Here is a 56,038-nt window from a genome sequence, read left to right on the forward strand (position 1 = left end):
AGGGCGCCGGGGGTGGCGCCGTAGGAGAAGTTCGGCCGGGCGTCGGGCTTCTTCGCGGCCGATGGCTGGACGCCGAACGTCGTGCGCCCGGTACCGGCCTGTCCCCCGTCGGCCGACGCGTGGGTGGCCGGGAGGACGGCGAGGAGGCAGGCGGCCAGGACGGCGGCGATGCGGCGGGCCGATGTCGTGATCATGTCGGGGTCGTCCGTTCGGGCGCGGGACCGGTGCACGGGTGAGCGGGGGCCGGGTCGACCGGGGGTTGGCCGGGACGGGCAGGAGGGCTGCCCGTCCCGGCCCGGGGCGGCTCCGAGGGGGATGTGGAGGTCCGCCCCGTCAGCCATCCGCCCGGGTCAGATGGCCGTCAGGGTGAGAGTGGCGGTGTAGGTGCCGGCCACGGTCGAGGTCGGCACGTTCAGGGCCAGGTCGGCGCCGAGGTGGGCGGTGCCCAGACCGGTGCCGCCCGCCAGCGAGCGGGAGGACTTCAGGCCGGCCGAGCCGGCGTCGCCGGGGGCAGCGCCGTGGGCCGCGGCGACCGCCGCACCCGGGGTGACCGTCTGGGACGCGCCCTTGTCGGTCACCTTCGGGGTCCAGCCCAGGTTCTGGCCGTTGATCTGGTGCGAGCCGCCGTCGGCGAAGTCGGTGACCTGGCCGCTGACGGACCAGCCGGGGTTTCCGGCGCGGGTGTCGGTGAGCGTGACCGGGTTGATCGCGCCCGCGGTGGTGAGCAGGTCGCCGTCGGCGTTCAGCTGCGGCGAGGGCAGCGTGACGTGCGGGTCGTCCACGCTGATGACCAGGGCGCCGGACTCGACGGTGGTGGTGATGTCCTGCGAGGCCGTCACGCCCTCGAAGGCGCCGATCACGTACGGGACGTTGCCGGAGGTGGAGCCGGTGTGGGTGCCGGGGTCCGCCGGGACGAAGACGGCCGTGAAGGAGTGGTCGCCCTCGGCCAGGCTGCTGGTGCTGAAGGCCGCCTGACCGCCCGCGACCTGCACGGTGCCCAGCGTGGTCGTGGTGCCGCCCACGGTGTCCTGGAACTTCACGGAGCCGGCCGCCGAGGCGGGCGACACCGACGCGGTCATGGAGACGGGGCTGAACTTGTCCGCCGTACCGGCCGGGGAGACGGCCAGCGCGGTGGTGGTCGGGGTCGCCGGGGCGGCCTCGACGGAGTACGCGACCGCGCCGGACGTCGAGCCGTTGTAGGCGGCGCTCGACGGGGTGAACACGGCCGTCAGCGCGTGGTTGCCGGCGCCGAGGCTGCTCGTGGTGAGCTGGGCCTGGCCGCCGGTGACGGCGACGGGGGCACCGAGCGGGCTCCCGTTGTCACGGAACTGGACCTCACCGGCCGCGCCCGCGGGGGCGACGGTCGCGGTCAGCGTCACCGAGGTGCCCGCGGTCACCGGGGACGCCGGGGAGACCGCGAGGGACGTGGTGGTGTCGGTCTTCACGGCCGGGTCGGTGTTCTGGTACGCCGTGTTGGACGTGAACCAGACCGAGGCCGGGAAGTCACCGAGGCTGGTGGCGTTGAACGCGGTCCGGCAGGTGATCGTGAACGTGTACTTGCCGGTCAGGGTGGTGAAGCCGGCCGTCTGGGCGTAGCCCCGCATGGTGTCGGTCAGGGGGATGATCAGCCCGCCGTTGCCCGCCGTGCCGTAGGAGCTGATCGGCGAGTTGCCGACCACGATCTGGCCGCCGGCCGGGAACCCGGAGCCGGTCACCGAGGCGATGATGTTGGTGGCGTTGTCCGGGCAGGCGCCCGAGGTCGTCAGCGACATCGGTGAGGTGTCGGCGCCGGTCGCGGGTGCGACCGTGGCCGTGCCGATCTCGGCGGCCTGCGCGGCCGGCGCCGCGGCGATACCGCCCGCGAGGACGGCGACCAGGCCCGCGAGCCCGCCGGCCAGGGCCCGCAGATGAGTCTTCTTCAGCACTGTCGTGCTCTCCTTCTGGAGGATGTTTCCGAAGATCCGAAAGGTGCGTCAGGAGGTCTGCTTGCTGGTGTCGCCGCAGTTCGGGTTGGTGGCGAAGCCGTAGGTGTTGATCACCGAGCTCTGCTGGCAGACCAGGGAGTTGTTGCCGACGAAGACGGTGCTCCACGGCGCGGTGCCGATCTTGCTCGTCGGAATGACGTTGTAGACGTCGCGCTTCACACCGAAGTTGCTGTTCAGAACCGTCGGCGCGAGACCGTCGACGGTGCCGAGGATCGCCCGGCCGCGGAGGTCCGCGATCGTCTGCGAGGCCTGCGAGTTGTACTGCGCGATGGAGAACGGGACGATCGACTTGTCGTCGAGGACACGGCCGTCGTGCTCCTGGACCGGGCTGCCGTTCTTGGTGTCCTTGATGCACGGGTAGACACCGGCGACCACGTCGGCGTCGGTGATGCCCATCTGGGACTCCCAGAAGCTGCGGGTGCCCGAGCCGGCCTGCGGCAGGTACACCGTCAGGCTGTAGTTGGGGCCGGCGCCCACGTAGCCCGGGTCGCAGTGGTAAATGGCCTTGAGGTCGGCCAGCGTGAGCTTGCGCGGCACCGTGCTGGTGGGCGTGATCGAGTAGCTGACGGCGTCCACGGCGAACGGGACGTAGGTCAGACCCGGGCTCGCGGCGGCCAGGTTGAGGCTGGAGGAACGGGAGAAGTCCAGGCAGCCGTTGCCCGCCTGGAGCGAGTTCTGCAGGGCGGTGCGGCCGGCGCCGGAGCCGTTCGGGCGGCTGATGGTGCAACCGGGGGTGGTGGCCGGGTCCTTGGTGGTGATCTGGGCCGAGCCGGTGGCGTCGTAGGAGCCGATGACCTTGGTGCCGTTGATGGTGATGGCCTGCGCCATTCCGTTCATCACGTCCTGCGTGGTGTCGGACCCCACGCCGGACAGCTGACGGTAGGCGGGCGGGCCGGCCGGGTCGGCGGCGGCCTGCGTGGCGCTGAGGGTGCCGGTGACCAGGCCTGCGAGACCCACGGCGGCGACGGCGGCCATTCTCTTGTTCACGTTGCGTACCTCTCGATTAGGCTTCCGCCGGGCGGTGGTGCCCGGCGCGGTGTTTCGGACAGTTCGTTGGCGCGGACCTGTCGGTGTGTCGGGTGCGGGCATCACCTCCCTTCGCCGGCGGCCGACTTGCCCCTGGTCCGCCGGTCGGCGAGGGCGGCGGCCAGTCGCGGCAGGGCCCTCGGCAGGAGGGGGCCGCAGACGGCGGCGGCGAGACCGGTGACCAGGGCGATCAGCAGGGCGTAGCGCACGGCTCCGAGCGCCCACTCGGGGGTACGCAGCAGCGGACCGTCCGAGGCGGAGGCGGCGGCCGGTGCGGTGGACGGGGAGCCCGAGGGTGTGCCGCCGCTCGCCGCGGCGGACGGGGAAGCCCCGGTGCCCCCGGTACCACTCGCACCGGCCTGCCCACCGGACGCCCCGGCGCCCCCGCCCGGGCCGGCACCCCCCGAGCCCGCCGCCGCGACTCCCCCGGTGTCACCGGAGCCGCCGGACGCCGTGCCCGAACCGCCGTTCGTCACGCCATCGGCCGGCGGGCTCGACGCCGGAGCACCGGCCCGGGAGACGATGGCCTCGGCGGCGGCACGGGTACGACCGCGCACATCGGCCGGCAGCGGGGCGTAGCCCTCGGGCAGCGTGCCCGAGGCCACGCCGGGCCGCTGTCCGTCGCCCGCCGCGTACTTCAGCAGGGCCGCGTAATCCCGGCCCTCCTGCGCGGTGAGCTTCTCCGGCACGGTGGCGGCATAGGTGAGGAGGGTGAGCGGATAGGCGTCCCGGTTCCTGTTGGCCGGGTCGGCGACCTCCACCCCGCTCACACCGCTCGCCTTCATGGCCGCCCGTCCCGCGAGCAGCCCGCGGGTGTCGGGGGCGACGAACCGGCCGGCGGCGTTCTGGAGCCTGGCCGTCACCAGGCCGTAGCGCGCCGCCGTCGCCGTGTCGGTCAGGGCGAGGACGGCCCGCTTGCCCGCGGGCTGCGGCGGGTTCTTCTTGTAGCCGGGGGGAGTTGCGGTGTTGTCCCAGTTGGTGCGGGCCAGGGTGTCGCCGCGCGCGGCGGCGCGGGCGGCGGAGTGCAGGTCGGTGGCGTACGGATGCTTGTCCTGGATGCACAGCGGGTGGTCGGGGTGGTCCTGGAACTGCTGGCAGAAGGGGTCGCTCTTCGGGTACTCCTCCCGCGGCAGCTCCATGTCCTTGTAGTGCGGGTTGACCTTCATCCCGGAGAAGGCGGGATCGCCGTACCGCCCCGTGTTGTCGGCGGCACCGCTCAGGAACTCACGGGCGGCCGGGTCCTGGCGCACCCAGTTCCACAGCTCCCAGGTCGCGTCGGCCAGCGCCTCCGGTACGAGCGCGTCACCGAGGCTGCCGCCGAAGCTGAGGTCCTTGTAGCCGGGGTTGTACTTGAGGAACTCGGGGTCGGTGGCCAGGTTGAACGGGTTGGCCTGGGTGCTCGGCGCGAGCCGTGAATTGCCGTCCTGGTAGGACTCGGTGAGCAGCTTGGCGACCAGTCGCGGAGTGAGGTTCAGCGAGGTCAGACGTGCTCCGTCACGGGCCTTGACGGCCGCGGGCGCGTTGAACCCGGCCTGGCTCTCGACGAAGAAGCCCAGGGTCAGCCCCGACAGGGCGACCGGCGCGTAGACCGGCCGCTGTCCGGCCGGTACCTGGTCGCCGGTGGCCGGACGCCCGAGGAAGACGAGGCCGGGCGATCCGGAGACCAGCTTGGCGCGGGCGGTGTCATCGGTGACCTGGGCGTATCCGTAGATCGTCCGGCCGGCGGACTGGCACAGGGCGGGCTGCCATCGTGTGACGACCTCGGCGACGATCTCGTTGCCGAGCGTGCCCCGCTCGTCGGCTCCGATCGGACAGAACCGCCCCATCGGCTCGAAGCCCAGCGGCACCACGAGCCGGTGCTTCCAGTTGCTCGCACTGAGCGGCGAGGACTCCAGCAGCCCACTGGACCGCGCGGTGTACGCGGAGCCGTCGACCTCGTTCTCCCCGCGCGGCACGACGACCAGCCAGCACTTGCGCCCGGCCGTGGCACCGGAGGCCCCGGCGGGCACCTCGCCACACCCCAGGCCGGGCGCTTCCAGCCCGGTCTGTGCCTCGAAGTACACCTCACCGCTGCCGTCGGGCCCGGTCCGGGCGTACGGCACCTCGTTGGAGGTGTTCACGTCGTAGAACTCGTTCCAGTTCCCCTTGGTGATCACATCCCCGGTCACGGACCGGAACGGCACATACGAGATCCCGGTCCCGGACGCCGGCGGCAATTCCTGCGCCGGATCCTTCAGACCGCCGTAGCTGAGCTGCCGGGTGTTGGTGTACGCCCCCGCGGCCTGACTACCGGCGCCCGCGCCCAGCGCGGAGGACCCCCCGAACTGACACTGCTCGGGATCGGGACCACCCCTTACATCGCCCCAACACTGCATGATCTGCAGGTAGTTGGCGGCGTAGGTGGTGTCGGAGACGGTAGGGGCGCCGCCCTTCCAGGAGACCTTGACGACCTGATTGACGAGGTTGCGGGTCTGACTGACCGTCACCTCGAGGTCGGAGTAAGGCCCATCGCCGGAGACGGTGACATCGGACGACGAGTCGGCGGCCGAGGCGCTCTGGACGAGCACTCCGACACCGATAACGGAAAGCAGGGTGACTGCAACGGACAGCGAGGTGGCAAGGAACCGACGGGCAACGCCCCTCAGGGGCGCGGGGAACTGCGCGACCAGCCCCCACGGCGCCGCAGACGAAATACGACCCATCCCGGCCCTCACAGCGAAGCGCCCCGCTTGAGTCGCCGACTGATCAACGGAGGCCCCACAGTGATCGCCAGCAACAACCCACCCGCCAGCACCATCAACGCCGTACGCGTACCCCCACTGATCCCCCGCGACGTACTGACAGGCTGAGCAAACGCGTCAACCCCCGTCCCGCCGCCCGCAGGGCCCCCCGCGCCGATGACCTGCCCGGTATCCGGATCGACCGACGCACCCCCACCCGCGGTGGGCGTCCCGGAGGCACCCCCAGTGGCACCTGCTCCCCCGGTCGCCCCCGCGGTCGTACCGCCGGTCCCGGCACCACCGGTCCCGCCGCCGGAGGCCGCCGCCCCGCCGGCACCAGCGTTGGCACCCGAACCGGACCCCGAACCACCGGACGCACCCCCACCGGAGCCCCCGCCATCGGAACCCCCACCCACCTGGGTAGGCGTCTTCGCCCCACCCGTACCGGTGGAGCACTGGGCCGCCCCCTTCTTGTCACAGGCAGGCGGATAAGGCGCGGTCTTGACCAGCGTGTTCGTGCCGTCCGGCGAGAACGTCGGGTTGTTGCACTTCTTGATGTCGATGCTCTCGACATCGACGCCCGGGATCCTGCGGACCTGCTTCAGCCCGGCCTGCACCAGGTTGATCGGCAGCGGCGAGTACCCGAGGCTGTCGACCCGCTGCTGTCCCTGGCACAGGAAGTAGTACGAGAAGGCGCCGAGCGTCTTGCCCTTCTGGGCGTTGAAGTTCGACTCCAGCTTGGTCGGGATGATCATGTAGCTGTAGCTGGAGAGCGGGTAGCTGCGCCGGTCGGTGTCGTTGTAGACGCGGTCTAGCTTCTGGGTCAGATACGCCGGGGACGCGGCGTTCTCCTCGATGTCCGCCCTGGTCAGCGCCACCGCCACGTTCTTCGCGGTCGGCTCGACGTAGTACCCGGCCTTGTTGAGCACCTTGGCGACCGGGAATCCGGTCGTGTACACGGCGTACGAGTACTCGACATAGGTGATCGTGCCGACGTTGCCGGCCTGGGCGACATAGCCGGAGACACCGTTCGAGCCCGACTGCCCGACGAAGCCGCCGCCCGGCACCACCGGGTAGTTCGACGTCGCCCCGCACGGGGTCATCCGGCCGGCCCGGCGGCAGTATGCGTCCCACAGTCCCTGGTACTGCTTGCTCATCCACGTGGTGAACTGCGCGGTCGTACCGGAGCCGTCGGAGCGCACCACCGGCACGACCCGGCGGGCGGGCAGCGCGGAGGCGAGCGCCGGGTTGTCGGCCTTGATGGCGGGGTCGTTCCAGGTCTTGATCTGCCCGGTGAACATCTTGGCGATGACCTCGCCGGACAGCCGCAGGTTGGTCACCCGCCTGTTGCCGATCGTGAGGTTGTACATGAACGACGTACCACCGGCCACGATCGGCATGTACGCGTACTTCCGGGACGGCGGCGAGTCGACGACGCCCGAGTCCTTGATGCCGTACGGGATTTCGGAGACGGCGTAGTCCACGGTGCCGTTGCGGAACTGGTTGCGGCCGTCGGAGGAGCCGGTGCCGTTGTAGTTCACGGTCATGCCGTACTGCTTGACGTTGGCCCGCCACTGGTCGAGCGCGTTCTGGCTCCAGGTGGAGCCCGCGCCCGAGATCGGCACATAGGTCGCGGCGTCGGCGGGTACGGCGCCGACCAGCAGGGCGGCCAGGAGGACGAGGGCGGTCACGGCTCTCGTGCGCAGGCGTGCGGACGTGGCCGGAGGTGATCCGGGCATGACGGGGAGCTCCAGGTCGGGGTCGGTGATGGGGAAGGTGTGGCCGGGGTGGGTGGAGGCGTCAGTCGGGGGCCGGCCCCGAGGGGGTCTCGACGGACGATCGGCCCCTTTGCAGCGCCCGCCTGCTCATGCGCTCGGCGTCGCGCCGCGAGGCGAGCACCCGCCGGTGCCGCTGATTGCGGGTCAGCTCGCCGGGTCCGCGCCCGCCGATCACACGGGCCAGCACGAAGAGCAGCAGGACCAGCGCCATCAGCAGGGCGGCGGAGCCGAACCCGCGGGCGATGAAGGAGGGTTGGGGCGAGCGCACCAGATCGAAGGTGGCCAGCGGCAGCGAGATCTGCGGGCCGCTGAGCGGGTCGGCGTTCAGCCCGGCGTTGACCCCGGAGGTGAGCAGCACCGGGGAGGTCTCTCCGATGCCGCGGGCGGTGCCCAGGATCACGGCGGTGGTCAGCCCGGAGCGGGCGGTGGGCAGGACGACCGTCCAGACGGTGCGCCACTTGCTCGCGCCCAGGGCGTACGACGCCTCGCGCAGCGAGCCCGGCACCAACCGGATCACCACGTCGGCGGCGCGGATGATGATCGGCAGCATCATCACGCTGAGCGCCAGCGCGGCGGCGATGCCGGACTTGTCGACGCCGAGGATGAGGATCACGGTGGCGTAGATGAACAGGCCGGCCACGATCGACGGCAGGGCCGTCATCGCCTCGACGATGGTGCGGACGAAACGCGCGTAGCGTCCGGGCACTTCGTTGAGGAACACCGCGCAGGCCAGCCCCAGCGGCACGGTGACGGCCAGTGAGATGGCGATCTGCTCCAGCGTGCCCACGATCGCGTGCAGCACACCGCCCTTGCTGAGCGGTTCGAGCGGGCCGGTGCCCGACATGTCCTCGGTGAAGAAGCCGATGTGCACCAGGGCGGACCTGCCGCGCCACAGGGTGTATCCCACGACCAGGGCCAGCGCGCCGATCAGCAGCAGGGCGAGGCTCTGCCAGAGGACGGCGGTGACCTTGTCCCGTACGGCGACGGAGTTCTCGTCGAAGGAGACCAGCACGGCGTAGAGCCCGAGGAAGAGCAGATACGCGACGACGACGAAGCCGAGGATCGAGTCGAACGGGGCGATCCAGACGAAGAGCAGCGCGGTGAACGACACTCCTCCCGCGGCGGCGCCCGCGAGGGCGAGCAGGTCGGAGGAGTGCACGGAGGAGGTGTTCCGCCGGACCTCGGGGGCGCTGTCGTGGTCCTCGGCGGCCGGCCGCACGGTCACGGGTTCCTTGAGGAGCTCGGTGGTCATGCTCAGGCCTCCGTTCCGGCGCCGGAGCGGCTGCGGGCGGCGATCGAGGACGCGACGAAGTTCACGACGAGGGTCAGGAGGAAGAGCGCGAGCCCGGCGGCCATCAGGGCCGACATGCCGAACTCGCTGGCGGAGCCGTAGCGCAGCGCGATCAGCGCGGAGACGGAGTTGGCGCCGTTCTGCAGGATGTGCCACTGCACGGCGAACACCGGCGAGATGATCATGTAGACGGCGATCGTCTCGCCCAGGGCCCGGCCCAGGCCCAGCATGGTGCCGCCGATGATGCCGCCCCGCCCGTACGGCAGGACGACCGCGCGGATCATCCCCCACCGGGTCGCGCCCAGCGCCAGGGCGCCCTCGCGTTCCCCGGCCGGCGCCTGCGAGAAGGTCTCCCGCATCACCGAGCAGGCGATGGGCGTGACCATGAGCGCGACGACGATCCCGGCGATGAAGGTGGAGGACGTGTACACGGTGGTGGTCTGGAGCGGATCGCCCGGGACGACGCCGTCGACCTTGAAGACGGGGATCCACGAGAGGTAGGTGGCGATCCACCGGGACAGCCCGACGACTTGCCCCTGGAGCAGGAAGAAGCCCCACAGCCCGTAGACCACACTCGGCACGGCCGCCATGAGGTCCACCAGGCTGATCAGGGTCCGCCGCAGCTTCCGTGGCGCGTACTCCGAGATGTACAGCGCGGTGCCCAGTGCCAGGGGCAGGGCGATGCAGATCGCGGTCACCCCGATGAGCACCGTGCCGGTGAGCACGGCCGCGATGCCGAAGTGGCGCGAGTCCGGCTCCCAGGCGGAGGTGGTGAGGAACGACCACTTGGCGACGCCCAGCGCCTGGGACGCCCGGTAGGTGAGGAAGACGCCGACCAGCAGCATGATCGCCAGGACGACGGCCCCGCTGCCGCGCAGGACGCCCTGGAAGAGGCGGTCCACGGGCTCGATCCGGCCGCGCGGCGCCCGCCGTGCGTAGTCGTCGCCGTCCTGCTCCGGTCCGGGTTCGGAGGGCTGACCGAGTCTGGGCATGACAACACTCATCGCGCACGCGTCCCGGCACGCTCACGAGCGCCGCCACCGTCGCCGCCCCGCGGCCGCCCCCCGCCCGCCCCTCGGGGCCAGGGCGGAGTCGGCTCGGTCAGCTCGGCCACGGGTACGGCGTGCAGGAACTGACCGAAGTTGTACTGGCAGTCACGCTGGCGCTGATAGAGCCGCCCGGCGACCGCGGCCGCCCGGCCGTCGATCTCCAGCCGCCAGCTCCAGCCACCGGCCGCCTCCGTCGTGGTCAGCAGCACCTTGGCGTCGCCGATCCGCTCTCTCAGCCACAGCACCGAGGCCCGGCACTCCGCGAAGCCGGCGAACGACTCGGCGCTGCGCCCCAGTTCACGATGGTTGGACCCGACCAGCCGCCAGCCGACGGACTGCTCCTCCCCCACGGGTCTCTGCGGTGCACCCCGAACCACGTACAAAAACCGTGCCGGAACCATGGAAACCGCCCCCTCTCCCCTTCGTCCCATGGGCTGTTTCTCGCCAGCGGCGAAGAATCACCCAAAGCGCACTGAGAGTCGCGGAACTGTGTGCGTTCTGTGTCCACGGATGAGTGAAGGCCGAACGGAGGGCGGATGAACGGCAAACTCCACCGCCGTGGGCACGAGAGCGCTCACAGCGAGAGGAGCCACAGGACAGCAGGGGGTGGGGAGGTCCGGTCGGGCGGCCGGAGCCCAGCCCGTCCGTTCGGGTACGACGCCGACCACAGCCGGCCCGCGTCACTGATCGCGTGGCGATCGCGGGTTCATGGCCGGAAGAGGGAGCGACTCGGTGCCTCGTGCTTCCCACACCGTTGGCGAGGCGTGTGCCACAGCGCGGGCGCGTACCAGAGCCGAACACGATGGCGTCGTCAGCGCAATGAGCTGAACGCAGCCCGCGCCTCCGTGGAGAAGAGCTCCGGCTCCTCCCAGGCGGGGAAGTGGCCGCCGCTGTCGATCTCGTTGAAGTACGTGAGCTTGGGGTAGACCGTCTCGACCCAGCTGCGCGGGGCCGCCCAGATCTCGCCGTGGAACGTCGTGAAGCCGACCGGAACCGTGACCTCCGGAGGAGCCTGGCCGGCCGCATGGGCTGCGGCCAGGTCCCGTCCGAACTCCCAGTACCATCGAGCGGCCGAGGCGCCGGTGCCCGTCAGCCAGTACAGCGTGATGTTGTCGACGATGTTGTTCCGGGTGAGGTTGCCCACGGGCTCGCCGTCGACGAACGCCCGGGAGATCTTGTAGTAGCTGTCCGTGTCGTGGTCGAGCAACCAGGCCGCCAGCCCGACGGGTGAATCCAGCAGGGAGTAGCCGATCGTCTGCGGCCGGGTGGACTGCTCCAGGAAATAGCCGAAGCCGTCCGTCATGAACGTGTTGACCGCGTCGTGCGCCGCGCGTTCCTGCTCGGACTCCGCAGGCAGTTGGTCCTTGAGACCGAGCGCACCGGCGAGCAGGTTCATGTGGATGCCGAGCAGCCCCTCGGGTGCTTGGCGGCCCATCGCTTCGGTGACGGTGGCGCCCACGTCGCCCCCCTGGGCGACGTAGCGCGTGTAGTCGAGGCGATCCATCAGCTCCGCCCACGCGCGTGCGATGCGGCCGGACTCCCAGCCGGGCTCGGTAGGCTCGCCCGAGAAGCCGTAGCCAGGCAAGGACGGCAGCACCAGGTGGAATGCGTCCTCGGGGGTGCCGCCGTGAGCGGTCGGGTCGGTCAGCGGGCCGACGGTCTCCAGCAGCTCGATGACCGAGCCGGGCCAGCCATGCGTCATGATCAACGGCAACGCATTCTCATGCCGCGACCTGACGTGGATGAAGTGGATCTCGACCCCGTCGATCTCGGTCGTGAACTGCGGCAGCGCGTTCAGTGCCGCCTCGCACTTGCGCCAGCTGTACTCGGTCGTCCAGTAGCGGGCGAGCGCCTGCAGCGTCGCCAGCTGCACACCCTGCGACCGGTCTGCGACGAGCTCTTCAGAAGGCCAGCGCGTCGCCTCGATCCGGCTGCGCAACTCAGCGAGCTGTTTCTCCGGAACCTCGATCCGGAACGGACGGATGGCTGTTGCTTCGGCCCTGACGGTCATGACGGCGCTCCTCGGTTTGTGGACGGACGGAAAGCCTCGTAGCCGGAAATGGCGCACTGTTCGTACGACGCGGTGTTCATCGGCGGGTCGGTGACCGGGGAGTACATCGACTGCCGCAGGAAGGTGACATCGCCGCGTTTCTTGGCCATGAGCTCCAACGCGGCCGCCTTATCGCCACCCACCGATTCGCCGACCACCGCCATGCGGCTGGCGTCCAGGCCCTCGAATGCCCCGTTTCGGGTGATCCACTGGGCTGTGGCGTAGCCCTGCTCGCTCGTGGTCGGTGGCGGCTGCGGCGTTGCAACGTCCTGTGCCGCAGGCTGAGGGCCGACCGGGCCGACGGCAGTCATGACAGCAGTCCTCACGCGACCTCGGACATGGACTTGGCCGAAAGCGCGCGGCGCAACGTAGCCGCCGGCTCGTCACGCGCCGGGTCATCCCGTTGACCAGATAATCGCGGCCTGGTGGCTGCTCGCCAATACGGCACGTCTCTACGTTCGCGACGCTTCCTATCTAACACCCACGAAACGGGCAGTTCCATTCCGGGTCGATCGCCGTCAGCTGCGCGGCCCGCGTCTCCGCGTGCGCGGGACCTTCATGGGACGCTTTCGACGCCGAACCCTTCCGGCTCGCGGCGGTGGCGCGGCTCCTCTGCGCCTTCACCATGCTCTCCCCCGATAAGCGTCGATAGCTTCTGTCCCATGCCGGCGTGCCCGCCGTGCGCCCTCACAGCGGTGGCCGTGTCGTAGGCGGCGCGGCGGCCGTGCTGCCACCCGCCCGGTTACGCGCCACAGGCAGCGACTACTCCCCGTTTGACATGGTTCGGACCGGTGGCATGGTGGTAGGCGGGGTGACGATTTTGTGAGGTTCGGCGTGGCACTCGATTCGGCATGGCGTTCCGCGGCGCGGCAACTACCACTCAGGCTCACGGTCGGTGCGTACTTCCTCAACGCCGGACTCTCGAAACGCGACGCCGACCAGGCCACCGCTGAGCGACTCCAGCAGCTCGCCACCGCCACCTACCCCTTCCTGGGCAAGCTCGACGCCCAGAAGTTCACCCGGCTGCTCTCCACCGGGGAGATCTCCATTGCCGGCGCGCTACTCCTGCCGGTCATGCCCGCCGCTGTCGCCGGAGCTGCACTCACCGCATTCTCATCCGGCACTCTCGGCCTCTACCTGCGTACGCCGGGCATGCGCCAGGGAGGCCTGCGCCCTACTGAGCAGGGAACCTCGCTGGCCAAGGACATATGGATCCTGGGCGTCGGCATCTCCCTCATCGCCGAGGGCCTGACCGGCCACCGGGGACCCGCGACCACTGCCGTCGGCTCTTGGCGCCGCGTGCTGCGACGCTGATCAGGCCACCGCCCCAGGGGCAATGGCGTCAGGGGAGCCGACATGGCCACGACCAAATGGTTCTTCGAGCCCGGCCACACCGGCGCGGAGTTCCGCGCACGGCACATGATGGTCACCTACGTGCGCGGACAGTTCAAGAACGTGCACGGCTGGCTGGAGGTCGATCCCGACGAGCCGGAGAAGGCCCGCGTCAAGGCGACCATCGACGCGACCCAGGTGTACACCGGTCAGCCCGAGCGTGACGCCCACCTGCGCAGCGCCGACTTCTTTGATGTCGAACACCACCCGACGTGGACTTTCATCGGGTCACGCGTTCATCAGCTCAGCGCAACCGAATTCGAGGTCTCCGGGGATCTCACGGTCCGGGGCGTCACGCATCCCGTCCCCTTCGACATCGCCTACTTGGGACAGTGGGACACCCCCTGGTGGGAGGACGGCCGAGACCGGGGCCCCAGGAGGCGCGCCGGCTTCACGGCCACCACCCGCATCAATCGCCATGATTTCGGGGTGAGTTGGAACGACGTGGTCGACCGGGGCGGAGTCGTCGTCAGCGCCATGGTCGATGTCGTGGTGGACATCGAGGCCGTCCTTGAAGCCGGCGACCCGGGCGCCTGAGCACCGCGTACCGGCGGTCTTTGAGGCCGGTGGCCACGACCGCCGGCCCGTCCGTAACCCAACCACCCTGGCTGCACCGTTCGTTCGACCCAAACAGCGTGATTGCCGCGCTGCTCTCCGAAGAGGTCCGCTGCATCACCGCGCAGACCACCGAGGCATCCGGCGACCACAACCTTCTGGTCAGAGGTCACAGGCGTTGTCCTCGGGCGGCGCGACGCCACGATGTGTGCTTTCCGCTCGCGTCTCCCACAATGGAGATGTCGTCCCCGGGGTCGTCGGCGTGGTGTCCCCCTGACGGAATGGGGCAGACATGGGAATCGTTTCGCGGGGCTTTCACGGCCGGGCGCGCTCAGCGGATGTGAAGCTGCCTCCCGGACAATATCTGACCGAGGACTTTCCGGTGCTGTCGGCCGGACCCACGCCGAGCATCGCGCAGGAGGAGTGGGAGTTCAGCATCACGACCGAGAGCGCGACGCGCCATAGCTGGTCGTGGCAGGAACTGCTGGCGCTGCCGAGCGAGCGGCCGACAGTGGACCTGCACTGCGTGACCAAGTGGTCGAAACTGGGCACCGGCTGGCAAGGGGTGTCACTGGACACGCTGTTTGCCGATGTGGAGACGGCCGCCGAGTTCGTACTGGTCCACTCCTACGGTGACTACACGACGAACATCCCGCTGGAGGACCTGTTGGGCGACAAAGCATGGATCGCCCACCAGTACGAGGGAGAAGACCTCGCTCCGCTGCACGGTGGCCCGGCCCGGCTGCTGGTGCCGCATCTGTACCTGTGGAAGTCGGCCAAGTGGGTGCGCGGCATGCGGCTGCTGACCGAGGACGAGCCGGGGTTCTGGGAGAGCGCCGGCTACCACGACTACGGTGACCCATGGCGCGAGCAGCGGTATCAGGGCGACTGAAGGCGCCTTTGACCTGGCAGGCCGCCCGGTTGGCCGGTCTGCGCGACGAGACGCCTTCGGCCCGCACGCTGACCTTCGACGTGCCCGGCTGGTCCGGGCACCTGGCCGGCCAGCACGTGGACGTGCGACTGACCGCCGAGGACGGCTACAGCACCGAGCGCAGCTATTCGCTGACCTCGGCACCCGACGGCGACCGGATCGAGCTGACGGTGCAACGCGTGCCCGACGGGGAGGTCTCGCCGTATCTGGTCGATGTGATGGAGGCCGGTGACCTGGTGGAGCTCCGGGGCCCGGTAGGCGGCTGGTTCGTCTGGCGCCCGGCCGACACCCGGCCGGTGCTGCTGGTGGGCGGCGGATCGGGGATCGCCCCGCTGATGGCCATGATCCGCACGCGCCGGAGCCTCGGCAGCCGTGTCCCCTTCCGGCTGATCTACTCGGTCCGCACCCCGGAGGACCGGTACTACGCCTCCGAACTGCGTATCGCGCAGCCCGGTGACGGCGGCCTGGACGTGACCCACCTCTACACCCGGCACACGCCCGAGGGCTCGCCGAGACCGGCGGGGCGCCTGCTACCCGCGGACCTGCAGACCCACGGCTGGCCACCGGAGTTCGAGCCGATCTGCTTCGTCTGCGGGCCGACCGGCTTCGTCGAGACCGCCGCAGCCCAGTTGGTGGCCCTGGGCCACGACCCGCGCCGGATCAGAACCGAACGCTTCGGCCCCACGGGAGGCTGACATGGACCGACCCGACACCACGGACTACGAGGACGGGAACGCGCTCGCCGGCCCCCTGGGCGAACTGTTCACCGCGGACGTCACCTCGGCCGCCGGGCGCTGTGCCGGCTGCGGGCGCACCGCTCTCGTCGCCGACCTGCACGTGTACGCGCGCGCCCCCGGCCTGGTGGCCCGCTGCCCAAGCTGCGACACGGTGATCCTGCGATTCGTACGGGCCCCCGACGCCGCATGGCTGGACCTGCGCGGCACGGTCTACATGCGCGTCCCACTGCCACCCGGATGAAGCCACGGCAGCGGCAGCGCCGGTTGCTCCTACAGGCTGCCCCGGGGGCGGGGCGATTGCGGGACCTCCCCGACGGCTCTGTCGCTGCCTCGCAAGCCACTCGTCGAAGGTGGTCGGCGCGATGCGGGCGTCCTCGCCGGGCATGAGCAAGTCACCGGCCATCTCTTGGCCGAGCGACGACGACCACGTCGGCACGCGCTTGACCGCGTGGCCGTGCGCGTCGTCGGTAGTCATCACGGCGACGCGCAGCTGACCCTGTCCACCGACCTGCGGAGATCGTCATTAACAGGGACCACCTCACCGTCCACCTCGTGAGCCCGCGGTGCCCGCTTCTCGCGCTGTGACCCCCTGGACGCCCAGGCCATGGCTGATAGGGGGTTGGATGAGGCCGCGTCGTCACTTGCACGACGATCACCGTACGAGTCGGTCGGCGACTGGCTGTGGTGCAGAGGCCACGGCCCATCTGGCCGCCCTCGAAGCGGAAAGGCGGCTCACTCGGCAACGCCACCCTTCCATTGTGCTCACTGCTCATGCTGCGCTGTTCTCGGTGACACCGAAGGCGGCGACCTTACGGACGGCGATGACGGCGACGGTCAGCACAATGGTGCTCCACGACAGATCACCCGCGAGGCGGATCAGGCCGACCGCGGTGAGAAAGTCCAGGAGCAACGGCAGAGCGACGCGGATCGAGCGCGTGGCCGCGTAGGCCGTCAGGAACGACACGACGCCGAGTGCGGTGACCAGCAGCGCGGCTGCCTCGATCGCGTCTTTCACGCTACGGCGCCTTTCGCCCGCCGGACCGGGCTCCCGCCGCCTGCTCCGGTTCCCCTTCCGAGTCACGTTCGAGCTCGGCACGTTCCTGGGCGATCTCACGGCCCAGGAAGTAGTTGAGCGCCGTCCGGATGGCGGCGATCGCGGCGAGCTGTCCGATCTCGGTGAAACTGGGCGCCACCGCGGTACGCAGCACATCGCCCGCCAACTGAAACTCGAGTCCCAGCACGAGAAACCTGCCCAGCGTCAGCCGGATCCGGTTGAAGCCCCGCCCGTCCCCCCCGCCACGCACCACGGCCGCAACGAAACGGACGAACGCCCAGATCGCCCCCACAAAAATGATCAATGCGCCTGCGGTCTCCACCACCCGTACGAGGACACCGATCGCCTCACGCAGATCCGACTTCGGCAGTACCTCCCACGACAGGATCATGCCTGGCGGTTACCCGCCCGCAGGAGTCATCTCACCAAGCGCCTGCCAGGCCAGTCCGATGGCAGACACCAGGCACCGCCCCACAGCCCACATCCGGCGGCCGGTCAAGGCCCCTGGTCCCCTGCTCACCCATCGTCTGTGTCGACGACATGGCCAGCGCCCATCCAGTCTTGGGGACCGCATACCGCGGTTCATCGCCTGCGGACTGGAACATCCGTCCAGGTCAGAGCCATTCGAACTGCCTATACGGACAACGAGCTTTCACTCGCGAGCAGCGGATTCGGTCCGTTCACCCAAGGCCATACGCCCGCCTGCTGAGACGTTTCCGCAGATCACAGACGCGCATGGTGGGGCGGGTGGGACTCGAACCCACGGCCGACGGATTATGAGTCCGCTGCTCTAACCGGCTGAGCTACCGCCCCATAGCGGCGTGTCGCGTACAAGTGTGCGCGCCGTCTGCCGCAGCATAGCCGCTCATACGATCTCCTGCTTCGTATGGTCGACTTCGCATGCCCTGAAGGACTCCGCTGTGACCTGCGCGGTTCCATGCCAGGGATGAGGACATGAAAAAGGACCCCGGAGTGGGGCCCTCATTCAGCATGCTCCCCCGACTGGACTCGAACCAGTAACCTGCCGGTTAACAGCCGGCTGCTCTGCCAATTGAGCTACGGAGGACCGAGCTCCCCCGACTGGACTCGAACCAGTAACCTGCCGGTTAACAGCCGGCTGCTCTGCCAATTGAGCTACGGAGGAATGCCTCGTTGCATCGAACGCACCTACCTGGGTAATCGCCAGGGGGCGTGCGCTCGCTGCGACACATACATTAGCGCAAGCAGGGGGGTGCTCCGCCAATCGGTTCCCCCAGGCACCGACGCCGCACCAGGGACCTACCAAAGGGAAGGGTGGCAGCCATGCGCTACCGAGTCACGTTCGCCGTCGGACTCGCCGTCGGTTACGTCCTAGGGACACGCGCCGGACGCGAGCGCTACGAGCAGCTGAAGAAGTCCGCGCGGCAGATCTCGCAGAACCCCGCGGTCCGCAACACCGCCGAGTCGGCGGCCCAACAGGGCCGTGTCTTCGCGGGCAAGGCGTACCACACGGTCAGCGAGAAGGTCGGCGACCGAGTCCCGGAGACGGTGGCCCAACGAGTCCGCAACCTCCGCGAACGCAGCGCCCACAACGGAGGCGCGGAGGACGACTGGGGCACAAGCAACACGTGACAGCACGTCTGGGATGCCGATGACAGCCACGCCCTCAGGGGCGCGGGGAACTGCGCGACCAGCCACACACAACCCGCACCCGAAACCCAACACGCACCCCTACGACGCCCACGGCCCAAGCAAGCGCAGCGCTACGGCACAATTTGGGCCATGGGGATAGTCGCCGGGTTGGACAGTTCGCCCGATTTCACTCGCATCGTCGTCTGCGACGCGGACACAGGCGCCGTGCTCAGGCAGGGCTATGCCCCGCACCCGGTGGACTCACCGGACGGCACCGCGCGCCCCTCCGACGTCGACCCACAGGCCTGGCTGCTCTCACTCGGTGAGGCGGCCGGCGGCGGGCTGCTCGAAGGCGTGCAGGCCATCGGCGTGTCGACGCAGCAGAACGCGCTGGTCCCGCTCGATGCCCAGGGCAACACCGTGCGCCCCGCGATCGTGGGCGGCGACAGGCGGGCCCAGGTCGCGGCGGCCGATCTGATCGACGCGCTCGGCGGGCGCGAGGCGTGGGCGCAGGCTGTGGGGTGTGTGCCGCAGGCCGCGCAGCCGGTGACCAAGCTGCGCTGGCTCGCCAAGACCGAGCCGGAGAACGCGGCGCGCGCCGCCGTCCTGATGCAGGCGCACGACTGGCTGGTGTGGCAGCTGCTCGGCCGGCCGGTGAGAAGGACCACGGACCGGGGCGGCGCCTCCGGCACCGGCTACTGGTCGGCGGCCATCGGCGGCTACCGCACCGATCTCGTCGAGCTGGCGCTCGGTCACCAGGCGATGCTGCCCGAGGTGATCGGGCCGGCCGAGGCGGCCGGTACGACGCCGGAGGGGCTGCTGATCTCCGCGGGGACCGGCGAGACCATGGCCGCCGCCTTCGGGCTCGGCATCGGGCTGGGCGACGCCGTCGTCTCGCTCGGCGCCTCCGGGTCCGTGATGGCCGTTCACCCCGAGGCGCTCATCGACAGCTCCGGGATGATCACCTCCCTGGCCGACGCGACCGGCATGCACCTCCCGGTCGTCACGACCCTGAACGCCGTACGCACCCTGCGCGGCACCGCCGAACTCCTCGGCGTGGCCGACCTGGAGGGCCTGTCCGACCTGGCGATGAAGTCGACGCCGGGCGCGCACGGTCTCGTACTGCTCCCCTATCTGGAGGGTGAGCGGACGCCGAATCTGCCGCACACGGCCGGCACGCTGGCGGGGCTTCGGCGGGAGTCGATGAAGCCGGAGCATCTGGCGCGGGCCGCGTTCGAGGGCATGCTGTGCGGGCTCGCGGACGCGCTCGACGTGCTGCGCGGGCGGGGTGTCGAGGTGCGGCGGATCTTCCTGCTCGGGGCGGCCGCCGAGCTGCCGGCCGTGCAGGCGGCGGCGCCCGCGCTGTTCGGGGCGCAGGTCGTCGTACCGCAGCCCGCGGACTACGCGGCGATCGGCGCCGCCCGGCAGGCCGCCTGGGCGCTCGGTGTGTCGCAGGGCACACTCGACCCGCGCACCCCGCCCGTCTGGCAGGGCGCGGCGGCGCAGATCCTGGAGCCCGGGGACGAGCTGGCGGTGGGCCAGGCGGTGCGTCAGCAGTTCGTGTCGGTGCGGGAGCAGACGCATCCGAGCGCCTTCCGGCAGTAGCGGTCGGGGCGGGCCGGGCGCGCGGAAGGTAAGAGACCGGTAGGAACGGAACCCGGAAGGCCGTACGAGGCACCGCTGACGGCTTAATCGGTTGAGGTAACACGGCCGGAGTGTTCGACGATAGGGGCCAGGGGCAACCAATGGCCTCCCCATCGCCGACTCCGAGAGAAGCAGCGTGCTCATACGACTTCTGCGGACCCACCTCAGTCCGTACCGAAAACCCATCGCCTGGCTGGTGCTGCTGCAACTGCTGCAGACCTGCGCCACTCTCTACCTGCCCACGCTGAACGCGGACATCATCGACAAGGGCGTCGTCAACGGCGACACCGGCTACATCCTCAGCTACGGCGCGCTGATGATCGGCATCTCGCTGGCGCAGGTCGTGTGCAACCTCGGTGCCGTCTACTACGGTGCCCGGACCGCGGCGGCACTCGGCCGGGACGTGCGGGCCGCCGTCTTCGACCGGGTGCAGTCCTTCTCGGCACGTGAGGTGGGCCACTTCGGCGCGCCCTCGCTGATCACCCGTACGACCAATGACGTCCAGCAGGTGCAGATGCTGGTGCTGATGACGTTCACGCTGATGGTGTCGGCGCCCATCATGTGCGTCGGCGGCATCGTGCTGGCGCTCGGCCTGGACGTGCCGCTGTCCGGGGTGCTGGTGGCCGTGGTGCCCACCCTCGGCATCAGCGTGACCCTGATCGTGCGCCGGCTGCGGCCGCTGTTCCGGACCATGCAGGTGCGCCTCGACACGGTGAACCGGGTGCTGCGCGAGCAGATCACCGGCAACCGCGTCATCCGCGCCTTCGTGCGCGACGACTACGAGCAGCGGCGCTTCGGGAAGTCCAACGCCGAGCTGACCGAGATGGCGACGGGCACCGGCAATCTGCTGGCGCTGATGTTCCCGATCGTCATGACGGTGGTGAACCTGTCGTCCATCGCGGTGGTGTGGTTCGGCGCCCATCGCATCGACAGCGGCGGGATGCAGATCGGTGACCTGACCGCGTTCCTCGCCTATCTCATGCAGATCGTGATGTCCGTGATGATGGCCACCTTCATGTTCATGATGGTGCCGCGCGCGGAGGTGTGCGCCGAGCGCATCCAGGAGGTCCTGGACACCTCGTCGAGCGTGGTGCCGCCGGTCGCGCCCGTGCGGGAGCTGCGCCGGCACGGTCATCTGGAGATCCGGGGGGCGGGCTTCCGCTATCCGGGTGCGGAGGAGCCGGTGCTGAAGTCGATCGACCTTCTCGCCCGGCCGGGCGAGACGACGGCCGTGATCGGCTCGACCGGCAGCGGCAAGTCGACCCTGCTGGGGCTGGTCCCCAGGCTGTTCGACGCGACGGACGGCGCGGTGCTCGTGGACGGCGTGGACGTCTCGGAGATCGACCCGACGCTGCTCGCGAAGACCGTCGGGCTGGTGCCGCAGAAGCCCTACCTGTTCGCCGGGACGGTGGCGACCAACCTTCGCTACGGCAATCCCGACGCGACGGACGAGGAGCTGTGGCACGCGCTGGAGGTGGCGCAGGCCAAGGAGTTCGTGGAGCGGCTGGAGGGCGGGCTGAACGCGCCCATCGCGCAGGGCGGCACCAATGTCTCGGGCGGTCAGCGGCAGCGGCTGGCGATCGCGCGCACGCTGGTGCAGCGCCCGGAGATCTATCTCTTCGACGACTCCTTCTCCGCCCTCGACTACGCCACCGACGCCGCCCTGCGTGCGGCGCTGGGGCGTGAGACCTCCGAGGCGACCGTCGTCATCGTCGCCCAGCGGGTGGCGACCATCCGGGACGCGGACCGGATCGTCGTCCTCGACGAGGGGCGGGTCGTCGGCACCGGCCGGCACCGCGAGCTGATGGCGGACAACGAGACGTACCGGGAGATCGTGCTCTCCCAGCTGACGGAAGCGGAGGCCGCCTGATGGCCGGGCCCATGGGACGGATGATGGCCGGCGGCGGTCCCGATCAGCGCTCGCTGGACTTCAAGGTGTCGGGCAGACGGCTGATCGGCCAGTTCAAGCCCGAGCGGATCACGATCTACGTGCTGCTGTTCTGCGTGGTCGTGAGCGTGGGCCTGTCGGTCGCCGGGCCGAAGATCCTCGGCGAGGCCACCGACCTGGTCTTCGCGGGCATCGTCGGGCGGCAGTTCGAGCCCGGGATGACCAAGGAGCAGGTGCTCGCCACCATGCGCGAGCGCGGCGACGACCAGATCGCCGACATGCTGCGCAGCACGGACTTCACACCGGGCCAGGGCATCGACTTCACCGCCGTCGGGCACGTCCTGCTCTTCGCGCTCGCCGTGTTCGTCGTCGCCGGTCTGCTGATGGCGGTGGCGACGCGGCTGGTGAACCGGGCCGTGAACCGCACGATGTACCGGCTGCGCGAGGACGTGCAGATGAAGCTGTCGCGGCTGCCGCTGTCGTACTTCGACAAGCGCCAGCGCGGCGAGGTGCTGTCCCGGGCGACCAACGACATCGACAACATCGGTCAGACGCTGCAGCAGTCGATGGGGCAGCTCATCAACTCGGTGCTCACCATCATCGGTGTGCTGGCGATGATGTTCTGGGTGTCGTGGCTGCTGGCGCTGGTCGCGCTGGTGACCGTGCCGCTGTCGTTCGTCGTCGCCACGCGCGTCGGCAAGCGGTCGCAGCCGCACTTCGTGCAGCAGTGGCGGACCACCGGCAAGCTCAACGCGCACGTCGAGGAGATGTACACCGGGCACACCCTGGTGAAGGTGTTCGGGCGCCAGGAGGAGTCGGCGAAGCAGTTCGCCGAGCAGAACGAGGCGCTGTACGAGGCCGGCTTCAAGGCGCAGTTCAACAGCGGTGTGATGCAGCCGCTGATGCTGTTCGTGTCGAACATCAACTACGTCCTGGTCGCGGTGGTCGGCGGTCTGCGGGTGGCGTCGGGCTCGCTGTCGATCGGCGATGTGCAGGCCTTCATCCAGTACTCGCGCCAGTTCTCGATGCCGCTGACGCAGGTCGCGTCGATGGCGAACCTCGTGCAGTCCGGTGTCGCCTCGGCGGAGCGGGTCTTCGAGCTGCTCGACGCGGAGGAGCAGGAGGCGGATCCCGTGCCGGGGGTGCGGCCGGAGGAACTGCGGGGCCGGGTCGCGCTGGAGCATGTGTCCTTCCGGTACGACCCGGAGAAGCCGCTGATCGAGGATCTGTCGCTGAAGGTGGAGCCGGGGCACACGGTCGCCATCGTCGGTCCGACGGGCGCCGGCAAGACGACGCTCGTGAACCTCCTGATGCGGTTCTACGACGTCTCCTCCGGGCGCATCACCCTCGACGGCGTCGATGTCTCCCGGATGTCCCGGGACGAACTGCGGGCCGGGATCGGGATGGTGCTGCAGGACACCTGGCTGTTCGGCGGCACCATCGCGGAGAACATCGCCTACGGGGCGTCCAGGGAGGTCACCCGGGGCGAGATCGAGGAGGCGGCGCGGGCCGCCCACGCCGACCGGTTCATCCGTACGCTGCCCGACGGGTACGACACGGTGATCGACGACGAGGGGTCCGGGGTCAGCGCGGGCGAGAAGCAGCTGATCACCATCGCGCGGGCGTTCCTGTCCGACCCGGTGATCCTGGTCCTCGACGAGGCGACGTCGTCGGTCGACACCCGGACCGAGGTGCTGATCCAGAAGGCGATGGCGAAACTGGCGCACGGGCGTACGTCGTTCGTCATCGCACACCGGTTGTCGACGATCCGGGACGCGGACACGATCCTCGTCATGGAGAACGGCTCGATCGTCGAACAGGGCGCGCACAGCGAGCTGTTGGCGGCCGACGGGGCGTATGCGCGGTTGTACAAGGCGCAGTTCGCCCAGGCGGTGGCCGAGGTGGACTGACGTGGATGGCCGTCTGCGGGTCCGTTGTGGCTGGTCGCGCAGTTCCCCGCGCCCTTGAGTACGTGCAGCTGACGCCCCTCAGGGGCGCGGGGAACTGCGCGGCCGACCCCCACCGGACCCGCAGACGGCGTCAGTCCAGATAGCCCCTTAGTTGATCCGCAAACGCATGATCCCTGAGCTTGTTCAGGGTCTTCGACTCGATCTGCCGGATGCGTTCCCGCGTCACGCCGAAGATGCGGCCTATCTCCTCCAGCGTGCGCGGACGCCCGTCCGCGAGGCCGTAGCGAAGCTGTACGACCTTCCGCTCCCGCTCCCCGAGGGTCGACAGCACCGCCTCCAGGTGCTCCCTGAGCAGCAGGAACGCAGCCGACTCCACCGGTGAGGTCGCGTCGCCGTCCTCGATCAGGTCACCCAGCGCGACATCGTCCTCCTCGCCCACGGGCGCGTGCAGCGACACGGGTTCCTGGGCCAGGCGCAGCACCTCGCTGACCCGCTCGGGCGGAAGGTCGAGGTGGTCGGCGACCTCTTCCGGCGTCGGTTCGTAGCCGCGCTCCTGGAGCATGCGGCGCTGGACGCGGACGACCCGGTTGATCAGCTCGACGACATGGACCGGCACCCGGATGGTGCGGGCCTGGTCGGCGAGGGCGCGGGACATGGCCTGGCGGATCCACCAGGTGGCGTACGTCGAGAACTTGTAGCCACGGGCGTAGTCGAACTTCTCGACGGCCCGGATCAGGCCCAGGTTTCCCTCCTGGACGAGGTCGAGCATGGTCAGACCGCGGCCGACGTACCGCTTGGCGACGGAGACCACGAGGCGCAGGTTCGCCTCGATGAGGCGCCGCTTGGCCATCCGGCCCATGACGACCAGACGGTCCAGGTCCAGGGCGAGCTGGCTGTCCAGGTCGGGGGTGCTGCCCAGCTTCTCCTCGGCGAACAGACCGGCCTCGACGCGGCGGGCGAGTTCGACCTCCTCGGCCGCCGTGAGCAGGGGGATGCGGCCGATCTCCCGCAGGTACTGGCGGAAGAGGTCCGAGGAGGGACCGCTGTTGTCGGCGCGGACACGGGCCGGCAGGGGCGCCTCGACCGGCTCGGTGGCGGCGGAGCCGTCCAGCGCCTCGGACGTCGGCTCGGCCGGCTCGGGCGGGGCCTCCGGCTCCGCCTCGGGGTGGTGCACGACACGGCTCTGCGGCGGCACCGCGACGAGAACGTCGGTCTCCGCGTCCGGCGCCGTGCCGTCCGTACTCGTGTCGGACTGGATGAGGGTCTGGGTCTGCACGGGGGCGACCTCCAGGATGATCGCTGCCGAGGCGTACGGCAGCGCTGCTTCGAGGGCGGAGTCGGCGGCCTCGCCGCTGTCCGTCCCGTACGCGATGAGCGGAACCGCGGGGGTGTGGGACCCGTGGGGAACGGATCGGCCGCGCTCCGAGGACTCAGGCACCGGAACCCAGTGTGGAGTACGACACATCACCGCCACGAGGGGCGTGCGGTGACTTTTTGCGTCCGGTCCGTGACCGCGCGGTTACCCTGCCGTACGCGAATCGCCGGAAACCGCTCAGAGCGCCGCGGCGCCCCGCTCCCGCAACGCCTGGTCGTACTGCTGCAACACCCACAGCTCGTTCTGCACGGCGGCCAGTTGGGCCGGGTCGCCGCCCGCGCCCAGACGGGTCAGCTGGCTCTGGATGTCGCGGATGCGGCGCTCGACCGCGCGACGGCGGACGGTCACGAGCTGCTCTCCGGCGTAGTTCTCGTCGACGGTCCTGCGCATGATCGCCTCGACCGCGAGTTCCGTGACCATCGCGCGCACCTGATCGTCGGGGGCCGCCTCGCGGACGCGGACCAGATACTCCTGCCCGTCCTGGACGCCGTACTCGGCGCCGCCCGCGTCCAGGATCGCCTGGCGTACGGCGGCGTACGGCGCGGCGGTGAACTCGTCGACGCCGTACGCGTCGACCGCCGGGGAGACCAACTCGGGGCGCTGGAGGGCGAGTTTCAGCAACTCGCGTTCGGTTGCGTACACCGGGTTGCGGAGGGTCAGGGCCGGTCCCGATGCGCGGGGCGTGGGGGCGGCGTCGTACTGCTGCTGCGGGCCCCGGTTCCCCGGTGCCGGTCCCCTGCCGCCCCGGTCCCGCGCCCAACGCGCCAGCTGGGCCACCCGCTTGACCACGAACTGGGTGTCCAGGATGCCGAGCATGCCCGCGAGCTGGACGGCCACCTCGTGCTGGGCGCCGCTGTTCTTGATGCGGGCGACGATCGGCGCCGCCTCGTCCAGGGCGGCCGCGCGGCCCGCCGGGGTGTCGAGGTCGTAGCGGACCACGATCTGGCGCAGCGCGAACTCGAACAGCGGTGTGCGCGGTTCGACCAGGTCGGAGACCGCGTCGTCGCCCTTCGCGAGACGCAGTTCGCAGGGGTCCATGCCGTCCGGCGCGATGGCGATGTAGGTCTCCGCCGCGAACTTCTGGTCGTCCTCGAAGGCGCGCAGGGCCGCCTTCTGGCCGGCCGCGTCGCCGTCGAAGGTGAAGATGACGCGGGCCGAGCCGTTGTCCATCAGCAGCCGGCGCAGGATCTTGATGTGGTCGCCGCCGAAGGCCGTACCGCAGGTGGCGATCGCGGTCGTGACGCCGGCCAGATGGCAGGCCATGACGTCCGTGTAGCCCTCGACCACCACCGCGCGGCTGGCCTTCGCAATGTCCTTCTTCGCCAGGTCGATGCCGTACAGGACGTGGGACTTCTTGTAGATCGCCGTTTCGGGGGTGTTGAGGTACTTCGGGCCGTTGTCCGCCTCGTACAGCTTGCGCGCGCCGAAGCCGACGACGTCACCGCCGATGTCGCGGATCGGCCACATCAGACGGCCCCGGAAGCGGTCGATCGGGCCGCGGCGGCCCTCCTGCGACAGCCCGGACAGCAGCAGTTCCTTGTCGGTGAAGCCCTTGCCGCGCAGGTAGCGGGTGAGGTGGTCCCAGCCCTGGGGGCTGTAGCCGACGGAGAAGTGCTGGGCGGCGGCCTGGTCGAAGCCGCGCTCGGCGAGGAACTGGCGGCCGGTGTCGGCCTCCGGGCCGGTGGCCAGCTGTTCCATGTACCAGTCGGCGGCGATCTTGTGGGCCTCGACCAGGCGGATGCGTTCGCCGCGCTGGTGGGAGGGGTTGTACCCGCCCTCCTCGTAGCGCAGGGTGATGCCGGCCTGGGCGGCGAGCCGCTCGACCACCTCGGAGAAGGAGAGGTGGTCGACCTTCATCACGAACGTGATGGTGTCGCCGCCCTCCTGGCAGCCGAAGCAGTGGAAGAGCCCCTTGCTGGGGCTGACCTGGAAGGACGGCGACTTCTCGTCATGGAAGGGGCACAGCCCCTTGAGGTTCCCGCCGCCCGCGTTGCGCAGCTGGAGGTACTCGGACACCACGGCGTCGATCGGGACCGCGTCCCGTACCGCTTTCACGTCCTCGTCGTTGATCCGTCCTGCCACAGGGTGATTCTACGGGGCAGAACTGACACTCCTGGGGCGCGTCCAGACTCCGGCCGGGGGTCCGGCCCGCCGCGCAGCGGCTATGGGTTACAGCGTCCCCCGGGATTTGCAGCACGGGGACGGACTGACACCTACGGTGCGAGGGTTTCGAGCGGAATATGCGGATCCGCCAGACTCTCGCTGTTCACCCGTGCCTTCGAGCTGATCAGCTGCTGAATTGCCTCTGTGACGTCCCACACGTTCACGTTCATCCCGGCCAGCACCCGGCCGTCCTTCAACCAGAACGCGATGAACTCCCGCTTCCCGGCGTCCCCCCGGATCACCACTTCGTCGTACGACCCCGGGGGCGCCCAGCCGGAGTACTCCATCCCCAGGTCGTACTGGTCGGAGAAGAAGTAGGGCAGCCGGTCGTAGGTGACGTCCCGCCCGACCATCGCCCGCGCCGCCGCCGGTCCGCCGTTGAGCGCGTTGGCCCAGTGCTCCACCCGCAGCCGGGTGTCGAACAGGGCGTGCGGGAAGGACGCCACGTCGCCGGCCGCGTAGACATCGGGGTCGGAGGTGCGCAGCCGTTCGTCGACCACGACGCCCCGGCCGTGGGCGCGGTCGGCGATCTCCAGCCCCGCCGCCTCCGCGAGGCCGATGCGCGGGGCCGCGCCGATCGCCGCCAGGACCGCGTGCGCGGGGTGCTCCTCGCCGTCGTCGGTGCGCGCGGCGAGCACCATGCCGTCCTGGCCGACGATCTCCGTCAGCCGCCGCCCGAAGTGGAACCGCACCCCGTGCTCGCGGTGCAGCTCGGCGAAGACCGCCCCCAGCTCGGGGCCCAGCACACCGTGCAGCGGCGTCGGCGACGGCTCGACGACGGTGACCTCGGCGCCGTACTCACGGGCCGCCGCCGCGATCTCCAGCCCGATCCAGCCGGCACCGGCGATCACGATGTGTCCGTTGTCCCGGCCGAGCGAGGTCAGGACGCCCTTGAGGCGCTCGGCGTGCGCGAGGCGGCGCAGATGGTGGACGCCGGCCAGGTCGGTGCCCGGGATGTCGAGGCGGCGCGGCTCGGCGCCGGTGGCCAGCAGGAGCTTGTCGTAGTGGACGAGGGTGCCGTCCTCGCCGAACCGCACCGTCTTCGCCGTACGGTCGATCGCGTCGACGGTCTGGCCGAGGTGCAGCTCGATGTCGTTGCGCGCGTACCAGGCGGGCTCGTGCACGAAGACGCTGTCGCGCTCCTCCTTGCCGAGGAGGTAGCCCTTGGACAGGGGCGGCCGCTCGTACGGGTGGTCGCGCTCGTCGCAGATCAGTATCACCCGCCCGGTGAAGCCCTCCGCTCGGAGTGTCTCGGCCGCCTTGGCGCCGGCGAGCCCTCCTCCGACGATGACGAATGTCTGATCCGCGTCGACCACTTGATGCCTCCTCGTAAGGGTGCCGCCACATGAGCGTCCCGCACGCAGCGTGATGCGGGAAGAGGGGGTGACCCGATCAGGCCACGCAGGGTCACTTTCGAGTGCCCGTTCGCCCCTGGCGTCTCATCCGTCGCGCGCGGGTGACGGAACGGCGCCTCACGCCCGTCCGGTGAGCCGGGCGTGCAGCGCCCGCGCCGCCGCGTCCGTCAGGGCCGCGATCTGGTCGACGATCACGCGTTTGCGGGCACGGTCGTCGGCCGCCTCGTCGAACAGGGCGCGGAACTGCGGGTCCAGCCCCTCGGGTGCGCGGGCGGTGAGCGCCTCGGCCAGTTCGGCGACCACGATGCGCTGGTCGGCGCGCAGCCGCTCCTGCTCGGCACGCTGCATGACGTACCGGTCGGCGACGGCCTTGAGGACCGCGCACTCCAGCCGGGTCTCGTGCGGTACGACGAGTTCGGCGTCGTAGCGGGTGAGCCGCCCGTCGCCGTACGCCGCGCGGGTGGCGCTCTCGGCGGCCAGGCAGAACCGGCCGATGAGCTGGCTGGTGGCGTCCTTGAGCCGGGCCTGGGCGACGGCCGAGCCGTCGTAGCCGTGCGGCCACCACGCTTCATCCTGGAGCCGGTCGAGGGCCGCCGCCAGTTCGGCGGGGTCGGTGTCCTCGGGGACGTAGCGTCCGACGGCCACGGCGAAGACGGCCTGCCGTTCGGGCTCGGCGTGCAGGCAGTTGGGGTCGATGTGACCGGCGTGCAGGCCGTCCTCGACGTCGTGCACCGAGTACGCCACATCGTCGGACCAGTCCATGACCTGGGCCTCGAAGGTGGTGCGGGAGCCGGGCGCGTCCTTGCGGACCCAGTCGAAGACGGGCCTGTCGTCCTCGTAGACGCCGAACTTCGGGGACTTCGGGTCGGTGGGGTGGGCGCCGCGGGGCCAGGGGTACTTGGTGGCGGCGTCGAGGGTGGCCCGGGTGAGGTTGAGGCCCACGGAGCCCTCCGGGGTGAACCGCTTGGGCTCGATGCGGGTGAGCAGGCGCAGGGACTGGGCGTTGCCCTCGAAACCGCCGCAGTCCTCGGCGAATTCGTTCAGCGCGACTTCGCCGTTGTGACCGAAGGGCGGGTGGCCGAGGTCGTGGGCGAGGCAGGCGGCTTCGACGAGGTCGGGGTCGCAGCCGAGGGCCGCGCCGAGTTCGCGGCCCACCTGGGCGCACTCCAGGGAGTGGGTGAGGCGGGTGCGGGGGCTGGGGTCCCAGGCCTGGCTCTGGGTGCCCGGCGTGACCACCTGGGTCTTGCCTGCGAGCCTTCTGAGGGCCGCCGAATGGAGTACGCGGGCTCTGTCGCGCTGGAAGGCGGTGCGGCCGGGGCGCTTGTCGGGTTCGGCTGCCCAGCGTTCGACCGCCGACTCGTCGTAGTACATGCACCCGACAGTAAAGGCAGACAGTGACAAACGGGGGGTTGTGTTTCGCCTACTCGTCTGCCGGGATGTGTCGGTTTGCGGGCGCGGGCCCCTGAAAAGCACACCCGCTCCCCGGCGTGCTAAGCCGAGGCCAGTTCCACCGCTGCCGTGACCGGCGTTGTCACCATCCTGTCGTAGCGGTGCAGGAGCAGGCGGGCCATCGCCGGGTGGGTGCCCAGGGGGGCCGACGCGATCCACGGGGCCGTCTGCGCGCACTCCGTCGCGAAGCGGCCGGGGGCCGTGAAGTAGGAGGCCACCGCCACCCTTGTGCGGCCCCGGGCCGCCAGTGCGGCCAAGGCGTCCGGGACCGTCGGGGCGGCCGTCGTCGCGTAGGCCGGGATCACCGGGACGCCCAGGCGGTTGGCCAGGAGGTGGGCCGTGCGGGAGGTGTCGACCTTCGACTCGGGGTCGCGGGAACCGGCCGCGGCCAGGACCACCGCGCTCTCGCGGCGCGTGGACTCGTCCATGCGGGTGCGCCAGCCCGCCTCGACCAGGCGGGCGTACAGGGCCTCCACCAGCAGCGGGTGCGGGCCCAGCGCGCCGGAGACGCGTGCGCGTACCCCCGACTCGGCGGCCATCTCGGGGATGTCACGCTTGATGTGGTAGCCGCGGCTCAGCAGGAGCGGGACGAGCACCGCCTCCCGGTCGCCGAGGGCGGCGAGCGTGTCGGGGAGCAGTGGCTCGTTCAGCTCGATGTGGCCGAGGTGGACCGGCAGGCCGGGGCGCAGGGCGCGGACCTTGTCGAGGAGCGCGCGCACGGTGCTCAGGGCTCGCGGGTCGCGGCTGCCGTGGGCGACGACGACGAGCGCGGGCGCTTCGGGGCGGCGCCTGCCGTCGAGCGAGACGAGGCTGAGCTGGCTGGCGAGCTGGGTGCTGATCCGGTTCATGAGGTGCGCCGTACTGTCGAGGTGGGCCGTCGTGGACTCGTCGTGAAGAGGGTTCGACGCCGTCATGAACCGATAGTGGCGGTGGGACGTTGCCGCCCCGTTTCACGGGAATGACGGGTTCTTACACCGGATTCACCGGCGGGTCCCCGACGGTGTGAGGCGGCATGACCTGCGGTTTCAGCGGCCGAAGTGAAGCTGCTCACGTCGTGTGGGGTGAACCGCGATGGCTGACAGGACGTCCCTGAAGGTCGAGGACAGGCCGTGTGCCGACCGGGGAGGGACCGTCCGATGCGCCGACCGAAGCTGGGCCGACCGAGACTTCCGCGCACCCGCGCCGGGCAGCGTCGGCTGGTGCGGGCCGTGGTGGCCGGATGCGTGCTGGGGCTGCTTCCGGCCACCTGGATGCGGCTCGTCACCGGCGACCGGCTGCACACCACGGCCGACGTGCCGCGCACCGACGTCGCCGTCGTCTTCGGGGCCGGACTGTGGGACGGTGAGCCCTCGCCCTACCTCGCCCACCGGCTCGATGCGGCGGCCGAGCTGTACCGCGAGGGGCGGATCAAGGTCGTCCTCGTCACGGGTGACAACAGCCGCAAGGACTACGACGAGCCGGACGCCATGCGCACGTATCTGACCGGGCACGGCGTCCCCGACTCGCACATCGTCAGCGACTACGCCGGCTTCGACACCTGGGACTCCTGCGTCCGCGCCAAGAAGATCTTCGGCGTCGACGAGGCGGTGCTGATCAGCCAGGGCTTCCACATCCGGCGGGCGGTCGCGCTGTGCCAGGAGGCGGGGGTGACGTCGTACGGCGTGGGAGTCGAGGACCGGCACGACGCGACCTGGTACTACGGCGGCAGCCGGGAGATCCTCGCGGCCGGCAAGGCGGCCCTGGACGCCGTCTTCGAGCCGGACCCCCACTTCCTCGGGCCGAGGGAGGCGGGGGTGGCGAACGCGCTGGCGGCGAAGCGATAGAGGCGCCCGAAACGAGGGCTCATGCTCTCGCACGCAGGTTTTGACGCGCGCACGCCAGCCAACGGTGTGAATACCCGAGGGGAAGCTTTCCGTAGTCGGTCGACTACACATAGCTTCCACCGCAGTGCGGCGGCGGATCGGACCGCCCGCCGCGACTGGGGGAAAGGACATCTGATGACTCGTCTTCGCTCTCTGTTCGCCACGGCCGCCGCGGTGGTGCTGATCACCGGAGCGGCAGCCGCGGGTACCGCCACGGCGGCCGAGGCCGGACAGCCGAGGGAGCCGGGCTGCGCCAAACTCCAGGGCTCCGGCCCCGGTTGGGCGGACATCTACAACGCGTGCGGGTACACCATCTTCGCCAGCGTCGAGGTCGACGGTTTCGACCCGTCGTGCATCCAGATCGCTCCGTACGCGATCGGGACGATCGGTCTGGAGCCCGGCGACGTCCCGTACTACGCGTACGAGTGCTGACCCAGGGCGTCCTCTGACCAAGGACTGTCCCTGAGAGGGCGGGAGCGGGGCCTTTGCCCTGCTCCCGCCCTTCGCGTGCGCCCCCTCACGACGGCCCGGCGGCTGCGGGGAGGTCACCGTCCCGGCCGCGTAACAGGGAGCCGCCGCGGACGTAACACGCCCGAAGCACGCTGAACGGTATGCCGAACTCCGCGACGCCCACGCACTGCCCGTACTGCGCCCTGCAGTGCGGAATGAACCTCACGCCCCTGCAGGACGGGGGTGTCGCGGTGGTCGAGCGGCCGGACTTCCCGGTGAACAAGGGAGCGCTGTGCGGCAAGGGCCGTACGGCTCCCGCGGTGCTGGCCTCTAGCGTCCGCCTGACCTCGCCGCTGGTGCGGTCGGGCGGCACGCTCGTGCCCGCCACCTGGGAAGAGGCGCTCGATCGCATCGCCGAGGGCCTCGGCCGCACGCGTACGGAACATGGCCCGGACGCGTGCGGGGTCTTCGGCGGGGGCGGCCTGACGAACGAGAAGGCCTACAGCCTCGGCAAGTTCGCGAGGATCGTGCTCGGCACCTCGCAGATCGACTACAACGGCCGGTTCTGCATGTCGTCGGCGGCGGCGGCCGGGATCAAGGCGTTCGGTCTGGACCGGGGGCTGCCTTTCCCGCTGGAGGACATCCCGAAGACGGGCTGTGTGATCCTCGTCGGCTCCAACCCCGCCGAGACCATGCCGCCGTCGCTGCGCTACTTCACCGAACTGCGCGAGAACGGCGGCACCCTGATCGTCGTCGACCCGCGCCGCACCAGGACCGCCGAGCAGGCGGACCTGCATCTGATGCCGCGTCCGGGCACCGACCTCGCGCTGGCCCTGGGACTGCTGCACCTGGTCGTCGCCGAGGGGCGGGTCGACGAGGAGTACGTCCAGGAACGCACGGCCGGCTGGGAGGACGCGCGGGCCGCCGCGATGGCGCACTGGCCGGAGTACGTGGAGCGGATCACGGGGGTGTCCGTTCCGCAACTCCGGGAAGCCGTACGGCTGTTCTGCGAGCCGGAGCATGCGATGGTGCTGACCGCGCGCGGCCCCGAGCAGCAGTCCAAGGGCACGGACACCGTGGGCGCGTGGATCAACCTGTGCCTGGCGACGGGGCGGGCGGGCCGGCCGCTGTCCGGATACGGCTGCCTCACCGGGCAGGGCAACGGACAGGGCGGGCGCGAACACGGCCAGAAGGCCGACCAGTTGCCCGGCTACCGCAAGCTGGACGACCCGGCGGCGCGGCGGCATGTCGCCGAGGTGTGGGGCGTGGACCCGGACAGCCTGCCCGGCCCGGGACGCAGTGCCTACGAGCTGCTGGACGCGCTGGGTACGGACATCCGGGCGCTGCTGCTGATGGCCTCGAACCCGGTGGTGTCGGCGCCGCATGCCGCGCACATCGAGGAGCGGATCAAGTCCCTCGACTTCCTCGCCGTGTGCGATGTCGTGCTGTCGGAGACGGCGGCGCTCGCGGACGTCGTCCTGCCGGTCACCCAGTGGGCGGAGGAGACGGGCACGACGACCAACCTGGAGGGCCGGGTGCTGCTGCGGCGGCGCGCGATCAGTCCGCCCGAGGGCGTCCGCAGCGACCTGGAGGTCATGCACGAGCTCGCGGCGCGGCTGGGCGGGGAGAAGGGTCTGGAAGCGGGTCTGGAGAAGGGTTTCCCGACCGATCCGGAGGAGGTCTTCGAGGAGCTGCGCCGGGCGAGCGAGGGCGGGCCGGCGGACTACTCGGGGATCACCTATCGCAGGCTCGCGGAGGAGAACGGGGTGTTCTGGCCGTGCCCGGCGGCGGCCGAAGCACACCCCGGCACGCCCAGGCTCTTCCTCGACCGGTTCGCCACGCCCGACGGACGGGCGAGGTTCGCCGCCGTCTCGCACCGGGCGATCGCCGAGGAACCGGACGAGGAGTACCCGGTGCTGCTGACGACCGGGCGGGTCGTGGCGCAGTACCAGTCCGGCGCCCAGACCCGCCGCGTCGAGGAGCTCAACGCGGCCGCGCCGGGCCCGTTCGTGGAGCTGCACCCGCGACTGGCGGCCCGGCTCGGGGCGGCCGAGGGCGACCCGGTGGCCGTGGTCTCGCGCCGGGGCCGGGCGGTGGCCCCCGCCCGCATCACCACCGGCATCCGCCCCGACACCGTCTTCATGCCCTTCCACTGGCCGGGCGAGGGCCGCGCCAACACCCTGACCAACCCGGCGCTCGACCCGACATCGCGGATGCCGGAGTTCAAGGCGTGCGCGGTGCGGGTGGAGGCGGTGAAGTCCTAGGTTCTGTCGTTGGGATCAGCTCGGCCGTGAGGTGCGGTTCTTCTCAGCCGACCCGAGCGGGGCATGGCGCGTGCAGCTGCAAGGCGGAGGAGGGGGTCAACGCGATGGGGGTCCCCCCGCTCGAGCGAAGTCGAGAGTGGGGGAGTTGGCGACCGACGACAACGCCGCAGATGCGCGCACCATGCCCCGCGACGCCGAGATGATCCAAACGACAGGGCCCAGGCCCTGCCCGGTCCTGGCGGGCGCGGGACTCAGCCGCGCCGTATCGCCCAGTCGCCGCTCTCGATGAGCTTGCCGCGGGTGCGCAGGCGGGCGGCGACGGAGGGGGCGGCGACGTACACCCACGCCTGTACGGCCGTTCCGTCGGCGGCGCGGACCACCTTTCGGGCCAGGCGTTCGTAGAGGTTGCGCGGGTCGTCGGGGGCGTACTCCTCGAGCCGGTCCAGGGCGGCCAGCAGCGCCGGGTACTCCTCGGGGCGGGCGGTGACCAGATCGCCGTAGACCGTGCCCTCACGGCCGGACTCCTCGACGACGTACGGGTAGCCCGGCCCGTCGTACAGCAGCGCCCCTTCCCACCGCGCCGGTTCCTCCGCGAGCGTGCGGCCGCGCAGGAAGGCGTCGTGATTGGGCTCGCCGGGGCGCAGGGTGCCGTAGACGAAGAACGGCAGTCGAGGAGAGAGGGTCACGGAAACGATTCTCTCCCCTCACACACCTGCACGTATTCACCCTGGCCACGGCATGTGCACGGCGCCTTGAATCTTGGTCACCTTCTGCGCCCGCCCAGTTCAAGGAGACCGATGCGCCGAATACGTTCGCACGTCCGAGGGGCCCGTCTTGCCACGGCGGGCATCGCCGTCAGCGCGGCCGCTCTGCTGGCCACGTCCCTCTCCCCGACCGCAGGCGCTGAGGAGACGCCGAGCAGGGCCGACGCCGTCGAGAACGCCGCGTCGGCTCTCACCGACCTCGGGGGGAGTCTGGGGCTGACGGCCGCGCAGGACACCCGTGTTCGGGATGTGATCGTGGACGCGGACGGCACCCAGCACGTCCGCTACGACCGGACCTATCGCCAACTGCCCGTTCTGGGCGGCGATTTCGTCCTGCATCTGGCGAAGGACGGCACGTACCGCGGCGCCTCCCGGGCCACCAGGGGCGCGGTCGCCCTGAAGAGCGTGACACCCAAGGTCTCGGCTCCCAAGGCGGCCGATCTCGCCGCGAGCGTGCTGCGCGCGCTGAACCTCGGCGAGACGCTGAAGCGGCTGACGGCCAGGCCCGAGCTGGTCGTCGACGCCCTGCACGGCGCCCCGAAGCTGGCCTGGCGGACCGATGCGGTCGCGCAGGACGCAGACGGCAATCCGGTCTCCCGCACGGTGCTGACGGACGCCGGCAGCGGCGCGCAGATCGACGCGTGGGACAGCATCGAGACGGCGTCCGGCGACGGAAAGTCGCTGTACGCGGGCACGGTGCCGTTGCAGACCACGGCGTCGGGATCGACGTACCAGCTCAAGGACGCGACGCGCGGCGGCACTTACACGGGTGACGCGGCGAACAAGACGGACCTGTGCATCCTGACCGTCTGCCTCAACCGCGCCCCGTCGACCGTGTTCACGGACGCCGACAACCACTGGGGCACCGGCACGGCGGCCGACCGCTCGTCGGCCGCCGTGGACGCGCAGTACGGCACGGACGCGACCTGGGACTACTACCGGGACGTCCACGGCCGCAACGGCATCGCGGGCGACGGCAAGGGCTCCTACAACCGCGTGCACTACGGCAACGGCTACAACAACGCCTTCTGGGACGACACCTGCTTCTGCATGACGTACGGCGACGGTGACGGCACCCAGCTCGGACCGCTGGTGTCGCTGGACGTCGCCGGGCACGAGATGTCGCACGGCGTGACGTCGAAGACGGCGGCGCTGACGTACTCGGGCGAGTCCGGCGGGCTGAACGAGGCGACGTCGGACATCTTCGGGTCGCTGGTGGAGTTCCATGCGGGCAACTCCTCGGACCCCGGGGACTATCTGATCGGCGAGAAGATCGTCCGCGACGGGCTCGGACGCGAAGCCCTGCGCCGCATGGACAAGCCGTCGAAGGACGGTGTCTCGGTGGACTGCTGGAGCACGACCACCGCGGACCTCGACGTCCACTACTCGTCGGGCATCGGCAACCACTTCGCGTACCTGCTCGCCGAAGGCAGCGGCACGAAATCGATCAACGGCGTCAGCTACAACTCCCCCACCTGCAACGGCTCCTCGGTCACCGGCATCGGCCGGGCCAAGCTCGGGAAGATCTGGTACCGGGCACTGACCGTCTACATGACGTCCTCGACGAACTACGCCGCGGCCCGGACGGCGACGCTGAACGCGGCGAAGGACCTGTACGGCGCGGGCAGCACGGAGCAGGACGCGGTGGCGGCGGCGTGGAGCGCGGTCAACGTCGGCTGAGAACCCCGTGACGGAGAGTGACGGGAATGGGCGGAGCGGTTCGAGGAGACGGTCGGGCCCGGGAGACCGGGCACCCGGCCAGGACGGGTCACCCGTTCACACCCTCGGCCCTCCGCTCGTCGGATTCTTCCGCGGCACGCCTCCATCACGCCGGTGACCTGCTGAAACACCGCCGCATCGACGCTCCGGTGCCTCCCTGGCGACACCCATTCACCCCATTTCCGGCCTTCTCTCGGGAAGCGCGTCCGGCCCGCTGCCCCTTACCTCGGAAGAGCAGGGGCTCGGCCGAGGCGGCGGCACTTGGGGGTGTCGCGGGTCATGGGCCCGTTGCGCTCGGAGGAGCTTCGATGCGACGTACCGCCCGTCTGCTGACCGGGACCGCGCTGGCCGTCGGTGCCGTGGGGCTGGTCGTCGCACCCGCGTACGGCGATGGCGGCGGGCTGAAACTGGTTCCGTCCTCGGTCGTGCCGGGCGGACAGATCACGGTGCACACGGCCGCGTGCCGGGACGGCGGCGCGGCGGGCGATGCCAGCGCGGTGGGCGCCGGCCCCTTCACGCTGGCGCCGCACGAGCGGGAGGCGACCGGGCGGTTCCGGGTGCCGCCGAGCGCGCAGCCGGGGACGTACGAGATCGTCGCGACCTGCGCCGACGGTGGCAAGCGGGTGACGGGCGACCTGGTGGTCACGCTGACGTCGACGCGCGGGCAGGTGCATCCGAGAGGAAGTGTGAAGACGGGGGTCGGCGGCGCTCTTGGCACCGACCCCGTGCAGACCGCGGCCGGCGTGACGGCTCTCGCCGTCGCCGCCGCGGGCGGTACCTGGCTCCTGCATCGCCGGGCGAGAGGCGACGGGATCTGACGGACACCCTCCGCTGTCCGTCCGCCGGTACCGCATGTCCCCTCCCCCTCCGGGTCCGATGCCCCTCGCGGCCCGGAGGGGGATCGGGTGGTCCGAGGAGAGTCCCAGGAGGCTCGTGTGCGCAGTCACAGGAGCGTCGGTGACGCCGCGATAGCCGCCGTCACCGTGCTCGCCCTCTGCTCCGGCGCCTGGCTGCTGCACAACGGCACCGGACGGCACACCCCGCCGCAGCCGTCGCAGGCGCAGAGCGGCGACGTGGGAAGGCCCGCGGCGGTCCCGCTGACCGGCCGCCCGCCCGCCGACCCGCGCGACCCCCTGCACGACGCGGCCCTCGCGCTCCCGCCCTCCCCTCCCGACCGCATACGCATCCCCTCGATCCGCGTGGACGCCCCCTTCATGGGCCTGGGTCTGACGAAGACGGGCAGCCTCGATGTGCCGCCCGCCGAGCGGAAGAACCTCGCCGGCTGGTACGAGGCCGGCACCACGCCCGGCGAGCGGGGCACCGCGATCGTCGCCGGCCATGTCGACAACGCCGACGGGCCCGCCGTCTTCTACCGCCTCGGCGCCCTGCGGAAGGGCAGCACGATCGAGGTGGACCGGCGCGACGGCGGCACCGCGCTGTTCTCGGTCGACGCCGTCGAGGTGTACGACGCGAAGGCCTTCCCCGACGAGAAGGTGTACGGCCCGTCCGCGCGCCCCGAGCTGCGGGTCATCACCTGCGGCGGCGGCTACTCACGGACGACCGGCTATCGGGGCAACGTCGTCGTCTTCGCGCATCTCGTCGGCAGCCGCTGACCGCTCGGCACGAGGACCCAGGATGTTCTCCCGCCCCCACGCCCCCAGCGGTCCCAGGGCCGCGTTGAGCGAGATGCCGAGCGGCGTCAGCGAGTACTGAACGCGCGGCGGCACCTCGTCGTACGCCTCGCGGTGAACGATCCCGTCGGCCTCCAGCTCGCGCAGCTGCGCGGCGAGCACCTTCTCGGTGACGCCCGGGAGCTCCCGGCGCAGCTCCCCGAAGCGGCACGGCCGCTCGTTCAGCGCCCAGAGGACGAGCACCTTCCACTTGCCGCCGACCACGTCCATCGCCGCGTCGATCCCGCAGATGTACGCTCCCGGCCGCCGTCCGGTCGCCATGGCGTCCCTCCCTTGCCTGGATCCTTTCCCTGCGGTAACCACCCACTCGGAAGTACGTACTTGAGCAGGCCGTTCCCCTGCGACGAGCCTAGGCGTCATGACTGACAACCCGATTGCGCCTCGCACCCCTCTCACCCTTCTCGGCACCGGCGCCATGGGCACCGCCCTGGCCCGCGCCTGGCTCGCGGCCGGACACCCGGTCACCGTCTGGAACCGCACCCCGGCCCGGGCCGAGCCGCTGGCCGCCGAGGGCGCCACCGTCGCCGCGAGCGCCGCCGAGGCGGTGGCCGCGAGCCGGCTGGTCGCCGTCTGTCTGCTGGACGACGCCTCGGTCGGCGAGGCCCTCGACGGCGCCGACCTGACCGGCCGCGACCTGGTGAACCTGACCACCGGCACGCCCGCCCAGGGCCGCGCCCGCGCCGCCTGGGCCCAAGCGCGCGGCGCCCGTTTCCTGGACGCCGGGATCATGGCCGTACCGCCGATGATCGGGGACGCGCCGTCGGGGGCGTACATCCTCTACAGCGGCTCGCCGGGCCTCTTCGAGGAGCACGGCGACACCCTCGCCGTCCCGGCCGACACCCGCTATGTCGGTGCGGACCCGGGGTTCGCCGCGCTGCACGACGTGGCGTTGCTGAGCGCGATGAGCGGCATGTTCGCGGGCGTCCTGCACGCCTTCGCGCTGATCCGCCGGGAGGACATCGCCCCGAAGGACTTCGCGCCGCTGCTCGTGTCGTGGCTCGGCGCGATGGCCCCCGCCGCGCACCAGGCCGCCGACCGGTTGCAGAGCGGCGACTACGGCAAGGACGTCGTCTCCAACCTCGCGATGCAGGTCGCGGGCAACGCCACGCTGCTGGCCACGGCCGAGGAGCAGGGCGTGAGCGCACAGCTGCTGACGCCGTACATGGCCCTCATGGAACGGTGGCTGGCCGAGGGGCACGGCGAGGAGGACACCACCGGCGCCGTCGAACTGCTCGAGCTGCCGCGGCCGGCCGCCTAGGCGGTGCGGACACCGCCTACGCCAGCCACTGCTCGTACGCCAGGTTCGCCACCAGCGCGAACACCACCGTCAGCAGCACGACCCGGACGAAACCGCTGCCCTTCTTCAGCGCGGTGTGCGCGCCCAGTGTGCCGCCCGCCAGGTTGAACACGGCCATCACCGCGGCCAGTTGCCACAGGACCGTGCCCTGCCAGGCGAAGGTGGCGAGCGCGCCGGCGTTGGTGCAGCAGTTGACGATCTTGGCGGTGGCGGAGGCGGTGACGAGGTCGAGGTGGAGGACGGCGGTGAGGGCGAGGACCAGGAACGTGCCGGTGCCGGGGCCGATCAGGCCGTCGTAGAAGCCGATGGCCAGGCCCGCGAGGCCGATCGCGGCGAGGGTGCGGCGGCGGGAGACCGGACCGGTCGCCGGGGCCGTGCCGAAGGCGGGGCGCAGGATCACGAAGGCGGCCACGCCGAGCAGCACCACCATGATCACGGGCTTGAGCACCTCGGTGCTCATGCCGGCCGCGAAGAAGGCGCCGCCGGAGGAACCCGCGAGCGCCGCCAGACCGATACGCACGGCGAGGCGTACGTCAACGGGCGTTTTGCGGGTGTACGTCACCGCGGCGCCCGTGGTGCCGACGATCGAGACCGCCTTGTTGGTGCCGAGCGCGTAGGCGGCCGGGGTGCTCGACGGGAGGCCGAGCAGCAGGGCGGGGAGCAGCAGCAGGCCTCCGCCGCCGACCACGGCGTCGATCCAGCCGGCCGCGAGGGCCGCGAGGCACAGGACGGCCACCGTGGTCAGGGATATGTCGGGCATGATCGCGACCCTAGGCAGCGGATACGTGTGCCGTCCATGCAGATGAGGAGCATCTGAGGTTCGGCGGAATCGCCGGGTCCCGGGATCTCCGCTCCCGCGCCGGTCACGCGCGCGTGCCCTCCAGGTATCTGAGGACCGCCAGCACCCGCCGGTGACCCGTCTGCGACGGGGGCAGGTCGAGCTTGGTGAAGATGTTGGCGACGTGTTTCTCCACGGCCCGCTCGGAGACCGTGAGGGCGGTCGCGATGGTGTGGTTCGTACGGCCCTCGGCCATCAGGCCGAGCACCTCGCGCTCGCGGGGCGTGAGCGCGTCCAGGGCCGTGGCGCGGCGGCTCGCGCCGAAGAGCTGCGAGACGACCTCGGGGTCCAGCGCGGTGCCGCCCGCCGCGACCCGCTCCAGCGCGGCCACGAACTCCCCGATGTCGACGACCCGTTCCTTCAGCAGGTACCCGAACCCGGCGGGGTCGGTGAGCAGCCGGGCCGCGTGGACGGTCTCCACGTACTGCGAGAAGAGCAGCACCCCGAGACCGGGGTGCTCCCGCCGCAGCCGCAGGGCCGCCCGTACGCCCTCGTCGCTCTGGGTGGGCGGCAGCCTGATGTCGACCACGGCGACGTCGGGGGCGTGTTCGGCGACGGCGGCCAGCAGCGCCTCGGCGTCGCCGACGGCCGCGGCGACCTCGACGTCCCGCAGCCGGAGCAGTTGCACGATCCCGTCGCGCAGGATGGCGGAGTCCTCGGCGATGACGACGCGCATGCGGCTCCGATCGGCGGTCGGGGGGCGGGGTCAGGCACAGGGCAGCTCGACCGTGACCACGGTAGGCCCTCCCGCCGGGCTGTCGCAGGTGAGGGTGCCGTCCACCGTGCGCACCCGGCCCAGCAGCCCGGTGAGTCCGGAGCCCGCGCCGATCACCGCTCCGCCCCGGCCGTCGTCGGCGACGCGCAGCCGCAGCAGACCGCCGCGGGCGGTGACGGTCACCGTGGCCGCGTCGGCGCCGCTGTGTTTGGTGGCGTTGGCGAGGAGTTCGGCGGCGCAGAAGTACGCGATGGACTCGACGGCGGGAGCGGGGCGTACGGCGATGTCGGTGGTGACGTCGACGTTCAAGGGGCTGTCGGCGGCGAGGGTGGCGAGGGCCGCGGGCAGGCCCTCGTCGAGTACGGGCGGATGGATGCCCTTGACCAGGTGGCGCAGGTCGGTGATGGCCTGGCCGGCGTTGCCCTGGGCGGTGTCGAGGGCGGCGAGGAGGCGGTCGCGCTCGGCCCCGGCGGTGACGAGCTCGCGGATCACGCTCAGATGCATGGCGAGACCGACGAGCCGGGCCTGGGTGCCGTCGTGCAGGTCGCGTTCGATACGGCGCAGGGTGGCGGCGGCGTCCTCGACGGCGTGCGCGCGGGTCTCCTCCAGGGCGCGGATCCGGCGGTCGGCGGCGCTCGGACCGAGCAGCGCGGTCAGCAGGAGGCGATGCGGTGTGAGCGCGTGGCGCACGAGGACGGGGGCGACGGCGAGCAGCAGCAGTCCGGCCGTGACCGGGATCAGCCAGCGCGGCCAGCTGTCGACCTGATGTCCGAAGAACTCCAGGGACACCCGCGACACCGATCCGTCGGAATGGCGCACGGTCCGGTAGTTCACCCGCTCCAGCAGTGGATGCAGCGTGAACAGGACGCCGTAGACATAGCCGGCGAAGACGGCGAGGAGCCCGGGCACGGCCGTGAACGGGGTGGCCAGCGCGCACGCGACGGCCCGCCAGCCGACCCGCTCCCCCAGCACCGCCCGCCGCCACCCGAGCACCCCGGCACCCGCAGGCGGTGTCGGCTCCTCGATCTCCGCCCCGAGCAGCCCCCGGGCCAGCCCCCGCTGCAGCGCGCCCAGCGCCAGCGCGCCCCGCACCGTCCCGGCGACCAGCCACAGCCCCAGCGTGGTCACGGACAGCGCCCCGCCCACCGCCAGCCCGACCAGGACCAGCACGGAGCCGGCGAGCGCCAGTGGGAAGGCGATCACCGCGTACAGCAGGGCGGCCAGGGCGCGGCGGCCGAAGGTGGTGGCGGCGAGGGAGCGCAGGCGGTTCACGGGGGTCAACCTAGGCGAGCACGAGCCGGGCCAGCCGAAGCTGGAGGGCGGTCAGCCCGCGTACGACCCACGGCATGAGCAGCAGGAAGCCGAGGCCGCCCACGATCGCGTGGAAGGTCCAGGCACCGGCGTAGGTGGGTCCGCCCCAGGCGTCGGAGGGGTCGCCACCCGCCCGCAGGGGCCAGCCGAGGTTCATCGGGACGATCGACCAGCCGTACACGGTGACGACGGCGCTGACGAGGTTGAGCGGCAGCGCGACCAGCGCGTGCGAGAGCCCCGCGCCCGGGCCGCCGGCCAGCTCGGCGCCGAGCAGCCTGCGCACGAGCTCCCGCTGCCAGCGCCCCGCCGGCAGCCCCGCCAGGCCGAGTGGGACACACACCACACCCACCGGAAGGGCGAGCACCGCATACACCGTGCGCCGCCACGTCACCGCGATGAACGGCTCCCGCACGAGCCTCCAGACCCATACGGCGGCGACGTCCGGCTCCGCCGGTCCCGGCCGCGGAGCCGGGGCCCTGCGAATCTGGTCCATGACGCGTCCCCCCGAGCGTGAGCTGCTGAAAGCCGATGCCTCCAGCGTCCCGTCCCGGGCGGTCGTATTCGATGGGGCCTGCACGGAAACCGAAGGTACGGTTCACCCCACCGTGCCTCCGGCGCACCCGGCCTCACAGCCCGCCCCCACCGCGCGCGCCGAACCCTCACACCCGCTCCCCCGCCCCGCTGAGGGCAGCGTTCCTCGCGGGAAACAGAGGTGATGCGGTCGGGAAACACCGGCACCGCACGCTCCTGGACATGACCTCGAATACGCGTGTGGTGGTGATCGGCGCCGGACTCGCGGGCGTACGACTCGCCCGGCGGCTCGGCGAGCTCGGCACGTCCGTGACGCTCGTCGGCGACGAGGAGCACCGCCCGTACAACCGGGTGCTGCTCGCCGAGGTGCTGGCCGGACGGTACAGCCCCGAGGTGATCGCCCTGCCGGCGCCCGCGACGCTGACGCGCGGCCAGGTCACCGGCATCGACCGCGAGATGCGAGCCGTACGTCTCGCGGACGGGTCGGAGATCGCATACGACACGCTGGTTCTGGCCACCGGCTCGAACCCGGTACTGCCGCCGCTGCGCGGCCTGTTCACGCCGGACCACGTGCTGCCCGAGGGGGTGCACGCGTTCCGCACGATGGACGACTGCCTGGGCCTGTCCAAGGCGGTGCGTCCGGGGGTGCGGGCGGTGGTGATCGGCGGCGGGCTCCTCGGGGTCTCCGCGGCCCGCGCGCTCGCCCAGCGCGGCGCCCAGGTCGTCCTCGCCCAGCAGGCCGAGCGCCTGATGGAGCGACAGCTCGACCCGAACGCGTCGAAGCTGATGCGGCGGCACCTGAAGGACCTCGGCGTCGAGGTCCACACCGAGTGCCGGGTGCGCGACGTGCGCTCGGTGGGCGGTGCGGTCCGCTCGGTCGAGATGGCCGACGGATACGCCCTCGACGCGGACCTCGTGGTCATCGCCTGCGGGGTGCACCCGCGGGTCGGCCTCGCCCAGGACGCGGGCCTCGCCGTCCACAAGGGCATCCTCGTCGACGACGAACTGCGCACCTCCGACCCGCACATACGGGCGATCGGCGACTGTGTCCAGCACAACGGCCAGGTGTACGGCCTCGCGTCCCCGGCGCTCGAACAGGCCGATGTCCTGGCCGAGTCGCTGGCAGGCGACGGCACGGCCCGCTACACCGGCACCCGTGCGCTGACCCGGCTCACGCTCGCCGGGCAGAGCGCCTTCGACCTCGCCGCGTTCGGCGAGACGGAGCCGCGCCCCGGCGACGACGTCGTGCAGCTCGCCGACGCCACCCGCGGCACCTACCGCAAGGTCGTCGTCCGCGACGACCGCCTGGTCGGCGGGGTTCTCGTCGGCGAACTCGGCACCGTCGGCGCGCTCGCCCGCGCCTGGGAGGGAGCGGAGCCGCTCCCCGACGACGGCCCCCTGCTCCACCTGCTCACCAACGATGGAGGCTCCTGAATGACCGCCACCCCGGGGGCCACCCCCACGATCGTGCTCGTCGGCCACGGCATGGTCGGCCAGCGCTTCCTCGAAGCGCTCGCCGAGCGCGGCCTGACCGCCACGCACCGCGTGGTCGTGCTGTGCGAGGAGCCGCGTCCGGCGTACGACCGCGTGGCGCTCACCTCGTACTTCTCGGGCAAGACGGCCGAGGACCTGTCCATGACGGACATGGAGTTCATCGAGACGCACGGCATCGAGCTGTACGTCGGCGACCCGGCCGTCTCCGTCGATCGCGAGGCGCAGAAGGTCACCGCCCGGTCCGGCGAGGTCTTCGAGTACGACACCCTCGTCCTCGCCACCGGCTCGTACCCCTTCGTGCCGCCGGTCCCGAACAAGGACGCCACCGGCTGCTTCGTCTACCGCACGATCGACGACCTGCTCGCCATCGAGGAGTACGCCAAGTCGGCGACGACCGGTGCGGTGGTCGGCGGCGGTCTGCTCGGCCTGGAGGCCGCGGGCGCGCTGAAGGGTCTCGGACTCACCAGCCACATCGTGGAGTTCGCGCCCCGGCTGATGCCGGTCCAGGTCGACGACGGCGGTGGCGCGGCGCTGCTGCGCACCATCGAGGACATGGGCCTGAGCGTGCACACCGGCGTCGGCACGCAGGAGATCCTGGTCGGCTCCGACGGCGCCGTCACGGGCATGAAGCTGTCCGACGGCTCCGAACTCGCCACGGACATGGTGGTCTTCAGCGCCGGTGTGCGCCCCCGCGACCAGCTGGCCCGCGACTGCGGTCTGACGGTCGGCGAGCGCGGCGGCATCACGGTCGACGAGCAGTGCCGTACGGTCGCCGACCCGCACGTCTTCGCGATCGGCGAGTGCGCGCTGGCCTCGGACGGCCGGGTGTACGGCCTGGTGGCGCCCGGTTACGAGCAGGCGGAGACGGCGGCGGCGACCATCGCCCTGGACGAGGCGGCGTTCCTCGGCGCCGACCTGTCCACCAAGCTGAAGCTGCTCGGCGTGGACGTGGCGTCCTTCGGCGACGCGCACGGCACCGCCGAGGACTGTCTGGACGTCGTGTACTCCGACTCCCGCGCGGGCCTGTACAAGAAGCTGGTCATCGGCCGCGACGGCACGCTGCTCGGCGGCATCCTGGTCGGCGACGCGGAGGCGTACGGCACGCTGAAGGCCTTCACCGGCTCGGTCCCGCCGGTCTCCCCCGAGTCGCTGGTGCTGCCGGCCGGCGCGGGCGCCCCCGTCCAGCTCGGCCCGTCCGCGCTGCCGGACGAGGCGATCATCTGCTCCTGCAACAACGTCACCAAGGGCACCATCCGCGGCGCGGTCACCGACCACCAGTGCACGACCGTGCCCGAGGTGAAGAAGTGCACCAAGGCCGGTACGACCTGCGGCAGTTGCGTCAAGGTCCTCGGCCAGCTGATCAACGCCGAGCTGGAGGCCTCAGGCGTCGAGGTCGACAAGGGCCTGTGCGGCTGCTTCTCGCAGACCCGCGAGGAGCTGTACGAGATCGTCCTCGCCCTGCGCATCAACACCTACCAGGACCTGCTCGACCGCTACGGCCGTGACGGCGCCCGGGGCGGCGACGGCTGCGAGATCTGCAAGCCGGCGGTGGGCTCGATCATCGCCTCGCTCGCCCCGACGATCGGCGCGAGCGGCTATGTCCTGGACGGCGAGCAGGCGGCCCTGCAGGACAGCAACGACCACTTCCTCGCCAACATCCAGAAGAACGGCTCTTATTCGGTCGTCCCCCGGATCGCGGGCGGTGAGATCACCCCGGAGGGGCTGATCGTGATCGGCGAGATCGCCCGGGACTTCGGCCTCTACACGAAGATCACGGGTGGCCAGCGGATCGACATGTTCGGCGCGCGGGTCGAGCAACTCCCCCTCATCTGGGCGCGGTTGGTGGACGCGGGCTTCGAGTCCGGGCACGCCTACGGCAAGTCGCTGCGCACGGTGAAGTCCTGCGTCGGCCAGACCTGGTGCCGCTACGGCGTCCAGGACTCGGTCCGGATGGCGATCGACCTGGAGCTGCGCTACCGGGGACTGCGCTCGCCGCACAAACTGAAGTCGGCGGTCTCCGGCTGCCAGCGCGAGTGCGCGGAGGCCCAGTCGAAGGACTTCGGCGTGATCGCCACCGCGGGCGGCTGGAACCTCTACGTCGGCGGCAACGGCGGCGCGACCCCGCGCCACGCGGACCTGCTGGCGCAGGATTTGTCCGACGCCGAGCTGATCCGCCTGATCGACCGGTTCCTGATGTTCTACATCCGCACGGCGGACCGTCTGGAGCGCACGAGCGTGTGGCTGGACCGGATCCCCGGCGGCCTGGACCATGTCCGGGACGTGGTCGTCGAGGACTCGCTCGGCATCTGCGAGGAGCTGGAGTCCCTGATGACGGCCCATGTCGCGAACTACCGCGACGAGTGGGCCGAGACCATCAACGACCCGGAGAAGCTGGCCCGCTTCGTCTCCTTCATCAACGCGCCCGACACCCCCGACCCGGTCGTCGGCTTCGTCCCCGAGCGCGACCAGATCAAGCCCGACCTGCCGCTGCTGACCATCGGCCACCGCCCCCTGGAAGGAAGCGCCCAGCGATGACTCTGGCACCCGAGACCACCGACCTGAAGGTCCAAGTGCTCCTGGAGGCAGACTGGTTGACGGTCTGCGACCTGACCCGGCTGCTCCCCGGCCGCGGTGTGGCGGCCCTGCTGCCGAACGGCAACCAGGTGGCTCTGTTCCGGGACCGCTCCGGGCAGCTCTACGCCATCGACAACCGCGATCCGTTCGGCGGCGCGGCGGTCCTCTCCCGCGGCCTGACCGGCACCCACCAGGGCCGCCCGTTCGTCGCCTCGCCCCTGCTGAAGCAGCGGTTCGACCTGGAGTCGGGGCAGTGCCTGGACGACGAGGCGGTGCGGATCACGACGTACGAGGTTCGGGCGTCGTAGGACCAGGATTTCTTGACTGATCGTTCTGATTGAATCTAGGCTGGCCCACATGGCCAGGACCAAGGAATTCGATCCCGAAGCCGCGCTCCAGGCAGCGCTCGAGCTGTTCTGGCGGCGCGGCTACGAGGCGACGTCGATGTCCGACCTGGTCGAGCACCTCGGCATCGGACGGGCGAGTCTGTACGCGACCTTCGGCAGCAAGCACGAGCTGTACCTGAAGGCACTGGAGCGCTACGACCGGGCGGGACTCCCGCCGATCGTGCGCGAGCTGTCCCAGCCGGGACCCGCACTGCCGGCCGTGCGCGGTGTCGTACGGCGGTACGCGGCCGAGGCCATGGACGCCCGACTGCGTCTGAACGGCTGCATGATCACCAACACCGCGGCGGAGCTCGCCCCGCACGACCCGGCCGCGGCCCGGCACGTCGAGCGCAACTGGGACCAGCTGGAGACGGTCCTGCACTCGACCCTGGTCCGCGCACAGGCCCAGGGCGAACTGCCCGCCGACCGCGACCCGCTCACCCTCGCGCGCATGCTGCTGGTACTGCTCCAGGGCCTGCGCGTGGTCGGCAAGGCGTCGTCGGACCCGGCGCGGGTACGGGACGCGGCGGAGCAGGCGCTGGCACTGCTGCACTGAGAGCACCCCGGACCGGGGTGCTCTTCCCTTTGCGCCGATTTCCTTTGTGTCGATTTCCTTGCACTGATATTGAACCGATCGTTCAAAAAATGGGGAGACCATGACCACCACCGCATCGCGCCGCCGCACCCGCTTCACGGATCGCACCGCCCTGGTCACCGGCGCTGGCTCGGGCATCGGGCGGGCCATCGCGCTCGCACTCGCGGCGGAGGGCGCGAACGTCGTGGCGGTGGGCCGCAGGCGGGAGCTGCTGGAGGAGACGGTGGCGCTGATCGAGGAGGCGGGCGGAAAGGCGCTGGCGGTCACGGCCGACGTCGCCCGCGCGGCGGACGTGCGGGCGGCGGTGGCCGCCACCGTCGAGCACTTCGGCTCCCTGGACGTGGCGGTGAACAACGCCGGCGTCTTCCGGGGCGGCGCGCCGCTGGCCGAGCTCTCCGAGGAGGACTGGCACACCCAGCTCGATGTCAACGTCACCGGCGTGTTCCTGGCCCTCCAGGCCGAGATCCGCCAGATGCGCACCCAGCCGGCCGGCGGCGCGATCGTCAACATCGCCTCCACCTTCGGCGCCCACACCCGCGCCCCCGGTGCCGCCGCGTACGCCGCCACCAAGGCCGCCGTCTCGGTCCTCACCAGGGGCGCCGCCCTCGACCACATCCGCGACGGCATCCGCATCAACGCGGTCAGTCCCGGTGCCGTCCAGACCCCGATGTCCCTGCGCCCCGGCGAGACGGACGCGGACCGCACCGCCCGCGCCCGGGACACCCTCCCCCTCGGCCGTATCTCGACCACGGCGGAGGTGGCCGCGGCCGTCCTCTACCTCGCCTCGGACGACGCCACGTCGGTGGTGGGTACGGACCTGGTGGTGGACAGCGGGGCGACGGCCTGAGCGCACACCCGCACCGAGCTCACACCTTCAGCGCGCCGTACGTCACCCCCGTCAACCGCTCCGAGGCCTCCCAAAGCCGTTCGGCCGCCAGGTCGTTGACGGTCCAGGGTGCCCGCCAGGAGGGTGCGGGCGATCCGCGCCACATGGCCACGGACGGGCCGGTGAAGCAGTCGGGGCGGACGCCGGGCGCGGTGGCGGCGTACAGGGTGGGCAGCGCGCCGGCCTCGGCGGACTGGGCGAGGACGCGGTTGCCGATCCGCACCAACCACTCGCTCGCCCGGCGCCCCGCCATGCGCGGCCCCGCGGACTGCAGGTTGGTGTCCGCGTACCCGGGATGCGCGGCGGCCGCCACCAGATCCGCCCCCTGCGCCCCGGCCCTGCGCGCCAGTTCGTGCGTGAAGAGCAGGTTGGCCGTCTTGGAACGCGCATAGGCGAGCCAACGCCGGTAGCAACGCTCGCTGTTGAGGTCGGTGAGGTCGATGTTGGACAGCGCGTGCAGCGGGCTGGAGACGGTCACCACCCGCGCGCCCGGTGTGCCGAGCAGCGCGGGCAGCAGCAGACCGGTGAGCGCGAAGTGCCCGAGGTGGTTGACGCCGAACTGTGTCTCGAAGCCGTCCACCGTCGTGCCGTACGGCAACGCCATCACCCCGGCGTTGTTCACGAGCAGGTCGAGACGGTCGTACGGGAAGGCCGCGGCGAACTCCCGTACGGAGCCCAGGTCCCCGAGGTCGAGCCGCCGCAACTCGGCCAGGGCGCCCGGCACTTCGGCGACCAGCCGGTCCCGCGCCGCCGCGCCACGCGGCTCGCTCCGGCAGGCGAGCACCACCCGGGCGCCCTTGCGGGCCAGTTCCCGAGCCGTGACGTAGCCGAGCCCGCTGTTGGCTCCGGTGACGACGGCGACGCGGCCGCTCCGGTCGGGGATGTCGTGTGCGTTCCAGCCCGGCATGGCCGAGCTCCTTCCGGACGGGGAGGGCTTGGGCTCAGCCTACGAGCGGGCGCCCGTCCCGCCCAGCCGGCGGGATCCGACTCAGCTCCTCGCGCGCCGCCTGTGCACGGCCAGCAGCACCCCGCCCCCGGCCAGCAGCGCGGCCGCGCCGCCCGCCGCCAGGTACGGGGTGCTGTCGTCGCCGCCGGTCTCGGCGAGGTCGGTGCCGTTCTCGGCCTCGGCCCCGGTCTCGGAGCCGGTCTCCGCCTCGCCGGAGGTGTCCTCGGCGGGGACGAAGTCGGCGGGCGGGTTGTCGCAGCCGATGCCGTCGTCGTCCCGGTCGAGGTGGGCGCCGTAGTGCTCGTCGTTCGCGGGGATGTCGGAGTACCCGTTGGCGTACGCCTCGGTGCAGTTCTTGAACGGGTGGTCACCGTCATGGGCGGCGGCGGTGGACGGCAGTGCGGCCAGCGCCAGCGCGACGACGACGATGGCGCCGGGCTTGCGGAGCAGGTTCACGGGGAGTCCTTCCCTGGTCGTTCACGAGGTGACGAACGTAGCCAGGGGCCACAGTTGCGGTGGAGTTATGAAGGACCCGTGATGCTAACGTGACGTGACCGGGCGGTAGCTCTCCGCATGGTCCTCGTATCCGTCCGACGGTGCCCTCGTGTCCAGGTAGAACCACTCGGCGTGCGGGCCGGGACCCGACGGCGGCATGGGCGTCGGGGCCGCCTCCGGGGCGGGGTGGGTGATGCCGGGCGCCTCCGTCCTCGCCGGTCCCGGCATCAGCAGTTCCACGCGCAGCCCCAGCCCCCGCTGCTGCGCCGTGAACTCCTCCACCTGGTTGCGGCAGGCGTGGTCCAGATGTGTCACGCCGGTCAGGTCCAGCCTGATGCGCGGCCTGCCCGAGGCCGCCGCGTTCTCCAGCGCATCGATGACCTGCGGGAGCCGCAGGAACGTCGCGTTGCCGGCCATGACGACCTTCGCGGTGTCGTCCTCGATGTGCTGCCGGATCACCGTCTGCGACATGCGCAGAGCGGCCAGCACGATCCCGGCCGCGAGACCGAGCAGGACGCCTTCCAGCAGCGCGGTCGCCACGATGACCAGCGTTGTCGTCGTCATCACCGCGAACTCGCCCCGGTCCTGCCGCCACATCTTCGGGAACTCCTCCGGCGCGAACAGCTTCCAGCCGCTGTGCACGAGGACGCCCGCGAGCACCGAGATCGGGATCAGCGCCAGGACCTGCGGCAGCAGCAGCGCGAACGCCAGCAGCCACAGGCCGTGCAGGGTGCGGGAGATCCGGGTCTTGGCGCCGGCCTGGACGTTCGCCGAGCTGCGGGCCACGACCGCCGTGATCGGCAGGGCGCCGAGGATGCCCGCGATCGTGTTCCCGGCGCCCTGGGCGATGAGTTCGGTGTTGTAGCGGGTGCGCGGCCCGCTGTGCATACGGTCCACGGCGGCCGCGGTGAACAGGCTCTCCGCGGAGGCGATGACCGTGAAGGTGAGGATGGAGCCGATGACCGCCGCGTCCGCGAGTCCCGCGAACTCCTCGGCCCCCGGCACCCGCACCGACGCCAGCAGGTTCCCGACCTGGAGCGTCTTCACGTCCACGCCGGGCAGCGCGGCGACCGCGACGCCGACACCGACCGCGACCAGCGCGGCCGGGATCCGTTTCGCCGGGCCCGGCATCTTCTTCCAGACGAAGCTCAGCACGATCGTGGCGACACCGAGCAGCGTGGCGATCATCGCCTGCCGGTCGGTGAGGACGTCGGCGAACAGGCCCGGAATCCCGGCCATGTTCTCGATCGGGGTGCCGGGCGCCCTGGCGTCGGCCATCGGGTAGGCCTGGCTGAACATCAGCGGCAGCCCGATACCGGCGAGCATTCCCTGGACCACGGCGAGGGAGATCGCCTGGAACATCCGGCCGAGGCGCACCACCCCGAGGACTATCTGGAGGATGCCCGAGAACAGCACGATCACCCCGAGCATCGCCAGGCCGTGCTCCAGCACCGTCTCAGCGACCAGTGCGGCGAGCCCGGCGGCGGGCCCGCTGACCTGGAGCGTGCTGCCCCGGACCGCGCCGACGACCAGGCCGCCGATCACCCCGGAGATGATGCCGAGTTCGGCGGGGACACCGGAGGCGACGGCCACGCCGATGCACAGCGGCAGGGCGACGAGGAAGACGACGAGGGAGGCGGTGATCTCGTTGGCGAGGTCCGGCTTCGCGCCGCCGGCCTTCGCCGGTCCCGCTCCGGCGGTCTTCGCGACACCCGTGATCTTGGAAGCACCCGTGATCTTCGGGGCACCCGCGACCTTGGAGGCGTCCTCCTTGCCGCGGGTGCGCCCCCGCGCATGCGCCCCGCTCATCCGGTATGCACCCGGAACCGGCCGTCGCCCTCCAGCTCGTGCACCTGCCCGGTGTCGACCTCGTAGTACCAGCCGTGCAGCCGCAGCCGCCCTCCGTCCAGCCGTTGCCGCACGACCGGGTAGGTCCGCAGTACGGCCAGCTGGTTGACGACGTTGCCCTGCGCCACATCGGGCAGCGACGGGTCGTCGGAGGCGGTGGTGAGGATCTGCGCCAGTTCGGGGCGGGCCAGTTGGAGCCAGGCGTCGACGCCCGGCAGCGCGGACAGGTCGTCGCCGGACTTCAGCGCGCCCATCGCGCCGCAGTGTGAGTGACCGCACACGACGATGTCCTGAACCCCGAGCACCTCCAGTGCGTACTCGATGGTGGCCGCCTCCCCGGATGCGCCGGGGCTGCCGTACGGCGGCACGATATTGCCCGCGTTGCGCAGCTCGAATATCTCTCCGGGCCGCGCACCGGTGATCAGTGCGGGTATGACCCGTGAGTCCGAGCAGGTAATGAAGAGCGCCTCGGGATATTGCCCGTCGGCGAGTTTCCGGTATTCACCGCTTTCGAAATCGACCCTGCGCCTGAATGAGCGGGCTCGGTCCAGCAATGCCTTCAACTCTGCCTCCTCGGCTGGGAGTTCGACCAGTTCAACAGCACCGTAGAAGGGCACACACCAGAGGAAGGTTAAGTAAGGGCCAGCGCGCGTCCAGTAATTGGACATTCTTTGCCGCAATGCTCCACAAGCGCTTTCTCCTTGTAGCGTGTGGACGTCAGGGCAGAAAATGTGAATTCACGGAGAGACAGGACGCATGGGCATACGAGTGCTGCTCATCGAGGACGACGAGACGATCGCCGAACCGCTCACCGAGGGGCTCGCGCACTTCGGACTGACGGTGGATCACGTGACCACCGGGGCGGAGGGGTTGAGAAGCGCGTACGGCGATGTCGTGCTGCTCGACCTCGGATTGCCGGACATGGACGGCATCGACGTGTGCCGGGGCATCCGGCGGGTCTCGGACGTGCCGGTCATCATCCTGAGTGCGCGGGGTGAGGAGGCCGACCGGGTGCTGGGGCTGGAACTCGGCGCGGACGACTATCTGGCGAAACCGTTCAGCATGCGGGAGCTGGTGGCACGGGTGCGCGCCGTGACCCGGCGGACGCAGCGCACCGAGGCGACCGCGGAGCCGGTGCGACCGGAGACGCCGGTCGAGCGGGGGCGTACCGAGGCACTGGTGGAACGTCTGCGCGCCGAGGCACGGGCGGAACCGGCGCTCCCGCCGCCACCGGCACCACTGTCGTACGAGGCCTCGCCGCCCGCGTCGGACGACGAACCCGCACCCCGGCCCCCGTACGCCCCGGGCCCCTTGGTCGTCGACCGCCGCACCCGTCAGGTCTGGGTCGGCGAGATCCCGGTCACCCTCACCCCCAAGGAGTTCGAGCTGCTGGCGCTGCTGACCGAGGATCCGGGCGCGGTCTACTCCCGGCAGCAGATCCTGGACCGGGTGTGGGACCCGCACTACGAGGGCCCGACCAAGACGCTGGACGTCCATGTCGCCTCGCTGCGGCGCAAGTTGGGCGACTCGGCGTGGATCCAGACGCTGCGCGGGGTCGGCTTCCGGCTGGCGGTGCAGACCGATCCGGGCGGGCAGCGGGTGCCCTCGCCATGACCCGCCGTCTGCTGCTCAGCTATCTCAGCCTCGCCGCGCTCGTGCTGGCCTGTCTGGAGATCCCGCTGGGCTTCGTGTACTCGCGCAGCGAGCGGGAGCGGGTGGTCAACGCGGCGAAGGACGAGGCCGAATCGGTCTCGGCGTACGCCTCGCTGTCGCTCAGCGCGGGCCGGGCCGAACGGGATCTGCCACGCCGGGTGATGCACTGCGCCGAGCGGATCGGCGGCAAGGTGGTGGTCGTGGACGCCTCGGGCGCCCTGCTCGCCGCCTCGCATCCGCTGGCCGCCGTGATGTCGGCCGACCTCGCCTCCCGCCCCGGCATCGCGGCCGCCCTGCGCGGCACGTCCACGGTGGATGTCCGCACGTCGACCATCGGCGGGGTCGAGTATCTGTCGGTCGCCGCGCCGGTCCAGCGCGATGCGCGGCTCCAGGGTGCCGTATGGCTGACGCTGCCGACCCGGACGGTGCACGAACGCGTCCATCACGTGTGGCTGTTGCTGTGCCTGGGCGGGCTCGGGGTGCTCGCGGCGGTCTCCTTGGTCGGGTTCGCCATCGCCCGCTGGACCGGGCGGCCGATCCGTGAACTGGAGCATGCCGCCCATGAGTTGGCGGAGGGCGGCCGGGCCACGCCGGTCACGATGACGAAGGGCCCGCCGGAGGTGCGCCGGCTGGCCGCCGCGTTCAACCGTACGGCGGCCCGGCTCGCCCATCTCCTCGCCGCCCAGCGGGCGTTCGCGGGCGAGGCCTCCCATCAGCTGAAGACGCCGCTCGCGGCGCTGCGGCTGCGGCTGGAGAACCTGGAACCGAACGTCACCGACCTCGGCCTCGGCAGCCTCACCGCCGCCGTGACCGAGACGGACCGGCTCTCGCGGATGGTCGAGGGGCTGCTGGCGATGGCCCGTCTGGAGGAGGACTCCGCGACGCCGGCCCCGGTCGACGTGGGCGCCGTCTGCGCGGAACGGCACCGCACCTGGCTGCCCCTCTTCGAGCGGCAGCGGGTCTCGCTGGTGCTGTTCGCGGGCAGCGTGGGTCCGGTCCTCTCGGTGCCGGGCGGGGTCGAGCAGATCGTGGACAACCTGCTCTCCAACGCCCTGCGGGCCTCGCCGCCGGACAGCACGGTGACCATCGAGCTACGGCTCCATGTGCCGGCCCGCCGGGCCCTGCGCGACGCCCGCCCCGCGTGGGTCGACCTGCACATCACCGACGAGGGGCCCGGCATGACCGCGGAGCAGCGGGCCCGCGCCTTCGACCGGTTCTGGCGCGCGCCGGGCGCCCCCAAGGGTGGTACGGGGCTGGGCCTGTCGCTGGTCCAGCGGCTCGCCCACGCGAGCGGCGGCGAGGTGAGCCTGCACGCCTCGGCCGCGGGCGGGCTGGACGCGGTGGTCCGGCTGCCGTCTTCGGAGCCGCCGCGCGAGGGGCACGGTCCGGGCGCCGACCGGGCCGGGCAGCGAAAGCGGGTGGTGCCGGCATTGCCCGCGTGAGCGCCCACAGGCAGCTCCCAGGTGCGCCGTCCGGCGGTCATCAACTGGCTACGGTCCGTCCACCATGCTCCCCTAGGTTCCATGCCGCTCCCCTCGCACGACCCCGTCGTCGACCGGCGGCGGGGCCGGTACGGCACCTCTTGGAGTGAGAGTGGAACGTCGTAACCTCCTGCGTGCGGCCGTCCTCGGCGGTTCCGCCGCCGTGTTCGGCGGAACCTTGTGGCGCGGGGGGGGGGCGGCGGCCCACAGCCCCCCCCCCCCCCCCCCCCCCCAGACGCCCTGACCGCCCCCCACCCCCCCTAACCACCCCCCCC

At 71.1% G+C, this 56,038-nt stretch carries 50 protein-coding genes and 3 tRNA genes (1 of these 53 only partly in view); 23 read left to right on the forward strand and 30 right to left on the reverse strand.

Annotated features, from left to right (window positions below; all coding sequences use genetic code 11):
- The 10 genes from ACFQ6S_RS18175 to ACFQ6S_RS18220 all read right to left on the reverse strand — a co-directional run.
- Positions 1-194 carry the beginning of a WxL protein peptidoglycan domain-containing protein gene (locus tag ACFQ6S_RS18175; RefSeq protein ID WP_383410172.1) on the reverse strand. It extends 1,582 nt beyond the left edge of the window, so the window shows 194 of its 1,776 coding nt (coding positions 1-194); the start codon lies at positions 192-194; the stop codon falls past the left edge of the window.
- A 156-nt stretch (positions 195-350) separates the two neighbouring features.
- The gene (locus ACFQ6S_RS18180; RefSeq protein ID WP_383410174.1) at positions 351-1,925 is read right to left on the reverse strand and encodes an Ig-like domain-containing protein; all 1,575 of its coding nucleotides are present in this window, start codon (positions 1,923-1,925) and stop codon (positions 351-353) included.
- A 48-nt stretch (positions 1,926-1,973) separates the two neighbouring features.
- Entirely contained in the window at positions 1,974-2,972 is a 999-nt protein-coding gene (locus tag ACFQ6S_RS18185) for a hypothetical protein (protein WP_383410177.1), read from the reverse strand.
- 101 nt (positions 2,973-3,073) lie between these two features.
- Complete coding sequence (locus tag ACFQ6S_RS18190; protein ID WP_383410180.1) at positions 3,074-5,578, reverse strand: hypothetical protein; 2,505 nt, start codon at positions 5,576-5,578, stop codon at positions 3,074-3,076.
- Between the two features lie 143 nt (positions 5,579-5,721).
- Positions 5,722-7,470, reverse strand: a complete 1,749-nt coding sequence (gene pstS, locus ACFQ6S_RS18195; protein WP_383410183.1) for a phosphate ABC transporter substrate-binding protein PstS — start codon at positions 7,468-7,470, stop codon at positions 5,722-5,724.
- A gap of 61 nt (positions 7,471-7,531) precedes the next feature.
- Positions 7,532-8,761, reverse strand: coding sequence for a phosphate ABC transporter permease PstA (pstA, locus tag ACFQ6S_RS18200; RefSeq protein ID WP_383410186.1), 1,230 nt, complete (start codon positions 8,759-8,761; stop codon positions 7,532-7,534).
- Between the two features lie 2 nt (positions 8,762-8,763).
- The gene (gene pstC / locus ACFQ6S_RS18205; RefSeq protein WP_383410189.1) at positions 8,764-9,792 is read right to left on the reverse strand and encodes a phosphate ABC transporter permease subunit PstC; all 1,029 of its coding nucleotides are present in this window, start codon (positions 9,790-9,792) and stop codon (positions 8,764-8,766) included.
- 8 nt (positions 9,793-9,800) lie between these two features.
- Positions 9,801-10,199, reverse strand: a complete 399-nt coding sequence (locus ACFQ6S_RS18210) for a hypothetical protein (RefSeq protein WP_383410192.1) — start codon at positions 10,197-10,199, stop codon at positions 9,801-9,803.
- 461 nt (positions 10,200-10,660) lie between these two features.
- Positions 10,661-11,860, reverse strand: coding sequence for an epoxide hydrolase family protein (locus ACFQ6S_RS18215; RefSeq protein ID WP_383410195.1), 1,200 nt, complete (start codon positions 11,858-11,860; stop codon positions 10,661-10,663).
- Positions 11,857-12,210, reverse strand: a complete 354-nt coding sequence (locus ACFQ6S_RS18220) for an alpha/beta hydrolase fold domain-containing protein (protein ID WP_383410198.1) — start codon at positions 12,208-12,210, stop codon at positions 11,857-11,859. Before ACFQ6S_RS18220 ends, ACFQ6S_RS18215 begins: the two co-directional genes overlap by 4 nt.
- Positions 12,211-12,733: 523 nt before the next feature.
- Between ACFQ6S_RS18220 and ACFQ6S_RS18225 the strand changes: the two genes are divergently transcribed.
- The 5 genes from ACFQ6S_RS18225 (at position 12,734) to ACFQ6S_RS18245 (ending at position 15,755) form a co-directional block, all read left to right on the forward strand.
- Entirely contained in the window at positions 12,734-13,213 is a 480-nt protein-coding gene (locus ACFQ6S_RS18225; protein ID WP_383410201.1) for a hypothetical protein, read from the forward strand.
- 42 nt (positions 13,214-13,255) lie between these two features.
- The gene (locus tag ACFQ6S_RS18230) at positions 13,256-13,828 is read left to right on the forward strand and encodes a YceI family protein (RefSeq protein ID WP_383410203.1); all 573 of its coding nucleotides are present in this window, start codon (positions 13,256-13,258) and stop codon (positions 13,826-13,828) included.
- Between the two features lie 310 nt (positions 13,829-14,138).
- Complete coding sequence (locus tag ACFQ6S_RS18235; RefSeq protein ID WP_383410206.1) at positions 14,139-14,738, forward strand: sulfite oxidase-like oxidoreductase; 600 nt, start codon at positions 14,139-14,141, stop codon at positions 14,736-14,738.
- The gene (locus tag ACFQ6S_RS18240) at positions 14,708-15,472 is read left to right on the forward strand and encodes a ferredoxin reductase (protein ID WP_383410208.1); all 765 of its coding nucleotides are present in this window, start codon (positions 14,708-14,710) and stop codon (positions 15,470-15,472) included. Before ACFQ6S_RS18235 ends, ACFQ6S_RS18240 begins: the two co-directional genes overlap by 31 nt.
- 1 nt (position 15,473) lies before the next feature.
- Positions 15,474-15,755: a DUF6510 family protein gene (locus ACFQ6S_RS18245; protein WP_383410211.1), complete on the forward strand. Its 282-nt coding sequence runs from the start codon at positions 15,474-15,476 to the stop codon at positions 15,753-15,755.
- Between the two features lie 528 nt (positions 15,756-16,283).
- On the opposite strand, the gene ACFQ6S_RS18250 is transcribed toward ACFQ6S_RS18245, so the two are convergent.
- The 5 genes from ACFQ6S_RS18250 to ACFQ6S_RS18270 all read right to left on the reverse strand — a co-directional run bounded on the left by ACFQ6S_RS18250 (position 16,284) and on the right by ACFQ6S_RS18270 (position 17,712).
- Entirely contained in the window at positions 16,284-16,529 is a 246-nt protein-coding gene (locus ACFQ6S_RS18250; RefSeq protein ID WP_383410214.1) for a hypothetical protein, read from the reverse strand.
- Between the two features lies 1 nt (position 16,530).
- Positions 16,531-16,959 (reverse strand): DUF1622 domain-containing protein, encoded by a 429-nt coding sequence (locus ACFQ6S_RS18255; protein WP_383410217.1) that lies wholly within the window; start codon positions 16,957-16,959, stop codon positions 16,531-16,533.
- A gap of 345 nt (positions 16,960-17,304) precedes the next feature.
- A tRNA-Ile gene (locus ACFQ6S_RS18260) sits at positions 17,305-17,381 on the reverse strand.
- Between the two features lie 180 nt (positions 17,382-17,561).
- A tRNA-Asn gene (locus ACFQ6S_RS18265) sits at positions 17,562-17,634 on the reverse strand.
- Between the two features lie 5 nt (positions 17,635-17,639).
- Positions 17,640-17,712: transfer RNA gene (locus ACFQ6S_RS18270), tRNA-Asn, on the reverse strand.
- Between the two features lie 158 nt (positions 17,713-17,870).
- On the opposite strand from ACFQ6S_RS18270, the gene ACFQ6S_RS18275 reads away from it, so the two are divergent.
- The 4 genes from ACFQ6S_RS18275 to ACFQ6S_RS18290 all read left to right on the forward strand — a co-directional run bounded on the left by ACFQ6S_RS18275 (position 17,871) and on the right by ACFQ6S_RS18290 (position 23,621).
- Positions 17,871-18,179 (forward strand): YtxH domain-containing protein, encoded by a 309-nt coding sequence (locus ACFQ6S_RS18275; protein ID WP_383410220.1) that lies wholly within the window; start codon positions 17,871-17,873, stop codon positions 18,177-18,179.
- A gap of 150 nt (positions 18,180-18,329) precedes the next feature.
- The gene (locus tag ACFQ6S_RS18280; protein ID WP_383410223.1) at positions 18,330-19,784 is read left to right on the forward strand and encodes an FGGY family carbohydrate kinase; all 1,455 of its coding nucleotides are present in this window, start codon (positions 18,330-18,332) and stop codon (positions 19,782-19,784) included.
- 175 nt (positions 19,785-19,959) lie between these two features.
- Positions 19,960-21,693, forward strand: coding sequence for an ABC transporter ATP-binding protein (locus tag ACFQ6S_RS18285; protein WP_383410226.1), 1,734 nt, complete (start codon positions 19,960-19,962; stop codon positions 21,691-21,693).
- Complete coding sequence (locus ACFQ6S_RS18290) at positions 21,693-23,621, forward strand: ABC transporter ATP-binding protein (protein ID WP_383410229.1); 1,929 nt, start codon at positions 21,693-21,695, stop codon at positions 23,619-23,621. The genes ACFQ6S_RS18285 and ACFQ6S_RS18290 overlap by 1 nt, the downstream gene beginning before the upstream one ends.
- 130 nt (positions 23,622-23,751) lie before the next feature.
- Here the strand turns inward: ACFQ6S_RS18290 and ACFQ6S_RS18295 are convergent, their stop codons facing one another.
- The 5 genes from ACFQ6S_RS18295 to ACFQ6S_RS18315 form a co-directional block, all read right to left on the reverse strand.
- Positions 23,752-25,059, reverse strand: coding sequence for an RNA polymerase sigma factor (locus ACFQ6S_RS18295; RefSeq protein ID WP_383410232.1), 1,308 nt, complete (start codon positions 25,057-25,059; stop codon positions 23,752-23,754).
- 114 nt (positions 25,060-25,173) lie between these two features.
- On the reverse strand, positions 25,174-27,078 hold the full coding sequence (gene dnaG / locus ACFQ6S_RS18300) for a DNA primase (RefSeq protein ID WP_383410235.1): 1,905 nt from the start codon (positions 27,076-27,078) through the stop codon (positions 25,174-25,176).
- A gap of 131 nt (positions 27,079-27,209) precedes the next feature.
- Positions 27,210-28,475: an NAD(P)/FAD-dependent oxidoreductase gene (locus ACFQ6S_RS18305; protein ID WP_383410237.1), complete on the reverse strand. Its 1,266-nt coding sequence runs from the start codon at positions 28,473-28,475 to the stop codon at positions 27,210-27,212.
- 156 nt (positions 28,476-28,631) lie between these two features.
- The gene (locus tag ACFQ6S_RS18310; protein WP_383410240.1) at positions 28,632-29,885 is read right to left on the reverse strand and encodes a deoxyguanosinetriphosphate triphosphohydrolase; all 1,254 of its coding nucleotides are present in this window, start codon (positions 29,883-29,885) and stop codon (positions 28,632-28,634) included.
- Between the two features lie 119 nt (positions 29,886-30,004).
- Entirely contained in the window at positions 30,005-30,877 is an 873-nt protein-coding gene (locus tag ACFQ6S_RS18315) for a sirohydrochlorin chelatase (protein WP_383410242.1), read from the reverse strand.
- Positions 30,878-31,099: 222 nt separating this feature from the next.
- Here ACFQ6S_RS18315 and ACFQ6S_RS18320 point away from each other — a divergent pair, with 222 nt between their 5' ends.
- The 3 genes from ACFQ6S_RS18320 to ACFQ6S_RS18330 all read left to right on the forward strand — a co-directional run bounded on the left by ACFQ6S_RS18320 (position 31,100) and on the right by ACFQ6S_RS18330 (position 34,539).
- Positions 31,100-31,786, forward strand: a complete 687-nt coding sequence (locus ACFQ6S_RS18320; protein ID WP_383410245.1) for a vancomycin high temperature exclusion protein — start codon at positions 31,100-31,102, stop codon at positions 31,784-31,786.
- Positions 31,787-31,960: 174 nt separating this feature from the next.
- The gene (locus ACFQ6S_RS18325) at positions 31,961-32,257 is read left to right on the forward strand and encodes a hypothetical protein (RefSeq protein ID WP_383410248.1); all 297 of its coding nucleotides are present in this window, start codon (positions 31,961-31,963) and stop codon (positions 32,255-32,257) included.
- Between the two features lie 179 nt (positions 32,258-32,436).
- A complete protein-coding gene (locus ACFQ6S_RS18330; RefSeq protein WP_383410250.1) occupies positions 32,437-34,539 on the forward strand; it encodes a molybdopterin oxidoreductase family protein in 2,103 nt (700 codons plus the stop codon).
- Between the two features lie 251 nt (positions 34,540-34,790).
- Here ACFQ6S_RS18330 and ACFQ6S_RS18335 read toward each other — a convergent pair whose 3' ends face one another.
- Positions 34,791-35,225, reverse strand: coding sequence for a gamma-glutamylcyclotransferase family protein (locus ACFQ6S_RS18335; protein ID WP_383410253.1), 435 nt, complete (start codon positions 35,223-35,225; stop codon positions 34,791-34,793).
- 111 nt (positions 35,226-35,336) lie between these two features.
- On the opposite strand from ACFQ6S_RS18335, the gene ACFQ6S_RS18340 reads away from it, so the two are divergent.
- The 3 genes from ACFQ6S_RS18340 (at position 35,337) to ACFQ6S_RS18350 (ending at position 38,635) form a co-directional block, all read left to right on the forward strand.
- Entirely contained in the window at positions 35,337-36,983 is a 1,647-nt protein-coding gene (locus ACFQ6S_RS18340) for a M4 family metallopeptidase (protein WP_383410255.1), read from the forward strand.
- A 347-nt stretch (positions 36,984-37,330) separates the two neighbouring features.
- The gene (locus ACFQ6S_RS18345; RefSeq protein ID WP_383410258.1) at positions 37,331-37,840 is read left to right on the forward strand and encodes a hypothetical protein; all 510 of its coding nucleotides are present in this window, start codon (positions 37,331-37,333) and stop codon (positions 37,838-37,840) included.
- Positions 37,841-37,957: 117 nt separating this feature from the next.
- Positions 37,958-38,635, forward strand: a complete 678-nt coding sequence (locus ACFQ6S_RS18350; RefSeq protein WP_383410260.1) for a class F sortase — start codon at positions 37,958-37,960, stop codon at positions 38,633-38,635.
- On the opposite strand, the gene ACFQ6S_RS18355 is transcribed toward ACFQ6S_RS18350, so the two are convergent.
- Positions 38,573-38,974 carry a winged helix-turn-helix transcriptional regulator gene (locus ACFQ6S_RS18355; RefSeq protein WP_383410263.1) on the reverse strand — a complete coding sequence of 134 codons (402 nt, stop codon included), beginning with the start codon at positions 38,972-38,974 and terminating at the stop codon, positions 38,573-38,575. The two genes, ACFQ6S_RS18350 and ACFQ6S_RS18355, sit on opposite strands and share 63 nt — an antisense overlap.
- Before the next feature lie 97 nt (positions 38,975-39,071).
- On the opposite strand from ACFQ6S_RS18355, the gene ACFQ6S_RS18360 reads away from it, so the two are divergent.
- Positions 39,072-39,971, forward strand: coding sequence for an NAD(P)-dependent oxidoreductase (locus ACFQ6S_RS18360; RefSeq protein ID WP_383410265.1), 900 nt, complete (start codon positions 39,072-39,074; stop codon positions 39,969-39,971).
- A 16-nt stretch (positions 39,972-39,987) separates the two neighbouring features.
- Here ACFQ6S_RS18360 and ACFQ6S_RS18365 read toward each other — a convergent pair whose 3' ends face one another.
- From ACFQ6S_RS18365 to ACFQ6S_RS18380, 4 genes are all read right to left on the reverse strand, one after another.
- Entirely contained in the window at positions 39,988-40,770 is a 783-nt protein-coding gene (locus ACFQ6S_RS18365) for a sulfite exporter TauE/SafE family protein (protein WP_383410268.1), read from the reverse strand.
- A 103-nt stretch (positions 40,771-40,873) separates the two neighbouring features.
- The gene (locus tag ACFQ6S_RS18370; protein ID WP_383410271.1) at positions 40,874-41,524 is read right to left on the reverse strand and encodes a LuxR C-terminal-related transcriptional regulator; all 651 of its coding nucleotides are present in this window, start codon (positions 41,522-41,524) and stop codon (positions 40,874-40,876) included.
- A 30-nt stretch (positions 41,525-41,554) separates the two neighbouring features.
- Positions 41,555-42,835 carry a sensor histidine kinase gene (locus tag ACFQ6S_RS18375; protein ID WP_383410274.1) on the reverse strand — a complete coding sequence of 427 codons (1,281 nt, stop codon included), beginning with the start codon at positions 42,833-42,835 and terminating at the stop codon, positions 41,555-41,557.
- A gap of 10 nt (positions 42,836-42,845) precedes the next feature.
- The gene (locus ACFQ6S_RS18380) at positions 42,846-43,367 is read right to left on the reverse strand and encodes a hypothetical protein (protein WP_383410276.1); all 522 of its coding nucleotides are present in this window, start codon (positions 43,365-43,367) and stop codon (positions 42,846-42,848) included.
- Between the two features lie 260 nt (positions 43,368-43,627).
- Between ACFQ6S_RS18380 and ACFQ6S_RS18385 the strand changes: the two genes are divergently transcribed.
- The 5 genes from ACFQ6S_RS18385 (at position 43,628) to ACFQ6S_RS18405 (ending at position 49,301) form a co-directional block, all read left to right on the forward strand.
- Positions 43,628-44,839, forward strand: a complete 1,212-nt coding sequence (locus ACFQ6S_RS18385) for an NAD(P)/FAD-dependent oxidoreductase (RefSeq protein ID WP_383410279.1) — start codon at positions 43,628-43,630, stop codon at positions 44,837-44,839.
- On the forward strand, positions 44,840-47,434 hold the full coding sequence (gene nirB, locus ACFQ6S_RS18390; protein ID WP_383410281.1) for a nitrite reductase large subunit NirB: 2,595 nt from the start codon (positions 44,840-44,842) through the stop codon (positions 47,432-47,434).
- Positions 47,431-47,781, forward strand: coding sequence for a nitrite reductase small subunit NirD (nirD, locus tag ACFQ6S_RS18395; RefSeq protein ID WP_383410283.1), 351 nt, complete (start codon positions 47,431-47,433; stop codon positions 47,779-47,781). Before nirB ends, nirD begins: the two co-directional genes overlap by 4 nt.
- A 49-nt stretch (positions 47,782-47,830) precedes the next feature.
- Entirely contained in the window at positions 47,831-48,415 is a 585-nt protein-coding gene (locus ACFQ6S_RS18400) for a TetR/AcrR family transcriptional regulator (RefSeq protein WP_383410286.1), read from the forward strand.
- A gap of 100 nt (positions 48,416-48,515) precedes the next feature.
- Positions 48,516-49,301 carry an SDR family NAD(P)-dependent oxidoreductase gene (locus ACFQ6S_RS18405; RefSeq protein ID WP_383410289.1) on the forward strand — a complete coding sequence of 262 codons (786 nt, stop codon included), beginning with the start codon at positions 48,516-48,518 and terminating at the stop codon, positions 49,299-49,301.
- A 19-nt stretch (positions 49,302-49,320) separates the two neighbouring features.
- Here ACFQ6S_RS18405 and ACFQ6S_RS18410 read toward each other — a convergent pair whose 3' ends face one another.
- The 4 genes from ACFQ6S_RS18410 to ACFQ6S_RS18425 all read right to left on the reverse strand — a co-directional run bounded on the left by ACFQ6S_RS18410 (position 49,321) and on the right by ACFQ6S_RS18425 (position 53,192).
- Entirely contained in the window at positions 49,321-50,247 is a 927-nt protein-coding gene (locus ACFQ6S_RS18410) for an oxidoreductase (protein ID WP_383410292.1), read from the reverse strand.
- A gap of 81 nt (positions 50,248-50,328) precedes the next feature.
- Positions 50,329-50,742: an LAETG motif-containing sortase-dependent surface protein gene (locus ACFQ6S_RS18415; RefSeq protein WP_383410295.1), complete on the reverse strand. Its 414-nt coding sequence runs from the start codon at positions 50,740-50,742 to the stop codon at positions 50,329-50,331.
- A gap of 84 nt (positions 50,743-50,826) precedes the next feature.
- Positions 50,827-52,590, reverse strand: a complete 1,764-nt coding sequence (locus ACFQ6S_RS18420; RefSeq protein WP_383410298.1) for a SulP family inorganic anion transporter — start codon at positions 52,588-52,590, stop codon at positions 50,827-50,829.
- On the reverse strand, positions 52,587-53,192 hold the full coding sequence (locus ACFQ6S_RS18425; protein WP_383410301.1) for a carbonic anhydrase: 606 nt from the start codon (positions 53,190-53,192) through the stop codon (positions 52,587-52,589). The genes ACFQ6S_RS18420 and ACFQ6S_RS18425 overlap by 4 nt, the downstream gene beginning before the upstream one ends.
- A gap of 193 nt (positions 53,193-53,385) precedes the next feature.
- Here ACFQ6S_RS18425 and ACFQ6S_RS18430 point away from each other — a divergent pair, with 193 nt between their 5' ends.
- Positions 53,386-54,243, forward strand: a complete 858-nt coding sequence (locus ACFQ6S_RS18430) for a response regulator transcription factor (RefSeq protein ID WP_383410304.1) — start codon at positions 53,386-53,388, stop codon at positions 54,241-54,243.
- A complete protein-coding gene (locus tag ACFQ6S_RS18435; protein WP_383410307.1) occupies positions 54,240-55,724 on the forward strand; it encodes an ATP-binding protein in 1,485 nt (494 codons plus the stop codon). The genes ACFQ6S_RS18430 and ACFQ6S_RS18435 overlap by 4 nt, the downstream gene beginning before the upstream one ends.
- The last annotated feature ends 314 nt before the right edge of the window (positions 55,725-56,038 follow it).

This window comes from Streptomyces sp. NPDC056479 (assembly GCF_042795335.1).
Lineage (GTDB): Bacteria > Actinomycetota > Actinomycetes > Streptomycetales > Streptomycetaceae > Streptomyces.

Excerpts from the sequence above, each read along its gene's own strand:
- pstS (WP_383410183.1), bottom strand. The coding sequence starts at position 7,470 with ATGCCCGGATCACCTCCGGCCACGTCCGCACGCCTGCGCACGAGAGCC.
- pstA (WP_383410186.1), bottom strand. The coding sequence starts at position 8,761 with ATGACCACCGAGCTCCTCAAGGAACCCGTGACCGTGCGGCCGGCCGCC.
- pstC (WP_383410189.1), bottom strand. The coding sequence starts at position 9,792 with ATGCCCAGACTCGGTCAGCCCTCCGAACCCGGACCGGAGCAGGACGGC.
- ACFQ6S_RS18215 (WP_383410195.1), bottom strand. The coding sequence starts at position 11,860 with ATGACCGTCAGGGCCGAAGCAACAGCCATCCGTCCGTTCCGGATCGAG.
- ACFQ6S_RS18220 (WP_383410198.1), bottom strand. The coding sequence starts at position 12,210 with ATGACTGCCGTCGGCCCGGTCGGCCCTCAGCCTGCGGCACAGGACGTT.
- ACFQ6S_RS18230 (WP_383410203.1), top strand. The coding sequence starts at position 13,256 with ATGGCCACGACCAAATGGTTCTTCGAGCCCGGCCACACCGGCGCGGAG.
- ACFQ6S_RS18235 (WP_383410206.1), top strand. The coding sequence starts at position 14,139 with ATGGGAATCGTTTCGCGGGGCTTTCACGGCCGGGCGCGCTCAGCGGAT.
- ACFQ6S_RS18240 (WP_383410208.1), top strand. The coding sequence starts at position 14,708 with ATGGCGCGAGCAGCGGTATCAGGGCGACTGAAGGCGCCTTTGACCTGG.
- ACFQ6S_RS18245 (WP_383410211.1), top strand. The coding sequence starts at position 15,474 with ATGGACCGACCCGACACCACGGACTACGAGGACGGGAACGCGCTCGCC.
- ACFQ6S_RS18255 (WP_383410217.1), bottom strand. The coding sequence starts at position 16,959 with ATGATCCTGTCGTGGGAGGTACTGCCGAAGTCGGATCTGCGTGAGGCG.
- ACFQ6S_RS18275 (WP_383410220.1), top strand. The coding sequence starts at position 17,871 with ATGCGCTACCGAGTCACGTTCGCCGTCGGACTCGCCGTCGGTTACGTC.
- ACFQ6S_RS18280 (WP_383410223.1), top strand. The coding sequence starts at position 18,330 with ATGGGGATAGTCGCCGGGTTGGACAGTTCGCCCGATTTCACTCGCATC.
- ACFQ6S_RS18290 (WP_383410229.1), top strand. The coding sequence starts at position 21,693 with ATGGCCGGGCCCATGGGACGGATGATGGCCGGCGGCGGTCCCGATCAG.
- ACFQ6S_RS18310 (WP_383410240.1), bottom strand. The coding sequence starts at position 29,885 with ATGTACTACGACGAGTCGGCGGTCGAACGCTGGGCAGCCGAACCCGAC.
- ACFQ6S_RS18315 (WP_383410242.1), bottom strand. The coding sequence starts at position 30,877 with ATGACGGCGTCGAACCCTCTTCACGACGAGTCCACGACGGCCCACCTC.
- ACFQ6S_RS18320 (WP_383410245.1), top strand. The coding sequence starts at position 31,100 with ATGCGCCGACCGAAGCTGGGCCGACCGAGACTTCCGCGCACCCGCGCC.
- ACFQ6S_RS18325 (WP_383410248.1), top strand. The coding sequence starts at position 31,961 with ATGACTCGTCTTCGCTCTCTGTTCGCCACGGCCGCCGCGGTGGTGCTG.
- ACFQ6S_RS18330 (WP_383410250.1), top strand. The coding sequence starts at position 32,437 with ATGCCGAACTCCGCGACGCCCACGCACTGCCCGTACTGCGCCCTGCAG.
- ACFQ6S_RS18340 (WP_383410255.1), top strand. The coding sequence starts at position 35,337 with ATGCGCCGAATACGTTCGCACGTCCGAGGGGCCCGTCTTGCCACGGCG.
- ACFQ6S_RS18345 (WP_383410258.1), top strand. The coding sequence starts at position 37,331 with ATGCGACGTACCGCCCGTCTGCTGACCGGGACCGCGCTGGCCGTCGGT.
- ACFQ6S_RS18355 (WP_383410263.1), bottom strand. The coding sequence starts at position 38,974 with ATGGCGACCGGACGGCGGCCGGGAGCGTACATCTGCGGGATCGACGCG.
- ACFQ6S_RS18360 (WP_383410265.1), top strand. The coding sequence starts at position 39,072 with ATGACTGACAACCCGATTGCGCCTCGCACCCCTCTCACCCTTCTCGGC.
- ACFQ6S_RS18365 (WP_383410268.1), bottom strand. The coding sequence starts at position 40,770 with ATGCCCGACATATCCCTGACCACGGTGGCCGTCCTGTGCCTCGCGGCC.
- ACFQ6S_RS18370 (WP_383410271.1), bottom strand. The coding sequence starts at position 41,524 with ATGCGCGTCGTCATCGCCGAGGACTCCGCCATCCTGCGCGACGGGATC.
- ACFQ6S_RS18380 (WP_383410276.1), bottom strand. The coding sequence starts at position 43,367 with ATGGACCAGATTCGCAGGGCCCCGGCTCCGCGGCCGGGACCGGCGGAG.
- ACFQ6S_RS18385 (WP_383410279.1), top strand. The coding sequence starts at position 43,628 with ATGACCTCGAATACGCGTGTGGTGGTGATCGGCGCCGGACTCGCGGGC.
- nirB (WP_383410281.1), top strand. The coding sequence starts at position 44,840 with ATGACCGCCACCCCGGGGGCCACCCCCACGATCGTGCTCGTCGGCCAC.
- nirD (WP_383410283.1), top strand. The coding sequence starts at position 47,431 with ATGACTCTGGCACCCGAGACCACCGACCTGAAGGTCCAAGTGCTCCTG.
- ACFQ6S_RS18400 (WP_383410286.1), top strand. The coding sequence starts at position 47,831 with ATGGCCAGGACCAAGGAATTCGATCCCGAAGCCGCGCTCCAGGCAGCG.
- ACFQ6S_RS18405 (WP_383410289.1), top strand. The coding sequence starts at position 48,516 with ATGACCACCACCGCATCGCGCCGCCGCACCCGCTTCACGGATCGCACC.
- ACFQ6S_RS18410 (WP_383410292.1), bottom strand. The coding sequence starts at position 50,247 with ATGCCGGGCTGGAACGCACACGACATCCCCGACCGGAGCGGCCGCGTC.
- ACFQ6S_RS18420 (WP_383410298.1), bottom strand. The coding sequence starts at position 52,590 with ATGAGCGGGGCGCATGCGCGGGGGCGCACCCGCGGCAAGGAGGACGCC.
- ACFQ6S_RS18430 (WP_383410304.1), top strand. The coding sequence starts at position 53,386 with ATGGGCATACGAGTGCTGCTCATCGAGGACGACGAGACGATCGCCGAA.
- ACFQ6S_RS18435 (WP_383410307.1), top strand. The coding sequence starts at position 54,240 with ATGACCCGCCGTCTGCTGCTCAGCTATCTCAGCCTCGCCGCGCTCGTG.